We start from the raw sequence: 57,671 nt of genomic DNA on the forward strand, positions 1-57,671 counted from the left end.
GGATTCCTGTTCTGTAAAGTAATACGGAAAGCTGAAAGTTAAGTCTGGTTTTACCTGACAAATAGAAAGAGGGGAGCTACGAAGGTAGGTCCCCTTTTTAGTTTCACCAGAGCCAATGGTTTGGAGGGGCTACCAGAGATACTAGGTAGTATAAATCAGGCACATCAGCATATGAGCCTGATAGTATGTCCAAAACCGACTATTAACGATATTGTGAGAATTAACGCAAGATACAGTATCAGAATTAATAACAGGGAAGTTTATGGTTAAAGGAATAGGGAAAAGAACAACACTGGCTTTTGGTGTGTCAGCGTTTGCAATTTTGGTTATCGCCTTTCAGTGGACAATTGTTGACTGGATAACGCCTTTTTTGATGTTACCGCTGATGTGGTTGGTAATGGTTCTGTTTATTACGGGAGCATGCTTCAGTCTTTCATGTCTATTTAAGTTCAGAGAAATCCGATGGCGGGCAACCATACCTGCAGTAATTCAGTTCTCTGCCTTTGCCATAGTATTGTTTGTTCCTTTTACAAATCTATGGATAGATGCAGATTTTCATTTGTATGAGTCTCAACGCCAGGAGGTCGTCGAAAGAGTTTACTCAGGCGAACTTGTCCCGAATGTCAGTCATAACTCAGCACTGATTGCCCTTAACTCCGCGTATTCAAAAATATCAATGGGTGGAAATGAGATTGTGGTCCGGGATATTGACGGATTGGTTTACGTTTTCTTTTTCACATACAGAGGCATACTGGACAATTACTCTGGTTTTTTGTTTGTACCTGACGGTGGCGATCCAAGGAACTACTCAGATTTGAATGAGGATGATGTGACGCAAATAATAAAATATACCGATAACTGGTATTGGGCGTCACATCACTAACGCTGTGGTGATTAACATGCAGGGAGTGCGTGTATCAAGTAGCCTGACGCTTCTGTCCGCTTAGCGCCTGTACCGGATTATTACTGATGAGTGTCCCTGTCAGAATCATCACTATGGCAATAGAAAGTCCCGTGGTCCACACCTCATCAAATAATGGTACTGCAATCACACTGGCGAAAATCGGCACCAGCGCCATGAGTCCGCCCATACGGGTTGCGCCAAGTATGTGCACCGCTCTTGCGTATAAGACCATTTGAACGGTAGTGGCCATTACGCCCTGATAAAAGGCCTGCAGGGCAATCATTTCCCAGCTGCTGTCAGCAATATGGTGGGGCAGAAACAGCGCGTAAACCGGTGCAAAAAGTAGCGTAGTAAAGGTGATGATGCCCAGGGTTGCATGCCATGGGGCGAATCCCCAGCGGCGCAGCAATACGGTAAAAATCCCCCAGAAAACACAAGCCATAATAAAGCTTATATCACCAGCCAGATAGGACGTATCCATTAGCAGGGTTTCGATTAGCAGGGCAATGATGCCTGCGCTGCTGAACAGAATGCCTGTCCACGCCTGACGGGTGTGTCGCTCTCCGGCAAGGAAGTATGCAAGCACTGCAATCATGATGGGCATCAGCCCCGGAAGTAATAAAGCAGCATGGGTAGCCGGGGCTAGAGAAAAGCCATTGAATACCGTTAATCCGTAGGCCAGACCACCAATTGCACCCAGTGCCAGCATTCTTCGCTGAAATATAACCCGTCGATGTTTCCAGATGAAGGGAGAGAACAGAATGAACGCGGTACCAAAACGCACCATCATCATATCAGGGATGGCCAGTGCAGCGAGGGCGCCGGCTTTGGTGATCAGAATAAAGCCCGTCCATATCATTACGGCGGCCAGGGCATAAATTAACCCTTTAGTCACCAGTGACTGGTTTTCGCTGTGGGCTGAGGTCATATATTTCTCCTTTCATTCACTATAGCGGAAAGTATAAGGAAAATTAACTTTCAATAATAATGAATAAATGAGAAGGTTTCTTTCATTAAAAATGAAATTGTGGGGAAGTGTTGGATATTTCAGATCTGCTGGTTTTTAAAACTGTTGTTGAACAAAACGGTGTCAGTCGGGCGGCGGAGGTATTGCACCGGGTGCCGTCGAACGTTACTGCAAGGCTTAAGAAACTGGAAGCTGAACTCAATACTGATCTGTTTTTGCGCGAGAGCAACCGGTTGACGGTGACGTCAGCAGGGCTTCGTTTACTCGAATACACCGATAAAATCCTTAATCTGCAAAAACAGGCGATTGCTGAACTCACCGATGCTGAGCCAGCAGGCTTGCTACGACTGGGATCAATGGAAAGCAGTGCGGCCGCCAGATTACCCGGTATTCTGGCCCGCTTTCACCAACATTATGCCGCTGTCCAACTTGAGTTGACTGCCAACGCCTCTATGCCGCTGATTGAGCGGGTACTGGCTGGAGAGCTCGATTTAGTGATGGCATCGGACCCGCCCGACGACCGTAGACTGGAACGGGTGAAGTGCTTCGAAGAGGAGTTAGTGCTCATCTTGCCCCGAGAGTGGGAAAGCAACTCTGCATTGCCGGAGACGTTGACCATGGTTGGCTATAGCCGCGGCTGCTCGTATCGACATCGACTGGAAAAGTGGCTCGCCAGACACAACCATGTTTGCGAAAGAGTCACGGAGATCCCCAGTCATTTCACCATGATTGGCTGTGTTATCGCCGGAATGGGGCTTGCCATGGTCCCGCGCTCAGTACTGGCACTGCATCAAACTGAAGGGCTAACATTGAAAACGGTAGATGAAGATATCGCCTTTGCACCAACCTATCTGGTGTACAGAAAAGACAATCCATCCAGTGCCATTTCTGCGTTTATTGACTGTGCATTAGCCGCGCCCGATGCGGTTACAACGGGCGCGTAAAAAGGTTTTATTCGGGTAAGGTACCATTGCTCTGATAGCCTTCATCAGAACGGCTGTCGGCAAGGCCAATAGCAAGAACCTGAGACAACAACAGCGATGCAGACAGCGAGCGGAAAGCGTCGACTCTCGCTTCCTGTACTATGAAAGATTGCTGACTGGTGTTTGCAAGCGGTGATATCGGACTGTCTGTAATCGACAATACTGTAACTCCCCGGTTAGCAGCCTGAGCAGCAAGTTCACAAGTGTTAGAAGAGTAGGGGCTGAAACTGATCGCCAGCAGCAAGTCACCACGTTCTACGTTAGACATCTGTTCCTGGAACATACCGCCGGTACCACTGATCATGAAGATTTTCTTGTCGATATGATTCAGTGCGTAATGCAGATATGTGGCTACGGTGTGTGCCCGGCCGTTACCCAGCAAGAAGATATGACGCGCTTTGCGCATCAGTTCTACTGCTTGCTTGATTTCATCACGGGTCACCGTATCTTCGAGATGGCGTAACGCATCACGGTTTGCTTTGGCGAAGCGGGGGAGCAGTTCATCGCTCTCCCAACTTTGCTGGCTGCGAACGAGCTGAATACGATTGCTGTAGTTACTGGTGTTCTCCAGCTTTACTTCTTTAATAACCTGCTTGATTTCGTTAAAACCACTGAAATCCAGGGCGGAAGCAAAACGGATAAGCGTTGATGGCGGTACGTTGATTCGCTCAGAAATTACCGCGATGGTCTCAAATGCCACAGCATCGGGATTTTCCAGTACGAATTTTGCGACTTGCTTTAAACGCTTGCTCATCTGAGGATAACGGGATTTTATTAACTCCTGTAATTCACCCCAGTTCAGACTTTTTTCAGTATCCACATCTTTATCTTTCTGGTTATTCATGCTCGCTACTCTAACCCATTATTCTCTTGTTTTCACTGACTAATCGTTTGCTTTAACGCGGCAATGGACGTGTCCAGACCGGCTTCCATAGACATGGTCAGATCTTCCATTTCCAGTGAAACAAAACCGTTGTAGCCGGTCATTCTGATCACCGAAAAAAATGCCTTCCACCATTGCAAGTCGCGGCCACAACCCACGGCAACGTAGTTCCAGGTGCGGTTTGCCACATCTTCAACAACTTTGGTTTCAAGCAGGCCATTCTTCTCTACCATGCCTTTTTCCAGACGAATGTCCTTTCCATGTACGTGATGAATGGCGTCACCCAGTTCGCGCACAACGGCTATCGGGTCCATCCCCATCCAGATCATATGGCTTGGGTCTACGTTAAGGCCAACCATGGGGCCAACGGCATTGCGTAAGCGGAACAGTGTTTCCGGGTTCCACACTAACTGTGCACTGAAGTTTTCCAGCGCGATTTTCTCAACGCCATGATGCTCAGCATGGGCAACCAGTGCTTTCCAGAATGGGATTGCAACGTCATTCCATTGGTAATCCAGTTTCTCTTTCAGATCAGCACGCCAACTTACGGTGTAAGTTATCCAGTTTGGCACGGTGTCTTCCGGCGAGGCAGGCGGCAGGCCACTCATCATCACAATTTTCTTCACACCCAATAGCCCGGCCAGCTCCATGGTGTTAAAAGCGGCTTCTTTATGCGCTTGTCCCATAGGGCCTGGATCTAGTGGGTTGCCTGAGCAGTTTAGCGCGGCAATCGTCATACCGCGTTTACTTAATGCGCTTTGAAATGCTTCGCGAGCACCTTTATCAGTGAGCAGCTTCGTCATATTCAGGTGTGGGGCAGAAGACCAGCCGCCGGTTGTAATTTCGATGGCACTTACCCCTTTGAGTTTGAGGGTATCGAGCATGTCTTCGAATGAGAGTTTACTAAGTACATCTGTGCAACAGGACAGTTTCATGTTCAGGTTCCATTAAAAATAAATGCAATAATCGTGAAATAGATATTTCACGCCTAAACAAAGACGGGCGGAGCTGAGCTCCGCCCGGATTTGACCCGGAGGATTTATTAGAATTGACCTCTGAAACCAAGGGCATAACGCGGACCGGTATTACGATACAGAATGAACTGTTCGTCGTACCGTCCGTGTTTACGGATGGCTTCATCAGTGATGTTTGTGCCTTCTACAAAGACAGAGAAATCATCATTGATACGGTAGGTCAGCTGGAAGTCAACTTGTGAGAATTCTTCTGTGAATACGGGTTCAACACCGGCTTTCGGGTTGATCAGATATTCAAGAAATTCATCACGGTTGCTCCAGGAAATACGAGCTTCAATGGGACCTTTTTCATAAAACATGGTCGCATTCATTGAGTTACCCAGTCCGGGAATCGCGAACAGGGTGCTGACATCAGAATTTGATGCAATTTCAGCATTTGAATCGAGGAATGTGGCATTGGCTGAGAAACCCAGACCTTCCAACACACCGCTATCGAACGCATACTGTGCCGCGAGTTCCATACCTTTAACGTCTGCCGTTTCACTGTTGAGAGGGCGCTGAACATTAAAGTCGATGGTACCGGCATTGGCGTCAATGGCGGCATCTGCTGAAATAAGTGGCTGCTGGATGTCGACATCAGAAATGGTAACCACTTCATTATCTGTCACGATGAAGTTCTGCACCTCTTTCTGGAACAACGCCAGACTCACGTAATTGATTTCACCCCAGTAGTACTCGAACGACGCATCCAGGTTAATAGAGGTATAAGGCTTCAGGTTCACATTGCCGGCAACGGCATTCAAAGAACCCGGGCGTAAATCCAGATAAGATAAACGTGGTGCCAGATCTTTCAGTTCCGGACGGGTCATGGTTTCAGATACCGCGAGGCGTACCACAAAGTCTTCAGTAGGATTAATCGTGAAACTGATATTTGGCAACAGCTTCAGATAGTCATTCGACTCTGATTGAAATTCATTGCCAGAGGTATCAAAACCGGGATTATATTGTGTCGCTGTGGTTTGAGACAGACTGACTAAGTTTTGTTGTGAACCTGTTGCTTCGTCTTTAGTGTAAACCAGACGCGCACCGGTATTGAGTTTCCACTCCATGTCTTTCAGAGAGCCTTCAAACAGCATGTCGGCATAGGCTGCAAAAATGGTTTCGCTCACTTCGTAGCTGTCTGGTTGGCGTGTACCCAGAAATCCACCCGGCTGCGCTTCGTAAAACGCCTGTGATGTGCCCGACTCAAGACCATAATATTCATCACGGGCCGCAAAGCCTTCCGCAGAGGTTTGCCAGCCGATGTAGTCGTTCAGGTTAAAGCTGTAGATATCACGGAACGTATCCGGAGAAACGCCGTCCAGTAAACCGCTGGTGTCGAAATCGAGAACCAATTCATTAGGAACATCAATACCAAAGAAGCAATATTGACAGAACACATCGAAGCTTGGGCGAACAATATCAACCGTTTTATCTTCTTTTGAGTAGTTAGCACCAAACTTGATGTTTCTGAGCATACCGCCGTCATACGGTTCGTATACGTTATCAATAGCAAACTGGTAAATGCTGGCTTCCACTGAGTTACCGCCAGTACCGTCACCGGCCTGATCGCCATACTGAGCAACGTGTGAGCGATAGCTATCTTTATCAAGCAGGCGATTTACGATGGCTTCAGGATAAATGACCTGCGCTTCGTTGCCGTAATTATCGAAATGGAAATCATCGGTTGGATCATTCGGATCATCAGTGAAGCCCATCACCGCCTGACCATTACCTGTGCCTTGTTTCGCTTCTGAATCAGAATAGCCAAAATCAAATACTGTGGTCAGTTCGTCGGTAGCCAGCCATTTCAGGTTAAAACCAATGGCACGGGTTTCTGTAGGACGGCCTTCCAGGCGATTCAGAATACCCACCTCTGAAGAGATATCCTGTTCCAGAACGGTACCGTTCTCATTCAAAATAACATTGCTGGTGGCAGCCGGCGTGCCATACCAAGAACCCAGCATAGTCGCGTTGGAGTTCACGTCGAATTTATTGTAGAAACCATCAACAGTCAGCAGTAATTCATCTTTCAGGTAATGTTGGAACACTGCCTGCACATTCATGCGCTCACGTTCCTGCAGACGACGTCCAGTTTGCGTTTCACGGGGAATAAAGGCCGTTGTCACATTGCCCGGGTTTGCATCCACACCTTCTGCAAAATTAATGTTTTCAACATCGGTAGGTAACCAGCCGTTGGTATTAGTGAAATCTTCTTGAGATTTTCGGTTTTGGTACGAGCCTGAAATCAAGAAGCCGGTTGCACCGTCATTAAAGCTGGTGGAATAAAGACCGAATAATTGTGGCGTGGTTTCTTCACTGTTGTCGTCATACAGTGCTTTGCCGGAAAACAGCATGGTTCCGTCTGCCAGTGAGAATGGGCGGGCTGTTTTCAGATTTACTGTTGCACCAATACCGCCTTCTTGCAGAGATGCAACGCCGGTTTTGTATATTTCAGCACCGGAAATGAGTTCGGCAGGATAAAGGTCGAAACTGAATTCCCGTCCGCCTGTTTCAGAAACAATACGACGCCCGTTAACCAACACAGTATTAAAGCTGGGACCAAAGCCCCGAACGGTTACAAACTGGCCTTCGCCACCATTACGGTCGATAGCAATGCCCGGGATGCGCTGCAGCGATTCTGCAATGTTGGTATCAGGAAATTTACCCAGATCTTCGGCTGAAATAGCATCAACCACGCCTGGTGCTGAACGTTTAATGTCCTGTGCTTCACTTAAACTGCGGCGAATACCTCGTACTTCTATGACTTCTGCGTCCTGTGCTGCCTGATCTTGCGGTTGTGCTTCCTGAGCAAGTGCAAGAGGGGATAATGCACTGGTTATACAACAGGCCAATAAGGTTTTTCTGTAACCGGCTTTCATATGCGTGTCTCCAGAATGACGTCTTTTTGTAAAGTTTTGGTTAACTATTTAGTGTGTCCTGACGACTTTTTTAAGTAGGGTTGCCATCAGCTGACAATATTTTTACAAAATAAAATTTCTATAGTCAAACAAAAAGAAATAAAAATTTCACATTGGGTTAACAGTGCAGTTCGTCAAAAAGTGGCTGTATCCCGCTATGTTCGCTCGATTTGGCGTGTTTTTAGGGTGTTTTTCAAAATCACCACAATGATGAGCGGTGATTGAAATAATGATAAATGAAATAAAAATTTCGTTTGAAATGAATTTTGAACTGGGTTATTTTGGCTTTAGTTAATCAAATGTCATTTTAACTTTAAAAAATATCGAAATAAACGTTTTGTAAGAAAACTGCAGGAATGGCCGCTATTCAGCCCGTGTATTTAGTACCGGGGCCGCGGCTTCCGCAACGTCTTCTACACTTTAGTTATCCTACACTGGAGGTCGCCACCGTGAGCGAAGTACAAGAATTTGAGAATCAGCCTGTAGCGGCGAATAAGCTCGAACCCGCCAGGCATTTCGCTGCAGCTTATGCAGGTGAACATGTTGCCGGCACAGAGTTTGTTATCGGTGCATTATTTGTTTCGTTAGGCGTGTCTACCTACGATATTTTTGTTGGTTTGCTAATTGGTAACCTGTTTGCCGTGCTCACCTGGGCGTGGATCTGTGCCCCTATTGCAGTCCGCACGCGACTGACACTATATAGCTATCTTGAAAAGGTCGCCGGGCCGGGCATTGTTAAAATTTACAGCGTCATCAATGGTGTGTTGTTCGTGATTATTGCTGGCGCCATGATCACCGTTTCGGCGTCAGCGGTGCGTATTCCCTTTGATATTCCTCCGCAAGTCTCCTGGTATCCCAATAGCGCCAGTTTTGTATTGGTTGCAGTGTGCGTGGGGGCGGTCATTGGTTATGTTGCCATTAACGGGTTTAAAAAAGTGGCGCAGTTTGCTGCGGTTTGTGCACCCTGGATGATTCTGATGTTCTTCATCGGCGGCGTTGCCGCGCTTCCTATTTTAATATCTTCAACAACGGCAGTATCAGGAATACATAGCTTCGGTGATTTCATCACTGTGGGTGATACCTTTATATGGCAGGAAAAAGACAACGGTCTTGGTGTATGGCACGTAGCCGCTTTTGCCTGGGTATGTAATTTGCCAATGCATGGCGCAATGTCTGACATGACAATCCTGCGTTTCGCCCGTCGTTCTTCTTACGGTTATTTATCTTCACTTGGTATGTTCATTGGTCATTATATGGCGTGGATTTGTGCCGGTATTATGGGTGCCGCTGCTGCCTTGTTACTTAAAACCAGCATCACGCAGCTTGATGCTGGCGAAGTGGCCTATCAGGCACTGGGCTGGGCAGGCATCATTGCTGTTGTTATCGCTGGCTGGACAACCTCGAATCCGACAATTTATCGCGCCGGCTTGGCATTTCAATCGCTGAACCCTAAATGGTGTCGCGTTAAAGTAACGGCTGTCGTAGGCGTATTTACCACCATTATTGCTTGTTTCCCTTTTGTTTTTTCACAAATGCTCGATTTTCTCGGCATCATGGGTCTGGCTATTTCACCCATCGGCGCCATTCTGGTGGCCGAGCACTGGCTGTTACCTAAGTTTGGTATGACACAATACTGGAATCAATATCGTGGCGGTCACATCAATGGCCCGGCATTAGGCGCCTGGATTGGTTCATTGGCTTTCGCGCTCTTCCTGAATCAGATTGCTGGCGTACATCTGTTCTTCTTACTACTTCCTACCTGGATTGCAGCGACGGTTACCTACATGGTTGCAGCCGCATTCGCCGGGGCAAAAGTCGCTTATCCGGAGCAACAAGCGGCAGAGAAAGCGGCTTACGACAAACGCATTCGTGAAGAAGAAGCTTTCTTTAGCCAGGATGCAGCTATTGTCAAGGCTGCTAGAGCCGGCACTCGTCGTAGCAGTCTGGTATCGCTGGCCAAGTTTGTTGCTATTTCATCATTGATTGCCTGTTGCGGCCTGGCGGTGTGGGTATATGTTGCCGGAACGGCAGCACTGCCAGAATTCAAAGAATGGTTGATGGTACCCACCGTGTTGTATTTCATCAGCGGTACTTACTGGTTTACCCGAAAAGAAAGCCTGGAATCTGAAGAAGCAGAGGCGTTGACGACGCATGCAGGGCAAGTCAGACATCGGGTTCAGGAGAGTCGCGGATGATTTCCCGGGTTCCTCTACTTAGCGCATCGCAATGCGATGAATTGGTAAGCCAGCTTAGCCCGTTGCCCTGGGCATCGGGGCTGGCTCCGGGCAAGCTCTACCGGCAAAAAGTAAAAGGTAATGAAGAGATTGCGTTTCAGATGGGCCAGCAAACGGCACCGGCCGATGCTCTGATGCGACAAATCACCCAGGCGATTATGGAAAGTAGTTTTATACGTACACGCATGTTTCCAAAAAGCCTGGTGAATCCACGATTTAATCGCTACAGAGAAGGCGGGTTTTATGGGAAGCATGCAGACTCTGCTTTTTTAGGTAATGGGCAGCAGCAGGTCAGGTCAGACTACTCCCTGACGCTCTTTCTCAACGATCCCGATGATTATGAAGGCGGTGAGCTTGAATTGGCTTTCGCCAGTGGGGAAGTGATGAAGTTGAAAGAGCCGAAGGGAACGCTGCTTTTCTACCCCTCGGGGGTGATGCATCAGGTGCTACCTGTGGAACGGGGAGAACGCATTGCTTTTGTGGGCTGGGTGGAGTCGCATATCCAGAACCCCCAACATCGTGATGTGTTGTCTGAAATTACTAAATTATGTGACTACATGATGGACGATCCGGAGCTGGCGCTAACAGAGCATCATACTCGTGCATTAAATGTTAAACATAATTTGTTCCGGCTTTGGTGGAAGAACTGATTTCTTCTCAAATGAAATCGGTTTGAAACAAAAATTTCACTCACTATTTTTCTATTTAACCTACTGTAATTAATGAAAAATTGTATAAAGGTTATAGTAATCTTGGAATGAAATTAAAATTTCGAAAATTAGTTGTTGAAATATTTATTTCGTTTAATTAAGCTTATCGAAAATTTAACAACTAACGTGAAAACCCCTGACAGACGCGGCCAGCATTTCGCAAAACGCGCGTTGTACGAGGACAATAAAATGAGTATCACGAATAAGAAACTTGATCTGATTTGCATGGGACGCGTGGCCGTTGATTTATATGGTCAGCAAATTGGTGCACGCCTGGAAGACGAAACAACGTTTGCCAAATATCTGGGTGGTTCATCTGGCAATGTCGCTTACGGTACAGCAAGAATGGGATTGAAATCCTCTATGCTGGCCCGGGTAGGAAACGAACATATGGGACGTTTCCTGCGTGAAGAGCTCACCCGGGTAGGCGTAGATACCAGTAATCTGATTACTGATCCAGAGCGTCTGACTGCGCTTGTGTTGCTGGGTCTGAAAGATGAAGACACATTCCCACTGATTTTCTACCGTGACAATTGCGCCGATATGGCGATTACGCCGGAAGATGTAAAAGAGGATTACATTGCATCATCCCGGGCACTTGCCATTACCGGCACACATTTGTCTAACCCAAAAACCCGCGAAGCCGTGCTAACGGCACTTGAATATGCAGGACGTAACAACGTTAAGCGTGCGCTGGATATAGACTATCGCCCGGTGCTTTGGGGGTTAACGAACCCGGGTGATGGAGAGACCCGTTTTATCGCATCTGAGGAAGTTACCCAAAATCTGCAGGACGTACTCGGCCACTTCGACCTGATTGTCGGCACTGAAGAAGAATTTCATATTGCCGGCGGTTCAGAAGATACCTTAACAGCGCTGAAAACCGTGCGTAAACACACCGATGCTGTATTGGTGTGTAAAAGAGGCGCTTTAGGTTGCTCAGTATTCGAAGGTGATTTGCCTGACCATATAGATGGCGCGCTCAATGTTCTTGGCGTACGGGTTGAGGTGATGAACGTGTTGGGAGCCGGTGATGCCTTTATGTCGGGTTTGTTACGCGGTTACCTGAACGGTGATAGTTGGGAAAAAGCCTGCCAGTACGGCAATGCGTGTGGTGCGCTGGTGGTATCACGCCATGGCTGTGCACCAGCTATGCCCAGCGCGGAAGAACTCGACGACTACCTGAGCCGGGCAGAATCTGTTCCCCGTCCTGATCTGGATAAGCGCCTGCAGCATCTGCATCGCGTAACCACCCGCGACAGAAGTTGGGAAGAGCTGAACATTCTGGCTTTTGATCATCGCAGTCAGCTGGAAAAAATGGCCATTGATGCAGGGGCAGATATCAGCCGCATCCCTGAACTGAAGAAGCTTATTTTGCGGGCAGCAGAAGAATCCCGTGAAGAACTGGGCCTACAGGGCAAAATCGGTGTGTTTGTGGATGGCACATATGGTCAGGCCGTATTGAACGAAGTTACCGGAAAAGGCTGGTGGGTGGCACGCCCCATCGAGTTACCGGGCTCGCGTCCGCTGCGCCTTGAACACGGCAATATTGGTAGTCAGCTAATCAGCTGGCCAGCCGAACAAATTGTTAAATGCCTGGTGTTCTATCATCCCGATGATTCTCTCGAAATGCGATTGGAACACGAAAGTCTGGTACGTGAAGTTTATAAATCCTGCTGCCAGTCCGGCCATGAGTTATTGCTGGAAGTGATCTTACCGGCCAGCAAGCCTCGCACTGACGAAAACTATCTACGTACGCTCAAGCGTTTCTACAATTTAGGTATCAAGCCTGATTGGTGGAAGCTGCCTCCGTTGAGTGCGCGGTCGTGGGAAGAGGTAGAGCACCTGGTCAACACCAATGATCCCCATTGTCATGGTGTTGTGATCCTGGGCTTAGACGCGCCCATGGACGAACTTGAAGCAGGGTTTAATCAAGCTTCACAAAGCAAAATGGTGAAAGGGTTTGCCGTTGGCCGTTCTATTTTCTCTGGCCCATCAAAAGCCTGGCTGGCAAACGAAATCAACGATGACGAAATGGTTGCAGGAATCAAACAAAACTACAGCCATCTGGTCAACGTGTGGAATAAGCGTGGCCTCTAATAGCCACGCGAATTATTGAGGATTGTACGATGTCTGACACTCTCCGTTTAACGATGGCGCAAGCCGTTGTGAAATATATGATGGCGCAGAAAGTCGAAATTGGCGGCGAAATCAAGCCAATGTTCGCCGGCGTATGGGCCATTTTCGGGCACGGTAATGTGGCCGGTTTAGGTGAAGCCTTGTATCAGGTGAAAGATGATATGCCTACCTACCGCGCACACAACGAACAGGGCATGGCACATTCTGCCATCGCATATGCAAAAACCCTGAATCGTCAACAGATGATGGCATGTACCGCCTCTGCGGGTCCGGGTTCTACCAATATGGTGACAGCGGCAGCGGTTGCACATGTGAACCGGATTCCGGTGCTGTTCCTGCCCGGTGACACTTTTGCCACGCGTATGCCTGATCCGGTGCTGCAGCAGTTGGAAACATTCCATGATCACACCGTGACCACGAATGACTGTTTCAAGCCAGTGAGTCGTTTCTTCGATCGCATCACCCGTCCTGAGCAGTTGTTGACATCGCTTCCTCAGGCCATGCGTGTACTGACCGATCCTGTGGATTGTGGTCCGGTGACATTGGCTTTACCTCAGGACATTCAAACCTTTGCCTGGGATTTTCCGGCGCATTTCTTTGCTGAGAAAGTGCACCGGTTACGTCGCCAACAGCCCGACGTGGCTGAGCTGAAAGCCGCAGTCGAGCTTATCAAAAATAGCAAAAAGCCATTGCTTATTGCTGGTGGCGGTGTGCATTACTCCGGTGCGGAAAGTGCGCTGTCAGCATTGGTCTCTGACTATGGGATACCGGTAGGAGAAACGCAGGCCGGTAAAGGCGCGCTACCCTGGGATCATCCGCAAAATATGGGCAGTATCGGGGTGACGGGTGCCGGTTCTACCAATGCGTTGGCTGCCGACTGTGATCTCATTATCGCTGTGGGTACGCGTCTTGGGGATTTTGCTTCAGGGTCCCGCACCATGATCAATCCAGATGCAAAAATCGTGTCTGTGAATGTGGCGCCGTTTGATTCTATTAAGCATTACGCGAAGCCCGTAGTTGGCGATGCGCAGTTAACGCTGCCGCAGCTGTCTCAGGCTTTACATGGCTGGGCGCCTGATGATGCATGGAAGAAAAACGCGACGGCGGCCAAAGCAGCCTGGGACAACTATGTTGATGAAGCCACTGCGAATAAAAACACCTTGCCTCTGACTGACCCTGAAGCGGTGGGTGCAGTAAACCGTGCTGCGGGCGAAGAAGACATTGTTGTTTGTGCTGCAGGCGGGCTGCCAGGCGAGCTGCAAAAGTTGTGGCGAACCCGTTTCTCGCGGGGTTACCACATGGAATACGGTTTCTCGTGCATGGGCTATGAAATCGCTGGTGGCCTGGGCGCCAAAATGGCAAAGCCCGACTCAAACGTATTTGTGATGGTGGGGGACGGTTCGTATTTAATGCTGAACTCAGAAATCGCCACTTCCGTGATGCTTGGCTACAAAATGATTCTGGTGGTGCTGGATAACCGCGGGTATGGCTGTATTCACCGTTTACAGGAATTTTGTGGCGGTCCGGGTTTTAACAATTTGCTGGACGACTGTCTGACCGTGCCTGAAGGAGCACCGAAAACAGACTTTGCCGGTCACGCAAGAGCACTTGGCGCCGAGGCAGAGAAAGTAGACAGCATCAGTGAACTTGAAGCGGCCTTAGAAAGGGCAAAAGCAGCGGATAAAACTTACGTCATCACATTAGATACAGATGCACTGAAAGTCACCAAAGAAGGCGGCTTCTGGTGGGATGTTGCGGTGCCTGAAGTGTCTCCCCGTGAAAAAGTGAGACAGGCCCGCGCGTTCTACGAAGCGCAAAAAGCAAAACAATTTAAGAACCTGTAAACAGGCTTTGTTGAGGAGAAGAACGATGGCAGTACAACTGGGTATTAACCCTCTCACCTGGACCAACGACGACTTGCCGTCTTTAGGTGGCGACACGCCACTGGAAGTGTGCCTGCAAGAAGGTAAGCAAGCTGGTTTTGCAGGTTTTGAACTCGGTCACAAGTTTCCCCGTGAAGCAGACAAGCTCAATACTGTGCTGGCTGCTCATGGTTTGAAAGCCGTATCCGGCTGGTATTCCCTGATGCTGCTGGAACGCAGCGTGGAAGAAGAAATTGCGGCTATGCAGCCACACCTGGAATTACTTCGCGACAGTGGTTGCAAAGTGATGGTGTGCTGTGAAGTCACCGGTTGCGTGCATGGCGACCAGTCCAAACCTCTGTCCCTACGTCGACCTTTTCCCGCCGCGCGCTGGCAGGAATATACAGATAAGTTGGGCAAGGTCGCTAAGCACGCCCTTGATCATGGTGTTCAGCTTGCTTATCACCATCACATGGGCACAGTCATTCAGACTGAAGACGAGATTGATGAATTGATGCAGCGCACCGGCCCTGAGCTGGGCCTGTTGCTGGACAGTGGTCACTGTCTCTTTGCCGGCGGTGATCCTGTTGCCGTCGCGAAGCGTTGGGCATCGCGCATCAATCACGTGCACTGCAAAGACATTCGCAAGAACGTCATGATTGACGCCAAAAATAGCAATATCAGTTTTCTTGATGCTGTACTGAACGGCGTGTTCACCGTACCGGGCGATGGCTGTGTGGACTACCCGTCATTATTTGCAGTGTTGAAAGAGAATAACTACGAAGGTTGGCTGGTGGTAGAAGCCGAGCAGGACCCGGCAGTGGCCAATCCTTTGGTTTTTGCCACCCTTGGTCATAAAAACTTACAGGCCATGGCGACTGAAGCCGGTCTGATGTAATCCGCGGTTGCCGCGAAACCGATAAAACGGAGTGTAAAGTGAACAAAATTCATAATTTTATCAACGGTAAAATCGTTGAAAGCGAAAGTAAAGAATTCAGCCCGGTATTTAATCCGGCAACCGGCGAGGTGATTGCTGAGGTGGTGCAGTCCACCGAAGCTGACATTGAAGCGGCTGTAGCGGCGGCAAAGGCGGCGTTTCCCGCCTGGGCCAACACGTCACCGTTAAAGCGCTCGCGCATCATGAACAAATTCCGTCAGTTGCTTGAAGACAACCTGGATGAACTTGCGGCCATCATTTCCCGCGAGCACGGTAAAGTTGAATCCGACGCTAAAGGCGAAGTTATCCGTGGTCTTGAAGTGGTCGAATTCGCCTGCGGTGGTCCAAACCTGCTTAAAACAGACATGACTGAGAATGTTGGTACATCTATCGACAGCCATGCGCTGCGTCAGCCCCTGGGTGTAGTGGCGGGGATTACACCGTTTAACTTCCCGGCCATGGTACCCATGTGGATGTTCCCAGTGGCGCTGGCTTGCGGTAATACATTTATTCTGAAGCCATCAGAGCGTGACCCGTCTGCAACCTTGTTCTATGCAGATCTGATAAATCAGGCCGGGTTCCCGCCAGGTGTTTTCAATATTGTACACGGTGGCAAGCACGTGGTTGATGCGCTCATCGAGCACCAGGATATTCCCGCATTAAGCTTCGTAGGTTCAACGCCGATTGCGAAGTATATCTACGAGCGCGGCGCATCCTTTGGCAAGCGAGTTCAGGCTCTGGGTGGTGCGAAAAACCACATGGTGGTGATGCCAGACGCTGACGTGGAAAAAACGGTTTCTGCGCTAATGGGCGCGGCGTACGGTTCTGCGGGTGAGCGCTGTATGGCGATTTCCGTGGTAGTCCCTGTAGGCGATGAAATTGCAGAGAAACTTAAAACCCGTCTGGTTGAGGAGCTGGCGAAGCTTAAAGTTGCTCCCGGAACTGACGCCGATGCAGACATGGGTCCACTGGTAACCAAGGCGCATTTGGATAAGGTCTCTGGCTACATCGCCAAAGGTGCTGAAGAAGGTGCAGATTTGGTGGTTGATGGCCGTGAATTCGCCATGACTCGCGAAGGCTACGAAAACGGTTTCTTCATCGGCGGCACATTATTCGATAACGTCACTACCGACATGACCATTTACAAAGAAGAAATCTTTGGCCCGGTGCTGGCCATGGTGCGTGCAAAGAGCTTTGACGAAGCCGTACAAATGATCAACGACCACGAATTTGGTAATGGTACCGCTATCTTCACCCGTGACGGTGATGCAGCCCGCACCTTCACCAACGTGATTCAGGTAGGCATGGTAGGGGTGAATGTACCTATTCCTGTACCAATGGCATTCCACAGCTTTGGTGGATGGAAAGCATCGCTGTTTGGCGATCATCATATGCACGGCGCAGAAGGCGTACGTTTCTACACCAAACTGAAAACCGTGACAACTCGCTGGCCAACCGGTATCCGCGAAGGCGGCTCCGAGTTTGTTATGCCAACCATGGACTAAAACCGAACACCCCGATGGTGGTCATCGGGGTATTTTTTCAGGATACATTTTATGTCAAATCAATCCGTTTCATTTGCTCTGAATCACATGGCGTGCCCGACACTGAGCCCGCTGGAACTGATCAGTGCAGCGAAAGAACTGGGCATGGCTGCCGTTGAGTTACGTAACGACGTAAAAGAAAACAGCGTTACTGATGTAGAAACGGCAAAAGCCGTTAAAGAAGCGGCGGATGCTGCAGGTATCACGGTGCTAAGCATTAATGCGTTATACCCATTTAATGTGTGGAATGAAGAACGTAAGGCTCAGGCAGAGCAAATGGCAGCCACAGCGGCGGCGGCGGGAGCCAAAGGTCTTGTTTGCTGTCCGTTAGTAGACGGCGACGATAATCGCTCTGATGAACAGCGGGCCGCGGATTTGCGCACGGCACTTACCGATCTGAAAGGGATCTTAGGTAAACATGGTTTACAAGGTTACGTAGAAGCACTGGGTTTCCCTATCTCTACATTACGCTTCAAAAAAGAAGCGGTAGACGCCATTGCCGATGTTAACGGTGAAGCCACGTTTGGTCTGGTGCATGACACCTTCCACCATGTGGGGTCCAGCGATCCTGATCTGTATCCGAAAAAGACCGGTCTGGTTCATGTTTCATCTGTGATAGATAGCGAGATTACCTTTACCGACATGCTGGATGGCCATCGTGAGTTCGTGATGGAAGGTGATCGCCTCGACAGTGTGGCGCAGGTTAAAGCCTTATTTGACGGTGGTTACGAAGGATATATCTCATTCGAACCTTTCTTTGCCGGGCTTTGGGAGCTGGAGAATCAGGTACCTGAAATCCGTAAAAGCATGGATTACATGAAGGCTGCGTTGGCCCAATAAGGGCTGGCTTGCCGGCAGAATCAAAGAGGAGAAAAAATATGAAAATCGCCCTCGACCCGTATATGAGTCGTCACGTTCCCCTGGAGGAACTGCCCTCATTCGTGAAGCAACTGGGTTATGACTACATTGAATTGTCCCCCCGTGACGATTTTGTAAAGTGGTGGACACGCCCCCGGGTATTCCCTTCACGGATCAAAGCGTTTAAACAAGCAATGCAAAAGGCAGATTGTCAGCTAGCGACCATTCAGCCTATGTATCGCTGGTCCAGCCCGTACAAAGACGAATGGGAAATGGCCATGGACAACTGGAAGCGTTGTATCGAGCTTGCAGTAGAAATGGACTCTCCGTTGCTTATTTCCGAGTTTGGACGCGGTGGTTCACCGGAACGCTCGAATGCCTGTCAGCAAGGAATTCACTCTCCTGAAGCTTGCGAGAACGCGTTTTGGCGCTCTATGGATGTGCTGGTGCCTATTCTTGAAAGAGAAGGGCTTACGCTAAGCATCGAGCCGCATCCTGAAGATTGGGTGGAAGAAATCCATCCGGCAATGGAAATCATTAAAACGATCAATTCGAAAGCCATTAAAGCATCGTACATCGCTCCTCACTCTTATTATTACGGAGATGATCTAGTTGAGTCTATCCGTGCGACAAAGGGCGAACTAGTGCATGCGCGGGTGGCTGACACATTTAACCACAAAGCCTCGTCGCAACTGCGCTACATCGTAAACCCGCCGGGCTCGAATGCGCGGGTTCACCAGCACCTGAATATGGGCGAAGGTGAGATCGACTGGGATGTGTTCTTTAAAACGTTGCACGAAGTCGGCTTCGATGGCGTGCTCTCAAGTTGTGTATTTGCATGGGAAGAAAGCGCAGAAGCGTCTTCAAAATTCATGCGTGAAGAAATTCAGCGTTACGTCGACAAATACTGGCGCTAATTGTGTTGGAGAATAAGATGAAAGTCAGAGTTGGTGTTATCGGAACGGGTGCAATTGGTGCTGATCACGCACGCCGTTTATCAAAAGTGCTGGTAGGTGCAGAAGTGGTTGCACTTACCGATGTGAATCGTGAAAACGCTGAGAAAGTAAAAGCAAATCTTGGCTTGAATGCAGAAATCTATGGTGACGGTCATGAACTGATTGCCGCTGGTGACGTGGATGCGGTGCTGGTAACCAGCTGGGGCCCGACTCACGAAGAGTATGTCCTTGCGGCCATTGAAGCGGGCAAGTATGTCTTCTGTGAAAAGCCGCTGGCAACAACGGCGGAAGGCTGCCGTAAAATTGTCGATGCTGAAATCGCCCACGGAAAACGTTTGGTACAGGTTGGCTTTATGCGTCCTTACGATGCAGGCTACCGCTTGTTGAAGCAAGCTATCGACGATGGCGAGCTCGGTGAGCCGCTAATGGTACACTGCGCGCACCGTAACCCCGAGGTGCCTGAAGCCTATATCACTCCCATGGCCATTCAGGACACACTGGTACACGAACTGGATGTCTTGCGCTGGTTACTGGATGACGACTATGTTTCTGCCCAGGTGATCTTCCCGCGCACGACCAAGTACAGCCACAGTAAACTGGCTGATCCACAAATTGTCTTGCTGGAAACAGCAAAAGGTGTGCGTATCGACGTTGAAGTGTTCGTAAACTGTAAGTATGGCTACGATATTCAGTGTTCGGTGGTGGGTGAAGAAGGCGTGGCTAATTTGCCAGAGCCGGTTTCTATTACTACCCGCAAAGAAGCGAAATTGTCGCAAACATTGCTGACCGATTGGAAAAAACGCTTTATAGATGCTTACGATGTTGAGTTACAAGACTTTATCGACGGTATCAAGGTTCGCGAACTTACCGGACCCACTTCCTGGGACGGCTTTGCCGCAGCCGTTGCCAGTGATGCCTGTGTTAAAGCGCAGGAAACCGGTCAGGTTGAGGCCATCAACATGCCGCCAAGACCACCGTTTTACGGTTGATTACCGAGCAACGTTATCAGGCCCCCGCATTACGCGGGGGTTTTTATTTAAGGAGAGTTTCATTTGCAAAACAACGCACAAAGCTCAGGGCTTTATGCTCATTTATTACTCGTAGTCGTAACATTATTGGCTGCATCGGGCTGGTTGTTTTCTAAATTTGTGATCACTGCCATGACGCCCATGTTTTTTCTGGCAATCCGCTTTGTCAGTTCGGGGATCATGGTTGGCGGTATGAAGCCCAGGCAGGTACTGAGTACCTCTCCATCAAAGCGAACCCGTGCACTTTTAACGGGTTGTCTGCTTGGCGCACAAACCGCGTTGTGGGGCTTTGCGTTGATGTTGTCAGAAGGGCTTGGCGTCGGTGCATTTCTTATCAGTCTGAGCTTTTTGCTTATTCCTGTCACTGGCCTGATGTTTGGCTATCGCGCTCAGCCTCATACCTGGCTGGCAGTGGCCATTGCCATGCCGGGCCTGGGGCTGCTGGCGCTACGACACGGATTCGCTTTGGCGCCATCCGATATTTTGTTTCTACTGTCTGCCGTATTGTATGCGCTGTACTTTAACGTAAATGGAAAATACTGCGCTGATATTCCACCCGTAACGCAAACCTGCTTTCAGTTGATTGCTGCCGGAACCGTTTGTTTTATCGCATTTTTGTTTTGGGAGCGGGATGCCACGCAATCCGTCGATGGCGTATGGCACTGGTTGGCGCTCAGTATTGTACTGGCCACCTGCTTACGGTTTCTGTTCTTACTCAAAGCGCAGAGTATGTCGCCAGAAGGGCAGGGAGCAATTGTGATGACTCTGGAGCCGGTGTGGGTCGCTATTCTGAGTGCCTGGTGGTTGCATGAATCACTCAGTGTTATGGCATTAAGTGGTATGGGGCTGATTTTCTTTGCGCTTATTGTGAATGCCATTGGTAGCTTACGGGCCGGTCGAAAGCAAAAGCTTGCCTCTGCAGGTCAATCGGTGGCTGTTTCGGGGAACTAGCTTGGGGCATGTTTCCCCGGTATTGGGTATAAAAAAGGCCTGCTCAAATGAGCAGGCCATAAAATCATCCGTCTGTACCCAACCGCAACGGATGACAAGGTGCTTACCGAGTCTATTCTCCGTAAGCGGGCGAATTGACCCAGTTATGCGCGTCTTCCCAGACAAAACACCAGCGTCTGTCGGGGCCCGCCATCACGTTCAGGTAATAGCTGTTGTAACCGGCTAATGTAGCAACAGGGTGGTAGCCTTTAGGCACCATGACGACATCTTTATTGTAAGCCGCCATCGATTCATCAATCTCACCATCTTCAGTGTAAACACGCTGGAATACAAAGCCCTGGGGCGGGTCAATGCGGTGATAATAGGTTTCTTCCAGGTAGGTTTCGTGTGGGGCATTATCTTGGTCGTGTTTATGCGACGGATAAGAGCTGGTATTGCCTTCGTCGGTGTATACCTCTACCACTAGCAGGCTGTCAGCGGGCTCTGTTTCTGGCAAGATGTTATGTACGTGTCGCTTATTGAAACCTTTCCCGCGGGATTCTGAACCAATGTCACCCGGCGTAATAAGGCGTGCTTTTACACCACCTTTACCGGGCGCTTTGCATACTGCCACTTCAACATCTGTGTTGGCGGTTAAGGTAAACTCATCGTCATTCGGCAGATAAACGGCATAGGGTTTTTTGCGCTCAAATGGGCTCATGCGGTCGCCAATGTTGTTCAGATCAAGCGTTTTTGATTTTACGTTGGCTTTACCACCCACCAGTACCAGGCATACTTCTTTATCTTCAGTTTGCTGGGAAAGTACTTCACCGGCTTTCAGTTCGAAAACTTCAAAGCCAACGTACTTCCAACCCGCAGATTCAGGAGAAATCTCCTGGGTACAGGTCTCGGTTTCAGGTGCACGATATTTTGAGAGTAGTTCAGGCATTGCTCATCCTTATCTGCTGATTATTTCAGTCTTAATGAAAAACACAATATCGCAAATGAAATAAAAATTCCATTAAAAAGTTATTTTGGTTTATATTTTTCGTTAAATTGGTGGTGTAGGGGGGAATTCTTTTCACTTAGCAGGAGTAACTACTCCGACAAGACGGAGAATAAGCGTATTTCACTAGAAGGCTTATGTTATGATTTGCAATACAAAAGAATATTTGCGCAGTCTTCCGTCACATGGTTTCATTCTGCGATAATAAATGAATAAAAACGCACAGAAATTCGGAACGCCCTCAATGAGCCGACTACACAAAAGCCTGGCCACGATCCCCAATCGATATGCTTTTATCGACACCATAGAACAGTGTGCGGGTCGTCATAAGCAATTTTCACTCATGCTGGTGGATGTGGTGCGATTCTCCGATGTCACCACCAGTCTGGGCATCAAAGTTGCCGATCAGTTCCTTCTCGAAATTGCCAACCGTATTGTGCTGCTGTTTGATGACAACGTACAGTTTGGGCGTATCAGTGGCGATGTGTTCGGCATTGTGTTGCCGAATAAAACCCGCAAGAAAGATCTTCACGCCGCCTACGAGCATCTTGTCGAACATTTTAAAACGCCCATGCAACACGAGAATAACGCGTTTATTGCTGACTTCAATGTGGGCGTGGTAAGTGGCACCCAGGAAAATTTTGAAATTACGGCGTTTGTGTCCCGGGGCGAAGCGGCGCTTAAACAAGCGAAAGAAAATAAATACGAAAATTTCCATGCGATGTCGATGTCAGAGAAGGCGCAAACCGGACGTAGTTTGGCGCTAAAGGCCGATCTTAAACGTGCGTTGCAACAGAATGAACTTGAGTTGTATTTTCAGCCTCAAGTCAATCTCAATACATTACAAATCGTTGGAGCAGAGTGTCTGCTACGCTGGAATCATCCACTGGATGGCGTGTTATTTCCCGGACCGCTTATTGAAGCGGCCGAGTCGTATAATATGATGAACGAACTGGCTTATTGGACCTTCGAGCAGGCATTTCAAAACATGTCGCGGCTGGATGCCTACGGTGTGGATATCTCGTTGTCGGTAAACATTTCGCCAACTCAGCTCTATGATAGCAAGCTCATTCCTACGTTGGTGCGTTTGCGCGACAAGTACAATCTAAGCTTGTCTCGTTTTGAACTGGAGCTAACCGAAGATGTTGCGCTGTCGAATTCGTTAATGGTGAAAAAGCAGCTTAATGAGCTCAGCGCATTGGGTGTAGCAATTGCGGTAGACGATTTTGGTAAAGGCTATTCAAACCTGGCATTCATCCGCGAATTGTCGATTAATGCACTAAAAATTGATAAATCCTTTGTAATGGAACTGAGTCAGAACCCGGTTAACCGGGCCATTATCGAAGCAGCCAAAATTATCGGTAAAGCCAAGCATTGCCAGGTGATTGCCGAGGGTGTGGAAACCACGGAACAACTTCACGAGTTGCGTGAAATTGGTATTTTGACCGGGCAGGGTTATTTGTTTTCGAAGGCCGTTCCACTTAACGATTTTGTAGAGCTGGCGCGCAAAGAAATCATGATTGGTGGCTCACCTTTACGCCGCCTTTTGGTGTAATTGTCGACAAAGTTGGTTTTTAACCGCGAACCCGATAAGATCCTGTTTCCTCGTAAACCATTTTCAGGATCTTCATGCTTAGCCGTTTGCTCGCCCATGGCGATTTTCTCAATTTATCCCGCTTTTCCCCTGACGCCGTGAAGCCGCAGACGTTGCAGCTCGAAAACGGTGTGCATGTTCACATTATTGCACCCGGCATCGTCGCTTTTTGTCCGCAAACCCTTAATCTTAAAAGTAAATATATTGTGCTTTCTTCCGGCGTTCACGGCAATGAAACGGCCCCCATTGAAATCTGTGACGACCTGGTAAAACGCCTGTTCACGGGTTCGCTTGTTCCTGCTCATGCTGTATTGTTCCAGTTTGGTAACCTGGACGCTATGGCGATTGCAAAACGCTTCACCGAAGAAAATATGAACCGGCTGTTTTGTGGCGCACATTCTGCCGGGGAAGGACGGGTGAACGATGAGCGTATTCGGGCGAAGCAACTTGAAGATACCATGGCAGCGTTTTTCGCCGATGCCGGAGATAACGCAGAGAAACTACACTACGATCTTCACACCGCCATACGTGAATCAAAAAACGAGAAATTCGCGGTGTATCCTTTCCTGCATGGCAAGCCCTATAGCCGCGAGCAACTGTCGTTCATGAAAGCCTGTGGCGTGAAAACGATTTTACTTTCGGAGTCGGCCACCACCACATACAGTTATCACTCATCTTTGAACCATGGCGCCCATTCTTTTACCGTTGAACTGGGGAAAGTGCAGCCTTTTGGTCAGAACGACATGGCGCGATTTGAAGAGGCGAGAAATACACTCACCTCGTTGGTTTGCGAACCTCACTTATCGCTGGATGATGACTTATCAGACATGGTGATTTATCGGGTTAATCAGGTGATTAACAAGCAGGCTGACGATTTCGAGCTGTATTTTGCTGACGATACCCCAAATTTTATGGATTTCAAACAAGGCGATAAACTGGCGTCAGAAACCGGCGCTAAGTATTTTGCTGAACAAGATGGCGAAGCGGTGGTATTTCCTAATGCCAATGTGGTTATCGGACAGCGTGCTATTCTCACGGTCGTACCGGCTTCACTGGAGTACATAAATGTTTAAACTCGACGCGCGCTTACAGTCCGATACGGTGTTTGTAACCGATCTACCGCTTTGCCGTGTATTGCTGATGAATGACAGTCAGTTTCCCTGGCTCATTCTGGTGCCCCGAATTAACGATTTAGCAGAGTTGCACGAACTGGACGATGCGCAAACCGTGCAATATGTGGCGGAATCCCGCCTTACCAGTAAAGTGCTGCAAAAGGTATTTACACCTTATAAGCTCAATGTGGCAGCGTTGGGCAATGTCGTGCGTCAGTTGCACATTCATCACGTGGCCCGTTTTGAAACCGATGTAGCATGGCCTGCACCTATTTGGGGGCGTCAGGCGGCAGTACCGTATAGCGCTGAAGCGTTGGCGGCAAATCTGGAACAATTACAATCTGCATTTTCAATGGAGGAAAAATTATGATTTTAACGACAACACCAGGTATCGAAGGCAAAACCATTACCCAGTACCACGGTATCGTCATCGGCGAAGCGGTGATGGGCGCAAACATCTTCAAAGATCTCTTTGCTTCTATCCGTGATATTGTGGGCGGTCGTTCAGGCTCGTATGAAGACGAGTTAACACGTGCCCGGAAATTAGCGTTTGCTGAGCTTGAGCAAGAAGCCAGACAAATGGGTGCAAATGCGGTTGTCGGCATCGATATTGATTATCAGGTGATTGGTGACAAGGGCAGCATGCTGATGGTGAGCATCAGCGGTACTGCCGTGCGTATCACTGACTAGTGCGAATATGAGAAATGAAGACGATTTTACTTGTCGTCTTCATCATCCCATTTACGGGGTGTAAAATCTTTCGGTACGTTAAACTTCTTCGACGAGCGCAGCAGCAGGATATTGCCGGCGATGAAGCCGATCACCAGCACGATAATGACAATCAGCCAGGTTGTACTCATTTTATTCCCTCATTCAGCACGTAACGTTCGAACAATTCATCAATACGATTCAGTACCGCATCCTTGCCTTCCATGTCTGCTTTTTCAAGGGCTGAACGCAATGATTCCACACTGCGCTGCTGTTCAAACTGCATCGCTGTTTCGGTATGGCTCAGATGCCAAAGCTCAACAGCCACGCCGCCTTTATTTTCCAGAAACGGGCGATGAAAACCAAAATCACTAAGGTGTTTTTCCAGCCAGCAGGCTAATGTGAAGCAAGGCCCATTTTCGCGGTATTCTGCATCGACCAGTTCAAAATTTTGCCCCCAGTGCTGCACCGATTTACGGTCGAACACATCAATATCGGTACCCCAATGATGGCGACTGCCACCAGGCAGGGCAGACCAGGTGAGAATGGCATCAATTTTTTGGTTGTCATCAAGGGCTGCAAAATCAAGAGCAACGCCACTGGCATCATACAGCGTGGCCTCACCACGCCACTTGCGATTCCATATCGCTAACTGACGATAAAAATCCCGGTGGCTGCTCACTAACTGACAATCAATACCGTCATCTTTTGCCGCTTGTTGCATCGCCAGCCAGGGCCCAGCAACATCCTGGTGAATAACAAATTTGTCATCCACCGGTGTGAGATACGGGTTGTCGATACCGAGCCACACAGAATTTATATTCATGCTAGTAAACGCACCATCATCGCGTAATAGATCTCTGTTAGCGTTTCTAAATCTTTCATAGATACGCATTCATCGATTTTATGGATTGTTGCGTTTACCGGTCCGAGTTCAACAACTTGCGCACCGGTAGGAGCGATAAAACGACCATCCGAAGTGCCACCTGCCGTGGAAAGCTCTGTTTCGCGACCGGTTACCGACGAAATGGCCGCCTGAGTGGCTTCTACCAACGCACCGGAATCGGTAAGAAATGGCTGACCGTTGAAAGTCCAGTCGATGTCATAATCAAGATTGTGCTTGTCCAGAATGGTGGTCACGCGCTCGATGAGTTGCTGATCAGTCACTTCGGTAGAAAAACGGAAGTTAAAGCATACCTTGCAAGAGCCAGGGATCACATTACCGGCACCGGTGCCAGCATTAATGTTGGAGATCTGAAAGCTGGTGGGCGGAAAGAAATCATTGCCGTTGTCCCAATGCGACTGGCTCAGTTCTGCTAACGCCGGGGCGGCGTCATGCACCGGGTTTCTGGCAAGGTGCGGATAAGCCACGTGGCCCTGAATACCTTTTACCGTTAAATCACCGGTTAATGAACCACGACGACCGTTTTTCACCACGTCGCCCACTTCGGTAGTCGACGACGGTTCGCCCACAATACACCAGGTGATTTTTTCGTTACGGGCTTCCAAGGTGTCGATAACTCGAGTAGTCCCGTTAATAAATGGGCCTTCTTCATCACTGGTGATGAGATAAGCAATACTGCCTTTATGATTGGGGTAGTCGGCAACGAAGCGTCGTGTTGCTACCATCATGGCTGCCAGGCTGCCTTTCATATCGGCAGCGCCGCGGCCGTGCAGATAACCGTCTTTCTCGGTGGCAACAAAGGGGGGAGTCTGCCAGGCATCTTCCGGACCACTGGGTACCACGTCAGTATGGCCGGCAAAGCAAAATAACGGACCGTCTGTACCACGGCGAGACCACAGGTTAGTGGTATCTTCAAACACCATGTCTTCATGGCTAAAGCCAGACTCGTCTAGCCAGGCTTTCATGTATTCCTGACACCCGGCATCTTCAGGGGTAACGGAACGACGGTTTATCAGGTTTTTTGCGACATCAATGACCAGGCTCATCAGGCAAATATCTCCTCATATTGTGCAGGCTTGAAGCCTAAATAATAATTGCCGTTATGAATAAGCACCGGACGCTTGATCATCGCTGGGTATTCCAGCATCAACCCGAGGGCATTGTCTTTATTCAGGTTGTTTTTCTGTTCGTCTGTTAGCTGCCTGAAGGTGGTGCCTCGCTTGTTTAGCAGGCTTTCCCAACCAAGGGCGGCTTCAGTTTCTGCCAGCCAGCCTGCTTCCAGGCCATCTTTACGGTAATCGTGGTAGGTAAAGGAGATATCATTCTGTTCCAGCCACTTTTTGGCTTTTTTAATCGTATCGCAATTGCTGATACCGAATAGCTTGGTCATAGTAGTTCAACATCGAAGGGAGAATGGCGGTCAGTCTAATTAACTGCAAGCGACGGTGCAACTACACAACGTAGAATGGTTGGCCAGATGAGCAGAGGGGTGAAAATTTTTACGGCTCCCGAATTGCTCGGTGAGCCGCAAGTTACATAGTTTTCTAAAAGTACGCCTTATTTACTGCCAGATGAATGTCCATCAAACCCGCTTGTATTTCATCAATGACATGATGCAGAGACTCTTGGGTCAACGTATGAATATCGAGCTTTTCTACGATAGTTGAGAGCTGCTCAAACTGGTCACAGACGGCATCGGACTGCGGTAATTCTTCCAGACATTTTTTAATCTGATGGACAGAATGACAAATACTACGCGGAAAGGAATGGCGCTTGAGTAAAAATTCCAGCACGTCGGTGCGGTTTACCCGCAAGCGCATTTCCTGGCGGTACATTTGATAGGCCGACAGTGATTTAAGCACGCCAATCCACTGAATATTCTCAAAAGCCGGGTGTTCGTCAGCCATTTGAGGTAGCAAGGATGCTGAGCGCACATCAATGATACGGGAGGTCATGTCGCAGCGTTCCAGGTGTCTGCCTAAGCGCAGAAACGCATAAGCGTCATCCCGGTTCATGGTGCCACCCACCAAACCGGTAATAGTCTGGTTGGCTTTAATTATCTTATTCAGGCAATTAAAGCGGTGACGGCGGGTAAGCACGCTTTGGCCATCGGCTTTGGCTTGCAAGTGAATATTGTTTATTTCTTCCCAGGCTTCAGAAGGGATAATCTCGCGGACAATGCGGGCATTTTCACGAGCGGCTGCCAGTGAATTGATGATAGAGCCCGGATTGTTCGGGTCGGTCACCATAAAACGAATAACGCTTTTTTCATCAGCAGATTCATAGTTGGCGTAGAAGTTTTCGCGGATTGATAAAATATCCACGATGGGTTCCCAGCCAAGCGGCACGCTGCGAGGTAAATCTAACAGTAGGTGTGTATTTACCTGTATGAGGCGAGCAGTATTTTCGGCGCGCTCAAGATAGCGGGCCATCCAATAAATGTGATTTGCTACGCGGGACAACATCTTATTCGCCCTCCATGTCGACAATCCAAGTGTCTTTACTGCCGCCACCCTGAGACGAGTTCACAACGGTAGAGCCTTTTCGCATGGCAACCCGGGTCAGTCCACCGGTGGTCACAGAAATATCTTCTCCAGATAGAATAAAGGGGCGTAGGTCAAGGTGGCGCGCTTCGGCTTTATTGCCAATCAATGTGGGCGCTGTGGATAGCAGCAACATGGGTTGGGCCACATAGTTACGGGGATCGCGGCGAATGAGGCGAACAAATTTTTCTCGTTCAGCCTTAGTGGCGTGAGGACCAATCAGCATGCCGTAGCCACCCGATTCATTAGCGGGCTTTACTACCATTTCATCAATGTGTTCAATGACATAATCCCGCTCATCTTTATTGATGCACTTGTAGGTAGGTACGTTTTGCAACAGCGGTTCTTCATTAAGATAGAAGCGAATAATATCTGGCACAAAGGCATACACCACTTTGTCGTCGGCTACGCCGGCACCAGGGGCATTCGCCAAGCCAACATTACCGGCTTTCCAGGCACGCATTAGGCCGGGTACACCTAGCATGGAGTCTTCGTGAAACACTTCCGGGTCGAGAAAGGCGTCATCGATGCGACGATAAATAACGTCCACCCGAGATAACCCTTCGACAGTGCGCATATACACAATGTCATCGTCATCTACCTCGAGATCGCTGCCGACAACCAATTCTGCACCCATTTGTTGCGCCAGATAAGCGTGTTCGAAATAGGCAGAGTTATAAATACCCGGTGTGAGCACCACAATCTCAGGCTGCGCCACTTCACGGGGGGATAACTGACAAAGCATGTCATAAAGTTCTGAAGGGTAGTCATCGACCGGCAGAATGTTGTATTTCTCAAACATGTCCGGAAAAACACGCTTCATTACATGACGATTTTCCAGCATGTAAGACACACCGGAAGGCACCCTCAGGTTGTCTTCCAGCACGTAAACCGTACCGTGCTGATCGCGTACTAAATCAGAACCACAAATGTGCGCCCATACGCCGTGTTTGGGTTTTACCCCTAAACACTCCGGCAGAAAGTTTTTGGAATTAATGAGAATGTCTTCAGGCACAATACCAGCACCCAAAATACGCTGCTCGTTATACAAATCGTCGATGAACATGTTGAGCGCTTTCACCCGTTGTTTCAGGCCAAGCTCAATTTGTTGCCATTCTTTTTTGTCGATAATGCGAGGGATAATATCGAAAGGCCAGGCTCTGTCGATGGAGCCTTCTTCTTCGGTGTACACGGTGAATGTAATACCCATCACGTGAATGGCTGTGCTGGCCGCCACCCGGTACTCTTCGATATCTTTGTCGGATAATCCCCTGAGGTATGAGCACAAATCTACCGCTGCTTCTCTTGGCTTATTTCTGCCTTTGATTAGCTCGTCATAAAATGGGCCCGTAGCATAGTTTCCCCATCTGATTGCCATGGGCTATTCCTTCAGTTTTATTACAATGATCCAGTTATACTTATCTAACTCGCTTTTTGACCAAAAATCAATCGCTAATAATAAGGTTTAGTATAGTTTTTGATTGCGTTCAGACGCGTGTGGATGCATGCTTGGCAGCGGAGTTAAATCCTTGTGTTTCTACTGTTACGAAAGGTGAGTTGTGACTTATTGTGTTGCTATAAAAGTGAATAAAGGGCTGGTATTTGCTTCGGATTCACGGACTAACGCGGGTGTGGACTACATTGCTACTTACAGCAAAATGTGGCGGTTCAACTGGGAAGGCGATCGCAGTATTGTGCTGCTCACGTCGGGCAGTCTAGCCACATCCCAGGCGGTGGTCAATGCGGTGAAGCGGGATCTTGAAAACCCGGCGGCCAAATTTAACCTGCGATCGGGAAAGCACCTGCATGAGTTGGCAGAATACGTGGGCAAGCTTAGTCAGGCTGAACAAAAACAACATGCCGAAGCGATGGAACGTTCGGGCAGTAGCAACGAGTCTAATTTTATTATCGGCGGCCAGATCGCCGGCCAGTCACCAGAGATTTTCCTTATTTATCCCCAGGGTAATTATATCTCAGCGTCAGATGACACGCCGTATCTGCAAATTGGTGAGAACAAATACGGTAAGCCCATTCTTGATCGCATTATATCCGGCGCGACTTCGCTGGAAGATGCGGCACGCTGTGCCATGGTGTCACTGGATTCCACGATTCGCAGTAATATTTCTGTGGGGCCGCCTATTGAACTGGCAATTCATACGGTGAATCAGATAGAAGAGCCATATCATCAGACATTTACCATGAACAGCACGATGTACAAGTCGCTGCAGAAACACTGGACCGAAGGGCTTAAGCGAGCATTTAATCGGTTGCCGCGGTTTGAGTGGGAAAAAAAGAAAGAATCGTAATTGGAAAATGGCACCCACAGGGTGCCGTTTTAATATGACCTGAAAAAGCTAAAGTTGTTCATGAAGCAGGTTGTGAATAAATGCCAGCTTATACTTAGCTGGTTCAGTTATTACAAATGGGTAGGCATCGTCCTGGCCCATGCTGCGGTTCAAAGCGTTTAACACGGTTGTAAGGCGACACCAGTCTTCATAAATTTTGTCAAAATCTGTTTCTGCACTGCGACGATAACGTTCTGCCAGGGGGTTGCACAACTGGTTCTGCAAAATATTCACGCCGTAGTCGTTGGCCGTTTCAAGGGTGTCTACAATGTGCAGGTAATGTGCCCAGCTTTCCGCCCAGTCCTCCCAGGGATGCATACTGGCATATGCACTGATAAAGTTAACATACCAGTTATGGACGGGTCCGTTCGCGTAATAGGTATCCATAGCATCGGTATAACTGAGTCGTTCGTCGCCGAACAGTTTACGATACTCGTCAATGTGCCGGGTGCCGCGGACTAATGTATCCCAGTAATAATGCCCGGATTCATGTCTGAAGTGCCCGATGAGCGTACGATAGCTTTCGTTAAGCTCATCGCGCATCTTAATTCGGGATTCATCCTCTGCCTCTTTCAGGTTCAGCGTAATAATGCCGTTACAATGGCCGGTGATTACGGTGGATTTTACTGTGAGCTCCTCACCAAATTCGTCTTCGGTAACATCTTCGAGAAAACGGAATTTCATCCCCTTTGAATCCGGGGTGGTTTGCTGGCTGGTATCCAGTCTCAGTTTTCGCAATGTGTAGAGCAGCCGGCGTTTTGCCTGTTCCATATTGAACCACAAAGACATGTTATCAGGCTTGGATAAATCGGGAATGGTTTCGGTCAGGCGGCAGGATTCGCAAAGCGACTCTTGGTCCTCAACTGGAAGTAGCCAGTTGCATACATTATTGTGGCTGTAATTGCTGCATGGACGGTATTGGTTGCCATTCAGACAACTTACCCAATGACCGTCGTTGCTTACGTCACAGGCCGTGAGCGTCATTTCCTCACTGATAAATCCGAGGGGACGATGACAAACCAGGCATTCTGAGTTAGCAAAATACAGCGTGTTACCGCATTCGCACAGGAAATTTCTCACGTTAAAGCCTTTGTGAACGATATGAATTTAGGAATTTATAGCATGTTTACGTGAATAACGTATGAAGTGCTATTAAAAATTATCAGATTGATACGGACTAAATGTAAATATGGATTAACGGGTCTTCTGCGGCAACGAACTGCTGAAGATGGCTAGCAACCACCGCCTTACACTTATCGCCATTTCGAACGCATATTACTCCGGTGGGTTCAAAGCCTTGTTGTTTCAGCCATTGTGGCTGAAGGTGCATCAGTGGTGTACCTGCTTTTACTTTCTGGCCCCTTTTCACTAAACGCTCGCATTTTTCTCCCATCAAGTGGTGCGGGTGTGGTAGCAGGTTAATCCACAATTTCAGCCCGTAGCCGGTTTTAACCTTAAGTTCATAACCGCTTTCTGGTATGGATTCGATCAAGCAGTCTGCAGGCGCAAATACGGTATGTCCGCTATATCTGAAAGCCATTGTTGCGCCCCACATGCCAGCTTTATGCAAAGGAAGGTTGAGCGCGCCCAGGTCAATGCGGCTGCCATTTACCGGAGAGTTTACAACAAACTCTCGTTGATATTGTTGGGGGGCGGTAGTCGAAAATCCGTGAGTCATAGTGCGTTACTGCTCGATAATGGTGTAACCGTCTTCGCTAAGTGCGCTAATGGCATCGTTTAGTTTATCTGCTTTTACCAGAAAAAAATCCGTGTCGAAAGTAGACACAATAAACATACTCACTTTTGCGTTGGCCAATACGGTGCCGAGATTTGCCATAATACCCACCATAGATAACTCCAGCGGGCCAAGCAGTTCAAGCGCGCGCCAGCCTTCATCCGATTCAAGAGACATCAGCTTAACCGAAGAGGGCACCACAACAGAGAGCGTGTCTTCCGTTTTGCCAATAAAATAATAATCGCTGCTCAGGACAGATGCAGGAATAGCTGAGTGAGGGTCAAAGGCATGAATGGTAAATTCACTTTTAATCACGGCAAGCGTTTGTTTGGTCATGCTTAAAATTCAGTTTTTGAGAGAAACTCATTAAATCACTATCGTTGAATAACTTCCACGTGTTATCCACTTTATCTGTGGATAAGTTTGTTGAGTAGTGTGTGTGGAATTTGTAACTCTATGATTTTATGCGCTAAAAAAAGGTGGTCAAAACATGTTCAGTGGATAACTGTTGCGAATTTCCAAGCATTTTCCACAATCGGTGTCTACCTCTGCGCGAAAAAAAATGTGAAAAAAAGCGAAATTCTTTAAGCTGTTCGTCTTGACTCTTCATTTTATCTCTGGAGCAGAAAATGAGTGATTCCACTTCCGATTGGCGTGATTTAACCGTAGACGATGCTGTTGCTGTGAGCGATTTTTATGTTGCCGTGCTGGGGTGGCAAAAAGAAGCCCTTGCTATGGGGGAATACAATGATTTCATCGTTAAAGACAGTGACGGTAAAGTCATGGGTGGCATTTGTCACCGAAAGGGCCCAAACGCTGAGGTTCCCACGGGATGGTTGCCGTATTTTACGACCCGAGATTTCGATGCTTCAGTGAGTCAGGTGGTGGAGCAGGGCGGTAAACTACTCTCTAAAGTGCGTGAACACGGTACAGCGCGATTCGTGTACGTGAGCGATCCATCTGGTGCCTATTTTGCCCTTTATTCAGAGGGTTAATAACACCAGGGCAATGACAATCCTGATGATGGCTGATAAAGTCAGCAAAAGAATAATAAAACGCAAATAAGGAAATCACGTTGACCGCGCCATTGAATATTTATGCTGGCCCAGGCGCGCTGGCAACGCTCAAGGAAAACGGCTTTTATCCACTGCTGTTTAATTACTTTCTCGGCGCCTCGGGTGGCCCCAAGTGGTTTGTGCTTGCGGGCCTCGACAGGGTGTTGTTTCCAGAATGGTTCGATACCCGTGGCGGGCAAGTACAAGTCATTGGTTCTTCCGCGGGGGCGTTTCGTGCTGCTTGTGCGGTGCAAAACGATCCGCTGGCGGCCATTAATCGACTGGCAGAACACTATTCCACGACGGTTTATTCGAAAAAGCCCACTGCCAATGAAATCACCACCAAAGCCCGCGAATTGCTGCACCATGTGATTGGTAAAACCGGGGCTTACGAAATCATCAGCAATGAACGATTCAAAGCACACATCTTTGCCGTACGTTGTCATAAAGCCATGGCCAGTCGGGGCCGTTATACCCAGCTTAACGGATTATTGATGAGTGCTGCTGCTAACGCGGTACGGCGAAAAAATCTGAATATGTTTTACACCCGGCATGTCTTTTCAGCGCCGGGTAGTGAACTCACCATTCATGATCCGTATCAGTTGAATACTGAACGTAGCGAATTGCAGTTTGTTAACGTGAAAGATGCCTTACTCGCGTCTGGATCAATTCCACTAGTGTTAGAAGGCGTGGAAAAAATTGTCGGCGTACCTGAAGGTGTGTATCGAGACGGCGGCATTGTGGACTACCATTTTGACTTATCCTTCGGCCCCCGCAAGGGTCTGGTGCTTTATCCTCATTTCTTCGATACACCCGTACCAGGATGGTTCGATAAAAATTTGAAACGACGATTACCTCACCGTAGTAGTTACGACAATGTGGTGATGCTAGTGCCGTCTGCCGATTTTGTTCAGTCTTTACCTTACGGGAAAATACCGGATCGCAAAGACTTCAATACCATGGATGCCAAAACCCGCATTAGATACTGGCAAACCGTGCTTAGTGAAACAGATCGGTTAGGGGAATACTTTATGAAGGTAACAGAGGATGGCAGCGTGATGGATGTGATAAAACCGCTGCCGTTTGCTTGTTTGGATGGCTAAGTACCCACTTTAAGGTTAACTGTGGGGAATCAGCCGGTCAGAGTTATTGTGACCGGTGATTTAGGCCAATTGATGTCGCCATGTCATCAAGAATATCATGCAAGCCGGTTATTTTTTCATTGGTAATGAAGATACTCACCGTCGACTCTACTTTAATACTGCCGGCTGTATCACCTTCTTCCAACGCCTGGGCTATGGCAGTTCGCATGCGTTCAAAGTAGGGACGCGCGCTACTTTCCTCAACATTGTGCAGGCACATAATAAACTGCTCTGTGCCAAATCGGCCCAGAATGTCGCTTCCACGAATGTTGTTTTGTAGCGTTCGAGCAATGGCTTTAAGTACGCTGTTAGTTTTACTCGGGCCGAGGTATCGGGTTATTTCTCTGAAATTACTGATATCAAAGACGGCAATGCCGATTGCGCGACCTTTGTCTGGTGCACTGAGCTTACCAATACGACTAATCGCGACTTCCGAATTCAACAGCTGCGTGACAGGATCGATGGCTTTAGCGGCAAGGAACTTGCGACGCAAGAAATAAGTGGCGAGACTGCCGGTAATGATAAATACAGCAAGAAGCGCCCACAGAATTCTCTGTCGCGCTTGCTGCTCAGCTTCAACTTCTGCTTCCAACCCATAAATACGGTTATACAGGTTTGCGGCACTCAGCACCCGGGCTGAATCTTGTTGTTTAATGCGCTTGCGCTCAGCTTCCATGGCGAATACATCGTTGGCAACGCGTGCTTTCTCAACATCACCCAGCGCAAGGTAAATTGCCAGATTAAAGCTGAGGTAGTCAAGATTGGTAGCGAGCCTTGGTGGTATTGTATTTTTCTCGTCTTTAAATTGTTGAACATAGTCGACAAGACAGACAAGGTTACCGTTGTGAAGGCAAATTTCGGCTTCATGCCATTTATAAATTAGTGTGCCGAATGAGCTGGATACGGCGGAGACCGCCGCTTTGAAATCAGGCAGGGTTTTTTCAAGATTCTCAAAATCTCGGTTTTTACGGTAATAATACACCAGCGAGTTATAGTAAAAATAGTTGGTGAGCGGTGTGTTTATGGTTGCATTCAACGCCGCATATTCTTGAATACGTCGATAAGCCTCTTCGTTCTGACCACTGCTTTGCAGAGAAACAATGGCACTGATCAGCATGCTTAACTTATTACTTCCCTCGTAAAATTGAACGCCCATGTCATGGGCTTTGAGGAATTGTTCTGCGGCCAACCCGTGTTGTCCGAGTCCGCCGTAAAGTAAGCCGATGGAGTTGTGTATATGGGCAAGTTCAGCGGGGGAACCGTCTTCATAAAAACGCTCAAGGATACTGAACATTTTCCCTAATCGCTCTGAAACATCGTCGTACTCGGAACAATAGCTGATCATGCCCAATGATGAGCTCATATAAATATCGCTGTGTTTTTCTGGAGATGATAAGGAGCGAGCCTGGCGATAATATTGACAGCGCGTTGGGTTTTCCTGAGCATCGTAAATAAACCCGATCTGGTTTATCGCAGACACATAAGTATAGGAAGCCTTATCGATGTCTGGCTGGTCCACAAGATCTCCAAGCAGAGTGAGTGCGGATTCGAAGTCACCTCGACAAATCAGAAATTGGCCTTTAGCACTGATTAACGCATTTCGCTGAGTCGTCGTCAGTGACTCCTGGTTCAGCGTGGCTTCAAGCTCAGGAAAGAGGCTGTCGTTGGGGCAATCGTAAGAGGGTGCTCGCACCTTTTCTATGACAGCGTCGATATCATCATTGTCGAATGCAGATACTGGCAACAGTAATCCTAATACTACAAGCCAGTACATTGGTGTTCTTCTCATACGTCTTTCTAATTTTTCTTTTAGTGTAACCACTCAAGCAGAGAATGACTATTATTCTCACTTTGGTAGTCGGAAAAAGTGATACCGCAACTCGGCCGATGCCGAGCAAATTGGTATTACCCTGCTATTAAACCTTATTTCGAAGCCGCTGATAAATTCAATAATTTGTATATATTATTAAGCGCTTGTTACAGCCATATTTATTTCTCTGATCAAGCCGTTTTTAGTCTGATGAAACACCTTAATCGTGTGATAAATAGCGTTGTTCAAACCCGGCACCAGTGCGTTATAATTCAGTTATACCAAAGGATTGGTCAAACTCTAATAACATCGACGGCCAAATCTGAGCAATCTAAGATTGCGCATTTCAGATTCCCGCAGCAAAAAAAACCTTACACCCTGTTTTCTAAAATGATGATTGTTGGTTTATCCACCGGACAACGTTTGGTGATCACTGACAGTTGTTACATTGCTTTTATTTTTCCTGACAGAAGGTATTTATGACAACTCACCACGGGACAACTTCGGCGTCTCCGTTCTGGCCAATTGTGATCATGGCGCTTGGTACGTTTACGCTTGGGCTTACTGAATTTGCTTCAATGTCGATGCTGCCACTCATCGCAGCATCTTTCGATGTTTCACCTGCCATGGCGGGCAATGTGATCAGCGGTTACGCGATTGGCGTTGTAATTGGTGCACCGCTATTTATGTTGCTCACCAATAAAACGAACCGACGAACAGCGCTGGTCTTGTTTGCGTCGATGATGTTCATAGCCAATGGGTTGAGCGCTATTGCAACGTCGTTACCGGAAATGGTGTTTTATCGTGTGCTTAGTGGTTTACCGCACGGTGCCTATTTTGGTACGGCGTTATTGATTGCGTCAGATATGGCACCAAAAGGCAAGCGTGCGAGCTACATGTCGATGGTGTTTATGGGCCTGACTATCGCCACCATCGTAGGCGTACCTATGGCTACGTTGGTTGGCCAAGCGATGAGTTGGCGTGTGTGCATGGCTATCGTCGCTGTACTGGCTTTGGCCGCTGCAATCCTGATTCGCTTTGTTGTACCCAGTTGCCCCATTACTCAGCCAACACGTTTGGGTGAAGAATTCGGCGTACTTAAAAATAAACTGGTGTGGACAATTTCAGGGATCATATTCGTTGGTTTTGGTGGTGTGTTCTGTATTTACACTTACCTTGCTGACACCATTATTAATGTAACAGAAGCGCCAGAAGTCACCATTTCCATTGCTATGATGATGTTTGGTTTGGGTACCACCATTGGGAACTGGGTATGTGGACGTATGGCTGACAAATCTCCTCTTGCTACCACCGGTATTGCGTTGGTTTGTAGTGTGGGCATTTCTATTATGTACGTTTTTGCCGCCCACGATATCTATTGGTTGTACCTCAGTGTGTTTTGTCTGGGTGCTTCCGTGGGGCTGGCTGCGGTTATTCAGTCGATGCTACTCGATGTGTCGCCTACCGGCCACGCTATGATTGGTGCACTCGTGCAGTGCGCATTTAATACGGCTAATGCTATTGGTCCATGGGTGGGAGGCAGCCTGTTGGCTTCCGGTGCAACGTTTAACGAAACCGGCTATGCCTCAGCATTGCTTTTTGCTGGTGGCTTTGTCATGTGGGGATTAAGCTACATGATGATGCGTCAGAAAAGCCGTACGCCTCAAGTTTGTAGCTCTGCAAGCTGCTAGAGCGGCTTTAAGTGTGTGGCGCAGTTAATTTTTCTGCGCCCGCACCACGGCTTTGGCTTTACTGGAAGCCAATATGTTTGCCGCATCCTCCTGATCCACATTAATTGCCGTGATCGGGAATGGAATCACAATGCCTTCTTCATCAAAGCGTTTCTTCAACATCTTCATAAACGCACTTTTTATAAAAAAGCGGTTAAAATACTCACGCGTTCTCAGCATGACGGTAAGGTTAATACTGGAATTATCGAAGGTGTGAAACAGCACGAAAGGTTCGTAAGTAGGTACACCGTATTCATGATTGTGCAAGGTGTATTCCGCCACTTCCAGGCACACTTTTTCAACCAACTCTAAATCAGACGAGTAATGTACACCTACCTCGACCGGCACAGACAGTTCCCGTTCGGGATAATAGTAATTTATCAATTTAGAGTTAGATAACTTACTGTTGGGCATGATCACAATATTGTTCGGTAGCATTCTGACCCACGTTGACCGCCAGCCAATTTTCTCAACAAACCCCTGTTCGCCGGAATCCAGTTCGATAAAGTCACCTACGCGAATTGGCTTATCGATAATAAGTTGTATACCTGAAAAGAAATTCTCAAGGGTGGGCTGAAGTGCAAGGGCAACGGCCAGAGAGGTGATACCTAACGACGCAATTATGGGTGTTATGGAAACGCCCATCGTACTAAGTATTACCAGGATTGCCAGGCTAGCGAGAATTGCACGCATGGCTCCGCCGGCAATGCTGCTGGTATTCTTAACTAATGTGGATTCATTCTGATAACGGCGCAGGGAGTAGGTAAAAAAGCGTTCAAAAAACAGGAAAAAAGTGAGAATGACGCCTGCTTTCACCACATGTTCGATAATCAACTCAGTGCGGTCGTTGATAATCGACAACCATTCCAGCAGAAACTTGCCAAGTACCACCATCACCAGAAAGATAAACAGGGTGAGAGGGGCGTCAAGTGACAACACCAAAATTCGGTATATGCCAGCCATAGAGCTAGACTCAGAACGGGCTTTTTGCTTCAGACGCACCAATATGATGCGCTTTGCAATGAACAGCGACACGATCACGGCGAGAATAATGCCGAGGGTAATCGCTTCCTGGGTCTTTAAGAATGCGGGAATGGTCATTTTGAGGATTCTCTGACAAAGCTAGATGATATTGTCTACTGATCAACCAAGCAAAAGGTGCACCAAGGTCAAGCTGATCTTCACTTGATACTACCCGTAGATAAAATCATCAATCTGCTCTTCATGCGCTATTGTTTGCAAAAAGCGGCTAGAAGTAACCGGTCTCTGAAATATGTTGTTTATCGCATTTAATGATTCACAGTTTGTTATGTTTAACAGTCTCAATGGTTGTGTGATAGTTTGACTTTCGAAATGAAAAGACTCGATTTTCGCGAAAAATCCGAGCGAATAAAAGGTAAAAATTTTAATGAGTTACGACCCAAAATCCTTCCCTTATCAGAAGTGTGAACATGAGCCTATTCACATTCCTGAAAATATTCAGAGTTACGGATTTTTGCTCGCTTTCGACAAATCAGACCTCACCATCCAAATAATCAGTGAAAACGTAAGAGAGTTATTCACTGAAGAGGTGATAGGCAGGGAGTTTCTCACCTTGTTGTCTTCTGAAACCGATGAAAAGCAGTTTCTACAAGAAACCTTCGACCGTGTTTCTAAAAGCAAAATACGTCTGCCCATTAAATTGCGCCTTAATCGTGACATACTTGCTTCGCATCAGGACGAAGATTACCTTGCTGTGGTGTATGACAGCAGTGGCTATTACGTGGTCGAATTCGAGCCGGCCACAGAATTTCGTGATACCTACAGTGCTGAGCAATTTATAAAGTTATATGCCATGTCTGTAGCTCCGCGTTTCAAAGAAATGGCTACGTTGAACGAGATGGCCGCCGAAATGGTATCGACCATCCGTTATCTGACGAGTATGGACCGCGTTGTTTTATACAAATTCAACGAAGACTATTCCGGAAAAGTTATCGCAGAAGCAAAAGCCGATGATATTTCATCTTATGAAGGGCTTTATTTTCCGGCTTCAGACATCCCAAGTCAGGCGCGAGAGCTCTATAAAACTAACTGGGTTCGCCTAACGCCTGATACTGAACTGCCGCCGTCGAAGCTTATTCCCACTAAGGAAGAGATGGGAAGAGAACCATTGGATTTATCGCGTTCACTATTGCGCCGTTTTTCTCCTATCCATTTGCAATATATCCGTAACCAGGGTTTGCGAGCGTCATTCTCTATTTCCCTCGTAACCGAAGGTGAGTTGTACGGCTTGATTTCTTGTCATCACCGAGAGCCTTGCTACATCCCTCAGGATGTGCGTTTGCAATGTGAAAACTTGAGTCAGCTGTTCAGCTGGCACTTACGGGCAAAAGAAGAAGAAATTGCCCGTGTGAAAAAAGAAGAGACCGATAAAGCCGTCGATTTAATGCTGGATAAAATTGGTCCTTCCAATCCCATTGGGCGTGTTGTGAAAAGTGGTGAGCAAGCGTTTCTAGATGCGTTGAATTCAGACGGGTTCATCTATTTTTCTCAATACGAGACCATTTCTCTGGGCGATGTTTTACCTGTCGATCTGGTTAAAGCCATCTTTTTGAAGGCGAGTCATAGCAATGGTTTTCCTTTCACCTGTGACAATTTGTTTGAAGCGTGGCCTGAGGCCAAAGAGCACGGTATTGCCGGCATTATGATCATTCCACTTTTTGAGAAAAAGCGCTATTTCACGGCCTGGTTCCGAAAGGAGAATACGCGTTATCAGCGTTGGGTCGGTGTGGAAAACGAAAAATCTGAAGATGCTCCCAAGGACAAGCGCTTAAAACCGCGTACGTCTTTTGCTGTGAACGAGCGGGCTATTATGGGGTACTCCAACCCCTTTGATCGTGCCGATATCGAAACGGCAAACCGACTAAACCGCATGTTTCTGGTTTACGCTCTCGATGTACAGGAAAAAATGCATATCAGCATTCAAGAATTGGAGCGTCAAGATCGTTACCGCAACGAGTTTTTAGCCACCCTGGCTCACGAATTACGCAATCCATTGGGGCCGATTACATCGGGGGCTGCAATCCTCGAAAGCGTGGATGACGAAGCGACACGCAAGCGGGTCACCTCAATCATTGGTCGCCAGGCTGCGTATATGTCAAAACTGGTCAACGACCTCATGGACGTATCCCGCATTACTCAGGGCAAAGTGAAGCTGGAATTCGAAAAACTGCTTATACACGATGTAATATCGCAATCGCTTGAAATGGTGAATGAACACATCCAGCAGAAAGGCCACCACATTGATGTGGAATACCCTGCTGAGCACGTGACCGTTTACGGCGATAAGGCGCGGCTTAGTCAAATATTCTCCAACGTTATCCATAACGCAGCCAAGTACACTGAAGAAGGTGGTAAGATTGCAATTAGTGTTCGCGGTGAAGGTTCGTTAGTAGTAGTAGAAATTGCCGACAACGGTATGGGAATTCCCCAGGAACGCCTGGCTGATGTGTTTAATATGTTTACCCAAATTGAGGCCCATTCCACCCACACGAAAGGGGGCTTAGGCATTGGATTAACATTGGTAAGTAAACTCGTGGCACTGCATCACGGTGATATTCGTGTTGAGAGTGACGGGGCAGGAAAGGGGAGTTCATTCTTTATTCGTTTGCCTATTTCACGTGTCGCCTTCGATCAAACCACGATGGGATCGGATGATCATGCTACAACGGCTGAAACTCGGGTGATGTTTGTCGACGACAACGCCGATCTGGTCGACACCTATTGTATGCTTGCAGAGTCTATGGGTTACAAGGCGCAGGGCGTTTCCGACCCTAAAAATGCACTGGCGTTGTTTAAATCGTTCAAACCTAACTGCGTGTTTCTCGATATCGGCATGCCCGATATTGATGGCTACGAATTATGCAAAGTATTAAAGAGCCAGCCAGAAGCGGCGCAGGTGAAATTCTATTCTCAAAGTGGGTGGGGGACCGACCGTTACCTGGAAGATTCGAAAAAAGCCGGTTTCGAAAAACATTTAGTGAAGCCCCTTACTAAAGACATCATTAAAGCGTCAGTGGAATCGTAATTTAAGTGATTATGGCCGAGTGTTTTTCGGCCACTGCTGACCAATTCGCCACCTGTTGATTGTTAATCAAACGAATGGGCTGCAACACGTGGATAAAAGCAAAAAATCACTTGCACCCCTTGAGCGGCATCGTTATTATACGCGCCGTTCATAGCAATCGCGGTGAGCATCTTAAGAAAATGCGTCTATAGCTCAGTTGGTTAGAGCGCTACCTTGACATGGTAGAGGTCCCCTGTTCGAATCAGGGTAGACGCACCATTTTCTCTTCTTCTTATGAATTTCTTTCTTTCCAATATTTGCGCAAGCGAAGTAGCATCTTCTGTTGTTTGATGATAAAAATTTGAATTAAATTCAAATAAAGACAGAAAAATGCAATTTTTCACTGCACTTCTTTTATGTTGTTTCGTTTACGTTGCTCAAGCTCAAGCCCAGTCACAAACTGATGCTAGCCCGAAGAACTGGCTGGAAGCCAACGCCAGTGAGCAGGCGAAAGCCATTGCCCAAGGAAAGCTTACCTCTCAACAACTGGTCTTTGCTTACCTGAATCGTATTGATTCACTCGATCCTCGAATTAACAGTATCCTCCGCCTAAACAGTGAAGCCATGAAGGTTGCCGCGCAACGTGATCTTGATGTCAAAAACGGGAAGCCGCTTGGACCACTTCATGGTGTTCCCGTTCTGTTAAAAGACAATATCGAAACCAAAGACATGCCGACAACCGCAGGCGCGATGGCGTTAGTTAATAATGATACAGGCCGAGATTCTCCGCTGGTGGCCGGTTTGCGCGAAGCGGGTGCGATTATTCTGGGAAAAACCAATTTGTCTGAATGGGCCAATTTTCGCTCTGAAGATTCTATCAGCGGCTGGAGTGCAGTAGGTGGTTTAACCCGCAATCCGCATAACCTTGCTCGTACAGCATGTGGCTCTTCTTCCGGTTCCGGTGCGGCCATGGCTGCAAATCTTGCTTCATTAACAGTCGGTACTGAGACGAATGGCTCTATTATTTGCCCAGCATCTTTTAATGGCGTTGTGGGCTACAAGCCCACGGTAGGACTTATTCCGCAAACTTACATTGTTCCTATATCTTCCAGCCAGGATACGGCAGGTCCTATTACTGCCACGGTTTCCGATGCTGGCTTGATGGCGTCGGTCATGGCGGACAAAAAGGTTGCTGCAGAGCATAACGTAAACTTAAGCCAATTGTCTTCGCTGAACGGCGAGCCAGAAGGCAAGTTAAAAGGTAAGCGAATTGGCGTGGTGCGATTTTCACCAAGTCGAGTCGACGGTGTGAATGAGGCCTACGAACAGGCATTAGATACCCTTAAAGCACAGGGCGCCGTGCTGATAGATATTAATGAATTCTCCATGCCAGATGAATTTTGGGATAAATCGTATTATGTGCTGCTTTCAGAATTTAAAACCACGTTAAACACGTATCTAACAGACTCGCCAGCGCAGTTACCCGTTCGCTCTCTTAAGGCTTTGATCGCGTTTAATCAAAATGATGACCGGGAGATGCAGCTGTTTGACCAGAGCATTTTCATTAAGTCAGAGGAAACGAATGGCGCGAGTGGTGAGGCTTATCAATCAGCTGTCGCGTTCGTTCAGAACGCTACCCGCAAAGACGGCATTGATAAACTGCTGGCAGACAATGAGGTTGATATTCTGGTAGCCCCGTCAAATAATCCCGCATTTCTGATTGATGCTGTTTATGGCGACCACGCGCCGAAAGGTTTTACTGGCATCGGCTATATGGCCGCTATTGCAGGCTATCCTCATGTAAGTGTGCCGATGGGGGCGGAAAAAGGCTTACCGCTGGGGTTAAGCTTTATCAGTAGCGCCTGGCAGGATGAAGTCGTGCTCAGCGCGGCGAATGCGTTTGAAAAAGCGCACCAGTTTGCTCTCAAACCTCAATTTTATCCTAGCAGGGCTCAGAGCCCGGATATGGAAGCCGTATTTGAATCGTTAAATCCGTAGCGTAAAAAATATCTTTTGAGGGGAAGTGTCAGTGTTCTCGCTGCACTTCTCGTTACCTGTACCCCTCACATGGAACGTAAACCGACGGCGCAATGGCAGCTCTCGACAGACCAGAATTCGAATACATTAGATTGAGATAAATGGTTACAAATTACTGCAATCAATGATGAATGGGCTGGTATAGAGTAAAAAATACGAAAAACTCTAAGCAAATGGAACTGCAATGCTAACGATAAACCAACTTACAAAAACGTATTCTAATGGCGTTCGCGCCCTCGACGGCATTAATTTGACCATTCCAAAAGGTATGTTTGGCCTGTTAGGCCCAAACGGTGCGGGTAAATCCTCTCTAATGCGCACGATTTCTACTTTACAGACCCCCGATCAAGGCACTATCGAATTTGATGGGGTAGATGTATTGGCGCAGCCAAATGAATTGCGTCAGCGATTGGGTTACTTGCCACAGGACTTTGGTGTGTATCCTCGAATAAGCGCAGAGCGTTTGCTTGATCATTTAGCCATACTGAAAGGACTCAACAATAAAGCAGAACGTAAGGAAGCCGTTGAAGGTTTATTGGTTCACACTAATTTATGGCAACACCGTGATAAAGCGGTGAGCGGCTACTCTGGCGGCATGCGTCAGCGATTTGGCATCGCGCAGGCATTGCTTGGCGACCCTGATCTGATCATTGTCGATGAACCTACCGCTGGTCTTGATCCAGAAGAGCGCAACCGGTTTCATAATCTGCTAGTGAGTCTTGGGGAAGAGAAAGTCATCATTCTTTCCACCCATATCGTTGACGATGTTTCCGAGTTATGCCCTAACATGGCTGTACTGGGTCAGGGAAAAATACTCTTGGAAGGGAACCCAATTGAACTAACTCATCAACTGGACAGCCGCATTTGGAGTAAACAGGTTTCTCAGGAAGAGTTCAAAGAAGTAGAGCAAAATTTCGCGCTCATTTCATCTCGTCTCATCGCTGGAAAACACGTAGTACATATTATGGCTGATGAGGCGCCATCCGGCTTCTCTCCGGCACCGGCAAACCTTGAGGATGTGTATTTCTCAACGCTTTACCAGTCACGTAAACACACCGCTAACGCTGCATAAGGGGCGGGATCATGTTCTGGAAAAGTCTTGCTTTTGAATGGCGTTATTATTTACGCCAGCCTTCATTTACTGTTACTGCTTTAGTGTTTTTCCTTTTGCCGTTTTTGGCGACGGTATCCGATAACGTAAGGATTGGAGGCGCTAACTCGTTGTACAACGGCAGTTACGCCATCGCGCAGATCACCATCATCATGGGCATTTTCGCGCTATTTTTGTTAGTGAATTTTATTGCTGGTACCGCTACCCGCAACCACACATCGAAAATGAGCGAACTTATCTATACCCGGCCGGTCAATCCTCTGCAGTATCAATTAGGTCGTTTTACGGGGGCGGTTTTGGTCAGCCTAACCGTTTTCGCCACGGTGCCCATTGGTGTGCTTATTGGTTCTTTCATGCCGTGGGTTGACCCTGAGCGCCTCGGGCCAACGGTACTGAGTTACTACCTTACGCCTTACCTTTATATTATTGTTCCTGGATTTTTTTCCATGGGCATGATTTTCTATGCGGTTGCCCATCGAACCCGCTCAGTCATGGCGAGTTACCTTACAGCAATGGGCGTATTTATTGCCTACGTGGTTGGTGGCTTACTCACCAGTGAGCCTGAATACCGTGAAATAGGTGCCATGCTCGACCCCTTTGCCGTAAGAACGTTTGGTGAAATAAGCCGATACTGGACGGCCTTCGACAAAAACACCTCGCTTATTTCATTTAGTGGCTTACTGTTGCAGAACCGACTCATATGGCTCGCAGCGGGGAGTGCGGTTTTACTCGCATTTGGCGGGCTATTTTCACTGCGCTGGCAGCAAAGTAACCGCAAACTGAAACCAACGAAAGCGTCGCGTGTTCCTGCGCCTGTCGATAATAAAATCAGTTATAAAGCCTCCGGGGGCTTTCAATGGCACAAGTTCATCACGTGTTTAAAGTTCGAGATGCGTCAAGTTCTGCTGAGCCCCGCCATGATCGTACTGCTGGTTTTTACCCTGTTTAATTTAAGTGGCATGTATGCCGTTGATTTTCAGGGAATGTACGGTACCGGAAACTGGCCTTTGACACGTTACATGGTTGATGCCATATACGACAATTTCTTCCTGACCTTCCTCATCGTGATTATCTATTACAGTGCAGAAATCGTGTGGCGGGAACGGGGAAGTGGTATGGGTGACATCATCGAATCAACGCCAGTTTTCAACGCCGTATTCTGGGTTAGTAAATTGTTTTCCATGTGGGCCGTGTTAGTCGTGCTTTGCTTAACTGGTATGGCTTTCACGCTTTTCTTCCAGGTGTCAAAAGGCTATACCCATTTTGAGTTTGATGTGTACGCCGTTGGTTTGTTTTACGTAAAACTCATGCCATTTATTTGGCTTAGCGTACTCACCTTTTTTATTCAGGTACTCAGTCCGAATAAGTTCATTGGTATGCTGCTTTCGTCGGCTTATTTGCTTGGTTCCATGGTGCTGAGTCAGTTAGGTGCTGAACACACTATGTGGCATTACGGGCAGGGGCCTTCCGTGCCGTATTCTGATCTAAACGGTTTCGGCTGGTTCTTAGCTGGGTTTAATTGGTACATGCTCTACTGGGGAGCGCTGAGTCTCGCGTTATCTGTTATTGGCTTTGGTCTGTGGCAACGGGGCCCAGAGAATAAACTGAAAGATCGGTTACGTTTGTTGGGTTATCAGATGGGACGAACCGGCAAGGGGCTGCTAGCGGCCAGTTTGATTGTATTTTTCCTCACAGGCGGTTTTATTCATTACAACACTAAGGTGGTAAATGAATTTATTGGTCAGGATGAAAGGTTAGACTTACAAGCTGCGTATGAGCGCGAGTTTGCTCAGTATGAAGATGACAACATTCCTGTCATTACCAAGGTCGATGCGCATGTCGATATATTCCCTGAACAGCGCCGTATTGAGGCCGTAGCCGATGTTGTTTTTGTGAATAGTGCAGATACACCGATCAAGCGGGTGTTATTGACTGTACCTTCGAATACCGTGGAGTGGGCGGTCGATTTGCCTGGCGCCTCAGTGGTCGAACAGATTGACGAGTTTGACTCGGCTTGGCTTGAATTTACAGCGCCTATGTTGCCTGGGGCAACGATAGCTGGCACCATTTCTGTGGTTCGAGATCACAATGGTTTCCGCGACCGGAATACCGATGTGACAGTGGCTGAAAATGGCACTTTCATTAATAATTATGAACTGTTTCCAACCATGGGCTTTCGTGGCGACCGAGTGATTACCGACCGCCATGAACGTCGCAAGCGAGATTTACCCGAGCGGCCTGTGGCAGCCAAACTGGAAGATACCAGTAAATACACCGAAAGCTTCTTTGGCAAGGGCGTCAACTTCATCGATTTTGAAACCACGATTTCAACGTCGGAAGGGCAGATTGCCATTGCACCGGGGTACCTTCAAAATGATTGGAGTGAAAACGGCCGTCACTATTTCCATTACAAAATGGACGCGCCAATGGTGAATTTTTACTCCTTCTTGTCTGCAAGTCATGAAGTAAAACGTGAAGCATATAAAGGCATTAACATCGAAATTTATTACGATGAAAAACATGCCTGGAACCTCGGCACGATGGTGCAAAGTGTCAAAGATTCACTGGATTATTTTGGCTCAGCCTTTGGCCCCTATCAGCATCGACAGGTGCGAATTATTGAATTTCCTGGCTACCGTTCCTTTGCCCAAAGTTTCGCTAATACTGTGCCTTACTCTGAAGATATCGGGTTTACCGCTGACCTGCGTGACCCTGATGACATTGATTATGTGTACTATGTTACCGCCCATGAAATGGCGCACCAGTGGTGGGGGCACCAGCTCGGCGCTGCGAACGTTCAGGGCAGTGCTATTTTGTCGGAGAGCTTATCGCAGTACAGTGCATTGATGGTGCTGCAAAAGCGTTATGGCGCTAACAAAATGCGCAAGTTTGTGAAGTACGAGCTAGACCGTTACTTAATGGGCAGAAGTAACGAGATCTTGGAAGAAATGCCATTTATGCGTAGTCAGAACCAGAATTACATTCACTATCGCAAAGGTTCTGTGGTGATGATGGCGCTGTTAGACAGACTTGGTGAGTCGCGTTTAAATAGTGCCCTTCAGTCGCTACTGGAAAAATTCCGTTATCAATCGAACCCGTTCCCTACAACGCTTGATTTGTTGGCAGAATTAAATGCTGTTGCCACCCCAGAAGAGCAAGGGTTTATCGCAGACATGTTCACGCGTATTACTTTGTACGATCTCAAAATTACCAATGTGGAATCAACCCAGGTGAGTGAAGAGTTTGAAGTAACGTTGACCATTACCGCAGCGAAGTATGAAGCGGATGGCGAAGGGCGAGAAACGGAACAGCCGCTGAATGAGTTGGTCGATATTGTATTGTTTACGGTGAACCCTGATAAGTTGCAGGAAGACAACCAGATCCTTTACAAAGCAAAACACAAACTAACAAGTGGTGAGAATAAGATAACTATAACGGTGCCTGAGATGCCAGCTTACGCCGGGGTTGATCCCTTCGTGAAGCTCATCGACAGAGATGGCAATGATAATATTAAAGCGTTATAGCGAGATGTTGTCATAGTGACAAAGTGAAAACTAAAAAGCCGGCGTTTACAGGTTCAATGGCTCAGATATCTAAACCAGATATTTGAGCATGAACACTGAAAAACGTCGGCTTTTTTACGTCTTGTATGCTTTACGTCGATGATTAGCTCTTAAGGCCTTTTTCAAATACCTCAAGCATGCGGTTCCAGGCAATGTCGGCTTGTTTCTCGTTGTACACTTTGGAATCCGGTGGTGTCCAGCCATGCAAAGTGCCAGGGTAAATGGCAATATCTGCGTCAATGCCCGCTTCCTCATAAGCTTCGCTTAACAGTGGTGTCATGTCCGGACTCTTTTGTGCATCGTTTTCAGCAACGGCGTGTATTGCAACTGCTTTGCTGTCTTTCACTAGCAGATGTGGACTATTTTCGTCGTCAGTCGCCAAACCGCCACCATGGAACGACGCAATGGCGCCAACTTCATCAGGGAATGCGGCGGCAGCAAAAATAGTAAAACTGCCACTCATGCAGTAGCCCATAACCGCTTTGGGTTTCGAGGCGTCAACGGCATCCTGCTGGTTAAGAAAATCAAAAAATGCACGGTTGTCATTGTTTGTATTTTCTTGGGTAAGTTTGGCTCGCATAGGGCTAAGTACGCCCCAGGCCGCTTCAGAGGGAAACTCGATGCCCTGAGGCAAGGCTGCGCCTTTCACATCACGATAAAATGGGTTCACTACCAGCACCGCATAACCTTTCGCTGCCAGACGTTGCCCCATTAAATCAAAGGCTGTGCGACGGCCTTTGATGTCTGGCCACATCACCACGCCAGCAAAGGCACCGCCTTCTGGATAGGTAAGTAAACAATCCGCTTCGCCGTCAGGCGTTTTTACCGAAACCTCTTCAGTTTTAACGCTTCCTCGTGCCTGAGCAAACTGCGGAAACGCGGTAGCTAATGAACCTACTGCAACGAGTTTATGGAAGTTTCTGCGGCTCAATGTCGTTGCGTTTTTTACGGCGTTATCTGCATCCGCTTCAGTTTGATGGTCGCACATAGTCAGGTTTCCTTTTACGAGTTAGCTAAAAAGCCATCGGTGTCTGTTTACTTTATCCTGTTAAAAAGGTTAGTCACTGATTCACTGAGTTTGTTCCTGCGGATCAGTCACCATTTTTAAATACGGCGCCAATGTGCTTCGGATTTGTTTTATTTCTTCATCACTGTTGTATTGCCCACCGTCGGCGATTTCCTGGGCGCGACCGAAGAACGGCATGAACATCGATACACCGTTCGCTTTTTTACTGATGACTATGGCGTTATTTTGTTCTGCTAGTTCGTGCCATACCGTTCTGACATCTCGCCAGTAATTTGCCGTTTTTTTCCAGTAGGTCTCACCAGGTGAAAAATCGTGGTCTTTAATGCGTTCATAGCGGGCAATACCAAATTCTTTAGCAATATAGGGTGAAGTGGCCGAGGGCTCTCCACTGTTGGATAAAACTAACTTGTAGTTTTCCTCTTCCTGAACCCAGCCATCAGGCAGAGTAATGTGTTTGTTTACGCCCTCCAGTACTTGGTAATCACTTCTGACACTGCTTTCACGACGAGGTAACGGCCGCCAGGTAACATCACTCACCCATTGCGAATGATTGCCTTTGTGCTCCCATACTCCCTGCGATTCATAGCGGGGAGAATCATCTACTTGAAATACTGACTGAGACCAGTGGCCAGCATTTTGTTGTTCATCAAGCGGATGGTTCTCCCAGGTTTGATTTCCGGCATACACAAATTCGCTGGGCTTTTCATATTGCCAATCCTGTCGCCAATGCTTCATTACCATTGGCTCACTGGCCTGGCCGTTTTCATCTACGAAAACCATGACCATGATATGCTGCAGACTGATAAAATCAGGTTTATCTTCGACGACGGCTACCCATTCCGTGCCCCAGGAGCGATAAGGTTTTGAAGGCTGATAATCAGGAGAAAATCCCATGGTTTCAATAAAATCAAAGCTCACTCTGAAGTAACCCGACATAGCCAGAATGGCTTCACGGTCGCGCTCATAAGTAGAAAGTCCAGCTTTTTGCAGGTTACGCCAATGCACCGATGGTGTGGAATCTTTGGTGGTTTGCGCGCCAGTTGACGTGCCGCCCCGCGGCGAAAAGTCGCAGTTCTCTTCTATAAATTGCCATCCAAATACATAACTGGGTGACTGACAAGGGGCAGGGGCTGAGGTGCTCTCAGTTTTCGCCTTATCCGCAGCACAACCCGAGACTGAAATCACTGCAGTGGCGAAGCCTAAGCAAAACAGGCTTAGTCTGGAAAATCGGTTGCCAAAAATCACGATACACTCCTTTTTTAACTTTTGATAATGATAATCATTATCATTTGCTGATGGTAGCAGATAGGCGCCAGGGCAAAAAGTGGTAGATGAGAAAATAGTGGTCTTGGCAGGCAACGAAAGCCATTACCTTTATATTGCCCGAAGGATCAAGACGGCGACAACTGGCATTCAGGCAAAAGCTCGGAAAGGGTGCGAAGCGCCGCTTCCCTCGATGCATGATTTCTATCAATGAAGTTAAAGCGAAGACAATGACGATATTTGCCCGTTGCGGAAAACATCTGGCCTGGGGCCAAAATAATGCCTGCTTGCTTGGCACGTTCCGCCAATTTTACCGCGTCGTATTTTTTGGGTAATTCCATCCATAAAACAAAGCCACCTTCCGGGTAACTTACCCGTGTCTGCTCGGGGAAAAACCGTCTGATATCTTCTAGCATGAGATCTCTGGCCTTGCGATAGTGCTGTCGCATAGCGCTTAAGTGCCGCTCGTAACCACCTTCGCGGATGAACCTCCCAATAGCAAGCTGGGGCAAAGTAGGGCACATAGAACTGCTGACATATTTTATATGGGTGACTTTGTCACGGTAGCGGCCTGGTGCAATCCAGCCCACACGAAAACCGGGAGCCAGTGTTTTAGAGAATGAGGAACAAAGTAGAACGCGGCCATCATCATCGAAAGATTTCAGGGTTTTAGGCCGCGGATAATCAAAGGCAATGTCGCCATAAATATCGTCTTCAATGATGGCGATATCGAATTCTTGGGCCAGTTGATATAAGGCCTGCTTTTTTTCCAGCGGCATGACATATCCCTGGGGATTATTTACCGTAGGTGTAACCAGAATCGCTTTTACCGGCCACTGGTCCATTGCCAGACGCAGCGCATCAATGCTCATTCCATCCCGGGAATCGGTGGGAATTTCAAGTGCTTTCAGGTTGGCGGCTTTTATCGCCTGCATGGCGCCATAAAAGCCGGGCGATTCTACCGCGACAATTTCGCCAGGTTCAGCCACAGCCCGTAAACAAACCGATAACGCCTCCTGACAGCCCGACGTCACCACAAAATCTTCGGCCATTAAATGGCAACCGGCCGATGCTGTAAGCCGGGAAAGTTGTTCGCGAAGTCCCGCATCACCCTGAATGTGACCGTATTTCATGCCATCTTGTGGGCGATGACGATTCAGCTCATAAAGGCTTTTTAACAGCGGCTTGAGCGTGGATGAAGCCATGTCAGGCATGGCGTGTTGAAACTCACAAACAGCATCTACCCCGTGACCCAACAACATGGCTAAAACATCTTCCCACAATGAGACGTCCATGGGGCGTTGAGGTGGTTTGGACTGTTCGGGCCGACTAATGGCTTTTCGTTCTTCAGCAACAAAGTAGCCAGACTTCGGACGCGCTACAATAAGCTGGTCTCGTTCCAGTACACGATACGCTTCTTGAACGGTAGACAAACTCACACCATGCTCGCTGGCAAGTTGGCGAACAGACGGTAAACGGGATGCTGGGGCGAAATAGCCCAGTTGGATCTGCTCTTTCAGACGTGCAGCGAGTTGCTGGTATCGGCTCATAGTCAATCCTCTAAAAACATACACAGTAATATACCGTACAGTTTTAGTAAGAATAACCATACAGATTTGGTAATTTTTGACCATACAGTGCTTGAAAATAAAATCTGTATGGTCATTTGCCTGTTTATTTATCTATAAAACAATACAGTCGAGTTCAATAAAGTAAGTCATAACGCATTCACTTTATTTGAAAACTTTATATAGCGGCGAAAACAACATGGAACTTTCTTTATTAATTGGCATTGCAGCTTTTGCCTTTGTTACTTCCGTCACTCCGGGCCCGAATAACATGATGTTGCTGGCATCAGGTGCACAGTTTGGCTTCACGCGCACGTTGCCGCACATGATTGGCATCGTAATAGGCGTAGCTATGCTGTTGTTTTGCGTTCTGCTAGGACTTGGCGCCCTGTTTACGTTGTATCCGTCGCTGTATTCGGTGCTAAATGTTGCCGGTTCGGCCTATCTACTCTGGCTGTCATGGAAAATTGCCAGCGGACCCGTCGCGGCAATCAGTGAGGATGATGACACCGACAGTCAGCCTTTGCGCTGGTGGCAGGCGGCTTTATTCCAATTCGTAAATCCAAAAGCGTGGATGATGGCGTTAGGGAGTGTGAGTACCTTTTCACTGCCTGGCGACGAATACGTGCTTTCAGGGGCGATGATCATGTTGGCATTTGCGGCTATCGGTTTTCCTGCTATTTCTGTTTGGGCAGGGGCGGGAGCGAAACTGCGAGATTGGTTGAATAGCCCAAAACGCCGTCGCGGATTCAATTTGACCATGGGCGCGGCAACAGCGGCGACATTGCTGTTAATTGTCGACTTTTGACGTGTAACTCAGATACAAAAAGTATTGAAAGCGCCTAGAGCAGGCGCTTCGCGTTCGATTTAACCTTACTGTGGAACGGTTTAACCATACTTTCTGTCATTTTCATGCTGGCAGCAGGTGCATAGCGAAACATAATTTGAGACAGCGCCTGGGGCAGCATAGCGGGTGATGAAGCCGTGCCTACCATCTCCGATACGGCTTTGGCCTGAAACTTCGCAGAATCCATAGTAACAGCCTGCATGGCCGTACCTGCGGCAATGACTTTTTCAATCCACATTTCATTCATTTCCCAGATATCAGACTTGGCTGGTAACCGGGTTGACGTTGACATTCGGTACAGACGATTTGCGATGACCTGGGGAGCCAGTGTCCACAACTCGAATAACTGCAAGGGTAAAGGTTGTTTCACTGAATTCTCCTGAGCGACTACTTTGCTGATACAGCGGAGAGGGAAGTTTAGTTCATATGTGAAAATTGTGTAGTACACCTTTGGCTAACATTGTCAGCGTTTGTAAAATAGAGTATTTTTCTGCAAATAGGAATCATTATTATTAGTGAGTGGGGAGTCAATAGTTCTCTCTATTATTTAATACACATCTTTTTGATAGCGGTGTTTGCTGCCTCGACTGCTTTGTAGGCATTGATACCGGCTTCATCAAAACCGCCATGTTGGCCTACGACTATTCAGAATGACACTGTCCACACCGGCAGCCAGTCAGGATACCGGTTTATGGGGCTCTTCAATGACTTCAGAGCTTTCAAACGATCTTTCCCTACCGTTGAGCTATCAATGGCGCACTTATCATACGAGTTCGAGACTGGATAAAGTTCGAAGTTTGACTAAATTATAGTATAGCAGTAATCAATTCAAAGCTGTGGTTCTGGCACAAGAATTCTGAAATTAGTACACCTTAAACTAAAGGCAGTATATATATGAGTAGTGGCATAACGATTACCTCAACTAAACTTACCGACGCAGAAGCAGCGATAAAAGAAATTAGTGAACAATTAGATTTGAATTCAAATGTGTTTGTTATGCTGTTTTTTTCAATTTCATATAATAGAAATTCACTGGGTCAGGCTATAAAAAACACGTTATCCTGTATTGAAGTAATTGGGTGCTCAACATCAGGAGAAATAGGATTAAATGGTTATGATGAAAAAAGCATAACGGCTATCGCTTTTTCAAAGGAATATTTCAAGATAAGTTCATTGATTTACCCGTCAATCAGTAAGATGGAATTGAATGTTTGGCATGAGAAAACCCAGAGGCTATATAGAAATCACAACGATTTATATAATGTAAGAAATAGCGGTGAGCTTTTTTCTTTGTTGCTTATTGATGGCGTTTCTTGTTGTGAAGAACCCTTCGTCAGGACAGTATCTAATGCTATTTCAAATGTACCACTTGTAGGTGGTTCTGCTGGCGATAACCTACATTTTGTTGCTACCTATTTATATTATAAAGGTCAAATGCATGTGGATTGTGCGGCGCTTATGTTAGTTTCAACTACATTGCCTTTTAACATATTGAAGTCGCAGCATATTTATTCAACGAGCAAGAGAATGATCGTTACTGACGCGATACCTAAAGATCGTATTGTTACTGAATTGAATGGTTTTCCTGCTGCTGAAGAATATGCTCGAATGCTTGGGCTTTCTTCGCCTGAAGAGTTAACCGAAGCATTAATTGCCAGTCATCCCACAGTTGTCGTTATTGGGAAAGATGAATTTGTACGTTCGATAAAATGCGTTAATGATGACGGCAGTTTAACTTTTTATTGTGCTATTGATGTCGGGATCGTGTTACGTATTGCGCAGGGAAATGACCTGCATGACAGTATGAAAGCCTCAATTGAAAGTATTGAAAACGACATGGGAGCGATTCAAGGATTACTTACTTTTGACTGTATATTGCGTCGCTTAGAGCTTAAAGAAACTGAAAATTTATCAAAAGTCTCCAATTTATTAGTAAAACATAATGCTGCTGGGTTTAGTACTTATGGCGAGCAAATAAATGGCTTGCATGTAAACCAAACTTGTACAGGAATAGCAATAGGCTTCTCAAATGAATGATTTATCAAAACAAGAGTATATAAGTGAAATAAATCGTTTGAATAAAATAATAGATGTTCTGGCAACGCGCGCTGAGCAAGGTATTAATAGTGAATCCAGTGATTTTTCTTTATTTCAAACCACGATAGCACTAGAAGAGAAGGTAAGGAAAAGAACCGAAGAATTACGTGATACTCAAAAAAAACTAGTAGAATCGGAAAAAATGGCTTCTCTGGGTAGATTGGTATCAGGCGTTGCGCACGAGCTTAATACACCGATTGGAATATGTATTACGAGTGCCTCTTTGATAACAGAGATAACTGAAGAAGTACACACTGCGCTTAGCGATAATGAAATAACAGAGTCTCAGTTAATAGAGTACTTTTCATCTGTTAATGAAACAGTAGATTTAATCGCGAATAACTTGTCAAGATCATCAACACTTATAAGCTACTTCAAGCAGGTAAGTGTGGGTAATTCAAGTGAGGAAATTGCAAAATTTAATTTAAAAGAAATTTTAGATGATGTTAATTCTATCTATATTAATAAGTTTTTAAGCAGAAATATTATATTCAGTATCGAGTGTGATGAAAATATAGAATTAACAAGCTACCCTGATGCTTTAGCGAAAATACTAAGTAACCTTATAGCCAAGTCTCTGGATTATGCGTTTGACGAAGAGAGTTCAGGAAAGATTATTATTGAAGTCACACAAGATGATGAATCAATAAAGTTACTGTATAGAGATAGTGGAAAAGGCATGAGTGCTGATGTTTCAAGTAACATATTTGAGCCTTTTTTCACAACAAATCGAAGCAATGGTAACACTGGTCTGGGAATGTTCATTTTATATAATTTGATAACTCAGCAACTTAACGGAGATATACAGTGCACGAGTGAATTGGGCAAAGGAACTACTTTTGTTTTGTCTTTACCCAACCTAAATAAGTAAGGAAACAGCGAAAAAACTTCCCAGTCAGGTTTCAAGTCATGCTCTGCGTGACAGTTCATACATTATCCATTTCCGGTGTGCTGAACCCAATTTGTTTTTCATCATAGGTCTTTGTTCGAAGGACAAGCAACGAAGCCATCACTTTACATGCTAATTGATAATAAGTATCATTTGCAAAATCATATACGTAAGGATTAATCATGACGTTTTCAGGATCAGCCCGTTGTAAAATCGCCTTAGTACTGGCACTTTCTTTTGGTAGTTTTTCTTCTCAGGTTTCAGCTAATGGTGCGATTGGAGACCATGTAAACAACCTTCACGCACATCTGGGCGAGTACGCAGAAGAAGTACAGTGGCTGGAAGATAAATTCGGTGCCGTTGTCGATGTTTATGAAAAGCAGGGTAAAGGAAAAGTTGATACTGATGTTATGATTGAGTACTGGGAAGAAGTGGATTTCCATTCAGCCATTGAAACTCAATATGTGCCTGTTTACGCCACCATTTGGCAAGGTATTTACGGTGTGAAAACGGCGATCGACAAGGGCGCAGATGCATCAGCCGTTCGTGCTGAAGAAGCAAAACTGGTGCATGCATTATGGCAGGGCCTTGGCGCGGTAAAACTGGCTTCCCAATATCAGAAAAAAGGGCTTATTGATCAGGTTCAAACCACAGAAACTGAGCCGACAACG

The 57,671-nt window shown here is 47.3% G+C and carries 49 protein-coding genes and 1 tRNA gene (2 of these 50 cut by a window edge); 30 read left to right on the forward strand and 20 right to left on the reverse strand.

All coding sequences use genetic code 11. The features are described from left to right. Together BFC18_RS02150 and BFC18_RS02155 are read left to right on the forward strand one after the other, a co-directional pair. Positions 1–22, forward strand: the final stretch of a protein-coding gene (locus BFC18_RS02150) for a glycogen/starch/alpha-glucan phosphorylase (RefSeq protein WP_070123552.1). It extends 2,468 nt beyond the left edge of the window; 22 of the gene's 2,490 nt are visible here — the last part of the coding sequence; the start codon falls outside the window, past its left edge; its stop codon occupies positions 20–22. A 240-nt stretch (positions 23–262) separates the two neighbouring features. Beyond that, positions 263–883, forward strand: coding sequence for a hypothetical protein (locus BFC18_RS02155; RefSeq protein ID WP_070123553.1), 621 nt, complete (start codon positions 263–265; stop codon positions 881–883). A gap of 34 nt (positions 884–917) precedes the next feature. On the opposite strand, the gene BFC18_RS02160 is transcribed toward BFC18_RS02155, so the two are convergent. Next, positions 918–1,832 (reverse strand): DMT family transporter, encoded by a 915-nt coding sequence (locus BFC18_RS02160; protein WP_070123554.1) that lies wholly within the window; start codon positions 1,830–1,832, stop codon positions 918–920. A 110-nt stretch (positions 1,833–1,942) separates the two neighbouring features. On the opposite strand from BFC18_RS02160, the gene BFC18_RS02165 reads away from it, so the two are divergent. Then, a complete protein-coding gene (locus BFC18_RS02165; RefSeq protein WP_070123628.1) occupies positions 1,943–2,815 on the forward strand; it encodes a LysR substrate-binding domain-containing protein in 873 nt (290 codons plus the stop codon). A gap of 7 nt (positions 2,816–2,822) precedes the next feature. Here BFC18_RS02165 and BFC18_RS02170 read toward each other — a convergent pair whose 3' ends face one another. The 3 genes from BFC18_RS02170 to BFC18_RS02180 form a co-directional block, all read right to left on the reverse strand. Further along, positions 2,823–3,698 (reverse strand): MurR/RpiR family transcriptional regulator, encoded by an 876-nt coding sequence (locus BFC18_RS02170; protein WP_070123555.1) that lies wholly within the window; start codon positions 3,696–3,698, stop codon positions 2,823–2,825. Positions 3,699–3,730: 32 nt separating this feature from the next. Then, positions 3,731–4,672 carry a sugar phosphate isomerase/epimerase family protein gene (locus tag BFC18_RS02175; protein WP_070123556.1) on the reverse strand — a complete coding sequence of 314 codons (942 nt, stop codon included), beginning with the start codon at positions 4,670–4,672 and terminating at the stop codon, positions 3,731–3,733. 107 nt (positions 4,673–4,779) lie between these two features. Beyond that, positions 4,780–7,632, reverse strand: a complete 2,853-nt coding sequence (locus tag BFC18_RS02180; protein WP_070123557.1) for a TonB-dependent receptor — start codon at positions 7,630–7,632, stop codon at positions 4,780–4,782. Positions 7,633–8,120: 488 nt separating this feature from the next. Between BFC18_RS02180 and BFC18_RS02185 the strand changes: the two genes are divergently transcribed. From BFC18_RS02185 to BFC18_RS02230, 10 genes are all read left to right on the forward strand, one after another. Then, a complete protein-coding gene (locus tag BFC18_RS02185; protein ID WP_070123629.1) occupies positions 8,121–9,866 on the forward strand; it encodes a purine-cytosine permease family protein in 1,746 nt (581 codons plus the stop codon). Next, positions 9,863–10,555 carry a Fe2+-dependent dioxygenase gene (locus tag BFC18_RS02190; protein ID WP_070123558.1) on the forward strand — a complete coding sequence of 231 codons (693 nt, stop codon included), beginning with the start codon at positions 9,863–9,865 and terminating at the stop codon, positions 10,553–10,555. Before BFC18_RS02185 ends, BFC18_RS02190 begins: the two co-directional genes overlap by 4 nt. Before the next feature lie 249 nt (positions 10,556–10,804). Further along, positions 10,805–12,715: a bifunctional 5-dehydro-2-deoxygluconokinase/5-dehydro-2-deoxyphosphogluconate aldolase gene (locus BFC18_RS02195; protein ID WP_070123630.1), complete on the forward strand. Its 1,911-nt coding sequence runs from the start codon at positions 10,805–10,807 to the stop codon at positions 12,713–12,715. A 29-nt stretch (positions 12,716–12,744) separates the two neighbouring features. Continuing rightward, the gene (gene iolD / locus BFC18_RS02200; protein ID WP_070123559.1) at positions 12,745–14,598 is read left to right on the forward strand and encodes a 3D-(3,5/4)-trihydroxycyclohexane-1,2-dione acylhydrolase (decyclizing); all 1,854 of its coding nucleotides are present in this window, start codon (positions 12,745–12,747) and stop codon (positions 14,596–14,598) included. A 25-nt stretch (positions 14,599–14,623) separates the two neighbouring features. Then, positions 14,624–15,514: a myo-inosose-2 dehydratase gene (gene iolE / locus BFC18_RS02205; protein ID WP_070123560.1), complete on the forward strand. Its 891-nt coding sequence runs from the start codon at positions 14,624–14,626 to the stop codon at positions 15,512–15,514. A gap of 38 nt (positions 15,515–15,552) precedes the next feature. After that, positions 15,553–17,058, forward strand: a complete 1,506-nt coding sequence (locus BFC18_RS02210; RefSeq protein WP_070123561.1) for a CoA-acylating methylmalonate-semialdehyde dehydrogenase — start codon at positions 15,553–15,555, stop codon at positions 17,056–17,058. Positions 17,059–17,109: 51 nt separating this feature from the next. Next, complete coding sequence (locus BFC18_RS02215; protein ID WP_070123562.1) at positions 17,110–17,937, forward strand: TIM barrel protein; 828 nt, start codon at positions 17,110–17,112, stop codon at positions 17,935–17,937. 38 nt (positions 17,938–17,975) lie between these two features. Next, positions 17,976–18,872, forward strand: a complete 897-nt coding sequence (locus tag BFC18_RS02220; protein WP_070123563.1) for a sugar phosphate isomerase/epimerase family protein — start codon at positions 17,976–17,978, stop codon at positions 18,870–18,872. 17 nt (positions 18,873–18,889) lie between these two features. Beyond that, the gene (gene iolG, locus BFC18_RS02225) at positions 18,890–19,900 is read left to right on the forward strand and encodes a bifunctional inositol 2-dehydrogenase/D-chiro-inositol 1-dehydrogenase (RefSeq protein ID WP_070123631.1); all 1,011 of its coding nucleotides are present in this window, start codon (positions 18,890–18,892) and stop codon (positions 19,898–19,900) included. Between the two features lie 63 nt (positions 19,901–19,963). Then, the gene (locus BFC18_RS02230; RefSeq protein ID WP_070123564.1) at positions 19,964–20,890 is read left to right on the forward strand and encodes a DMT family transporter; all 927 of its coding nucleotides are present in this window, start codon (positions 19,964–19,966) and stop codon (positions 20,888–20,890) included. A 112-nt stretch (positions 20,891–21,002) separates the two neighbouring features. Here the strand turns inward: BFC18_RS02230 and iolB are convergent, their stop codons facing one another. After that, positions 21,003–21,818 carry a 5-deoxy-glucuronate isomerase gene (iolB, locus tag BFC18_RS02235; RefSeq protein WP_070123565.1) on the reverse strand — a complete coding sequence of 272 codons (816 nt, stop codon included), beginning with the start codon at positions 21,816–21,818 and terminating at the stop codon, positions 21,003–21,005. 301 nt (positions 21,819–22,119) lie between these two features. Here iolB and BFC18_RS02240 point away from each other — a divergent pair, with 301 nt between their 5' ends. The 4 genes from BFC18_RS02240 (at position 22,120) to BFC18_RS02255 (ending at position 25,271) form a co-directional block, all read left to right on the forward strand. Next, on the forward strand, positions 22,120–23,430 hold the full coding sequence (locus BFC18_RS02240; protein WP_070123632.1) for a putative bifunctional diguanylate cyclase/phosphodiesterase: 1,311 nt from the start codon (positions 22,120–22,122) through the stop codon (positions 23,428–23,430). A gap of 74 nt (positions 23,431–23,504) precedes the next feature. Next, on the forward strand, positions 23,505–24,542 hold the full coding sequence (gene astE / locus BFC18_RS02245; protein WP_070123566.1) for a succinylglutamate desuccinylase: 1,038 nt from the start codon (positions 23,505–23,507) through the stop codon (positions 24,540–24,542). Then, positions 24,535–24,951 carry an HIT domain-containing protein gene (locus BFC18_RS02250; RefSeq protein ID WP_070123567.1) on the forward strand — a complete coding sequence of 139 codons (417 nt, stop codon included), beginning with the start codon at positions 24,535–24,537 and terminating at the stop codon, positions 24,949–24,951. Before astE ends, BFC18_RS02250 begins: the two co-directional genes overlap by 8 nt. Beyond that, positions 24,948–25,271, forward strand: coding sequence for a heavy metal-binding domain-containing protein (locus tag BFC18_RS02255; protein WP_070123568.1), 324 nt, complete (start codon positions 24,948–24,950; stop codon positions 25,269–25,271). The genes BFC18_RS02250 and BFC18_RS02255 overlap by 4 nt, the downstream gene beginning before the upstream one ends. A gap of 26 nt (positions 25,272–25,297) precedes the next feature. Here BFC18_RS02255 and BFC18_RS21350 read toward each other — a convergent pair whose 3' ends face one another. The 6 genes from BFC18_RS21350 to BFC18_RS02280 form a co-directional block, all read right to left on the reverse strand. Further along, positions 25,298–25,441: a DUF2897 family protein gene (locus BFC18_RS21350; RefSeq protein WP_083272876.1), complete on the reverse strand. Its 144-nt coding sequence runs from the start codon at positions 25,439–25,441 to the stop codon at positions 25,298–25,300. After that, positions 25,438–26,115, reverse strand: a complete 678-nt coding sequence (locus tag BFC18_RS02260) for a M15 family metallopeptidase (RefSeq protein ID WP_070123569.1) — start codon at positions 26,113–26,115, stop codon at positions 25,438–25,440. Before BFC18_RS02260 ends, BFC18_RS21350 begins: the two co-directional genes overlap by 4 nt. Beyond that, positions 26,112–27,239, reverse strand: coding sequence for a succinyl-diaminopimelate desuccinylase (gene dapE, locus BFC18_RS02265; protein ID WP_070123570.1), 1,128 nt, complete (start codon positions 27,237–27,239; stop codon positions 26,112–26,114). The genes BFC18_RS02260 and dapE overlap by 4 nt, the downstream gene beginning before the upstream one ends. Then, complete coding sequence (locus tag BFC18_RS02270; protein ID WP_070123571.1) at positions 27,239–27,583, reverse strand: ArsC family reductase; 345 nt, start codon at positions 27,581–27,583, stop codon at positions 27,239–27,241. Before BFC18_RS02270 ends, dapE begins: the two co-directional genes overlap by 1 nt. Positions 27,584–27,737: 154 nt before the next feature. Further along, positions 27,738–28,658, reverse strand: a complete 921-nt coding sequence (locus BFC18_RS02275; protein ID WP_070123572.1) for an alpha-E domain-containing protein — start codon at positions 28,656–28,658, stop codon at positions 27,738–27,740. A 1-nt stretch (position 28,659) separates the two neighbouring features. Further along, positions 28,660–30,114 (reverse strand): circularly permuted type 2 ATP-grasp protein, encoded by a 1,455-nt coding sequence (locus tag BFC18_RS02280; protein ID WP_070123573.1) that lies wholly within the window; start codon positions 30,112–30,114, stop codon positions 28,660–28,662. 181 nt (positions 30,115–30,295) lie between these two features. Between BFC18_RS02280 and BFC18_RS02285 the strand changes: the two genes are divergently transcribed. Next, positions 30,296–31,042 (forward strand): proteasome-type protease, encoded by a 747-nt coding sequence (locus tag BFC18_RS02285; protein WP_070123574.1) that lies wholly within the window; start codon positions 30,296–30,298, stop codon positions 31,040–31,042. Between the two features lie 48 nt (positions 31,043–31,090). Here BFC18_RS02285 and BFC18_RS02290 read toward each other — a convergent pair whose 3' ends face one another. The 3 genes from BFC18_RS02290 to BFC18_RS02300 all read right to left on the reverse strand — a co-directional run bounded on the left by BFC18_RS02290 (position 31,091) and on the right by BFC18_RS02300 (position 33,152). Beyond that, the gene (locus BFC18_RS02290; RefSeq protein ID WP_070123575.1) at positions 31,091–32,161 is read right to left on the reverse strand and encodes a zinc-binding metallopeptidase family protein; all 1,071 of its coding nucleotides are present in this window, start codon (positions 32,159–32,161) and stop codon (positions 31,091–31,093) included. A gap of 97 nt (positions 32,162–32,258) precedes the next feature. Then, entirely contained in the window at positions 32,259–32,759 is a 501-nt protein-coding gene (locus BFC18_RS02295; protein ID WP_070123576.1) for a PTS glucose transporter subunit IIA, read from the reverse strand. 6 nt (positions 32,760–32,765) lie between these two features. Beyond that, positions 32,766–33,152, reverse strand: a complete 387-nt coding sequence (locus BFC18_RS02300; RefSeq protein ID WP_070123577.1) for an ACT domain-containing protein — start codon at positions 33,150–33,152, stop codon at positions 32,766–32,768. A gap of 293 nt (positions 33,153–33,445) precedes the next feature. Here BFC18_RS02300 and BFC18_RS02305 point away from each other — a divergent pair, with 293 nt between their 5' ends. Together BFC18_RS02305 and BFC18_RS02310 are read left to right on the forward strand one after the other, a co-directional pair. Then, a complete protein-coding gene (locus BFC18_RS02305; RefSeq protein WP_070123578.1) occupies positions 33,446–33,811 on the forward strand; it encodes a VOC family protein in 366 nt (121 codons plus the stop codon). Positions 33,812–33,891: 80 nt separating this feature from the next. Then, a complete protein-coding gene (locus BFC18_RS02310) occupies positions 33,892–34,974 on the forward strand; it encodes a patatin-like phospholipase family protein (protein ID WP_070123579.1) in 1,083 nt (360 codons plus the stop codon). Between the two features lie 43 nt (positions 34,975–35,017). Here the strand turns inward: BFC18_RS02310 and BFC18_RS02315 are convergent, their stop codons facing one another. Further along, on the reverse strand, positions 35,018–36,787 hold the full coding sequence (locus BFC18_RS02315; protein WP_070123580.1) for a GGDEF domain-containing protein: 1,770 nt from the start codon (positions 36,785–36,787) through the stop codon (positions 35,018–35,020). Positions 36,788–37,302: 515 nt separating this feature from the next. Between BFC18_RS02315 and BFC18_RS02320 the strand changes: the two genes are divergently transcribed. After that, positions 37,303–38,514: an MFS transporter gene (locus BFC18_RS02320; RefSeq protein WP_070123581.1), complete on the forward strand. Its 1,212-nt coding sequence runs from the start codon at positions 37,303–37,305 to the stop codon at positions 38,512–38,514. Between the two features lie 24 nt (positions 38,515–38,538). Here BFC18_RS02320 and BFC18_RS02325 read toward each other — a convergent pair whose 3' ends face one another. Further along, positions 38,539–39,654 (reverse strand): mechanosensitive ion channel family protein, encoded by a 1,116-nt coding sequence (locus tag BFC18_RS02325; RefSeq protein WP_070123582.1) that lies wholly within the window; start codon positions 39,652–39,654, stop codon positions 38,539–38,541. Positions 39,655–39,961: 307 nt separating this feature from the next. On the opposite strand from BFC18_RS02325, the gene BFC18_RS02330 reads away from it, so the two are divergent. The 5 genes from BFC18_RS02330 to BFC18_RS02350 all read left to right on the forward strand — a co-directional run bounded on the left by BFC18_RS02330 (position 39,962) and on the right by BFC18_RS02350 (position 49,270). Next, entirely contained in the window at positions 39,962–42,619 is a 2,658-nt protein-coding gene (locus tag BFC18_RS02330; protein ID WP_070123583.1) for an ATP-binding protein, read from the forward strand. A gap of 181 nt (positions 42,620–42,800) precedes the next feature. Further along, positions 42,801–42,877: transfer RNA gene (locus tag BFC18_RS02335), tRNA-Val, on the forward strand. 111 nt (positions 42,878–42,988) lie between these two features. After that, positions 42,989–44,596, forward strand: a complete 1,608-nt coding sequence (locus tag BFC18_RS02340) for an amidase (protein WP_070123584.1) — start codon at positions 42,989–42,991, stop codon at positions 44,594–44,596. Positions 44,597–44,819: 223 nt separating this feature from the next. Further along, positions 44,820–45,707 carry an ABC transporter ATP-binding protein gene (locus BFC18_RS02345; protein ID WP_070123585.1) on the forward strand — a complete coding sequence of 296 codons (888 nt, stop codon included), beginning with the start codon at positions 44,820–44,822 and terminating at the stop codon, positions 45,705–45,707. An 11-nt stretch (positions 45,708–45,718) separates the two neighbouring features. Then, entirely contained in the window at positions 45,719–49,270 is a 3,552-nt protein-coding gene (locus BFC18_RS02350) for an ABC transporter permease/M1 family aminopeptidase (protein WP_070123586.1), read from the forward strand. Between the two features lie 142 nt (positions 49,271–49,412). Here the strand turns inward: BFC18_RS02350 and BFC18_RS02355 are convergent, their stop codons facing one another. The 3 genes from BFC18_RS02355 to BFC18_RS02365 all read right to left on the reverse strand — a co-directional run bounded on the left by BFC18_RS02355 (position 49,413) and on the right by BFC18_RS02365 (position 53,149). Then, on the reverse strand, positions 49,413–50,297 hold the full coding sequence (locus BFC18_RS02355; protein ID WP_070123587.1) for a dienelactone hydrolase family protein: 885 nt from the start codon (positions 50,295–50,297) through the stop codon (positions 49,413–49,415). Positions 50,298–50,378: 81 nt separating this feature from the next. Next, positions 50,379–51,581, reverse strand: coding sequence for a DUF6607 family protein (locus BFC18_RS02360; protein WP_083272877.1), 1,203 nt, complete (start codon positions 51,579–51,581; stop codon positions 50,379–50,381). A 146-nt stretch (positions 51,582–51,727) separates the two neighbouring features. Continuing rightward, positions 51,728–53,149, reverse strand: coding sequence for an aminotransferase-like domain-containing protein (locus BFC18_RS02365; protein WP_070123588.1), 1,422 nt, complete (start codon positions 53,147–53,149; stop codon positions 51,728–51,730). Between the two features lie 217 nt (positions 53,150–53,366). Here BFC18_RS02365 and BFC18_RS02370 point away from each other — a divergent pair, with 217 nt between their 5' ends. Then, the gene (locus BFC18_RS02370; RefSeq protein ID WP_070123589.1) at positions 53,367–53,975 is read left to right on the forward strand and encodes a LysE family translocator; all 609 of its coding nucleotides are present in this window, start codon (positions 53,367–53,369) and stop codon (positions 53,973–53,975) included. Positions 53,976–54,009: 34 nt separating this feature from the next. Here BFC18_RS02370 and BFC18_RS02375 read toward each other — a convergent pair whose 3' ends face one another. Further along, a complete protein-coding gene (locus BFC18_RS02375; protein ID WP_070123590.1) occupies positions 54,010–54,384 on the reverse strand; it encodes a hypothetical protein in 375 nt (124 codons plus the stop codon). Positions 54,385–54,908: 524 nt separating this feature from the next. Here BFC18_RS02375 and BFC18_RS02380 point away from each other — a divergent pair. From BFC18_RS02380 to BFC18_RS02390, 3 genes are all read left to right on the forward strand, one after another. Then, positions 54,909–56,051 (forward strand): FIST N-terminal domain-containing protein, encoded by a 1,143-nt coding sequence (locus tag BFC18_RS02380; RefSeq protein ID WP_070123591.1) that lies wholly within the window; start codon positions 54,909–54,911, stop codon positions 56,049–56,051. Continuing rightward, positions 56,044–56,982 carry a sensor histidine kinase gene (locus tag BFC18_RS02385; protein ID WP_070123592.1) on the forward strand — a complete coding sequence of 313 codons (939 nt, stop codon included), beginning with the start codon at positions 56,044–56,046 and terminating at the stop codon, positions 56,980–56,982. The genes BFC18_RS02380 and BFC18_RS02385 overlap by 8 nt, the downstream gene beginning before the upstream one ends. 200 nt (positions 56,983–57,182) lie before the next feature. Beyond that, on the forward strand, positions 57,183–57,671 hold the 5' portion of the coding sequence (locus tag BFC18_RS02390) for a hypothetical protein (protein ID WP_070123593.1). Its footprint extends 324 nt past the window's final position; the window shows 489 of its 813 coding nt (coding positions 1–489); the start codon lies at positions 57,183–57,185; its stop codon lies off the right edge, out of view.

Origin of the sequence: Alteromonas confluentis, from assembly GCF_001757105.1 — a bacterium.
GTDB classification, from domain to species: Bacteria; Pseudomonadota; Gammaproteobacteria; order Enterobacterales; family Alteromonadaceae; genus Alteromonas; species Alteromonas confluentis.

What these genes read in the sequence shown, in the direction of transcription:
- BFC18_RS02155 (WP_070123553.1), top strand. Translation starts at nt 263, where the DNA reads ATGGTTAAAGGAATAGGGAAAAGAACAACACTGGCTTTTGGTGTGTCA.
- BFC18_RS02160 (WP_070123554.1), bottom strand. Translation starts at nt 1,832, where the DNA reads ATGACCTCAGCCCACAGCGAAAACCAGTCACTGGTGACTAAAGGGTTA.
- BFC18_RS02170 (WP_070123555.1), bottom strand. Translation starts at nt 3,698, where the DNA reads ATGAATAACCAGAAAGATAAAGATGTGGATACTGAAAAAAGTCTGAAC.
- BFC18_RS02175 (WP_070123556.1), bottom strand. Translation starts at nt 4,672, where the DNA reads ATGAAACTGTCCTGTTGCACAGATGTACTTAGTAAACTCTCATTCGAA.
- BFC18_RS02180 (WP_070123557.1), bottom strand. Translation starts at nt 7,632, where the DNA reads ATGAAAGCCGGTTACAGAAAAACCTTATTGGCCTGTTGTATAACCAGT.
- BFC18_RS02190 (WP_070123558.1), top strand. Translation starts at nt 9,863, where the DNA reads ATGATTTCCCGGGTTCCTCTACTTAGCGCATCGCAATGCGATGAATTG.
- BFC18_RS02195 (WP_070123630.1), top strand. Translation starts at nt 10,805, where the DNA reads ATGAGTATCACGAATAAGAAACTTGATCTGATTTGCATGGGACGCGTG.
- iolD (WP_070123559.1), top strand. Translation starts at nt 12,745, where the DNA reads ATGTCTGACACTCTCCGTTTAACGATGGCGCAAGCCGTTGTGAAATAT.
- iolE (WP_070123560.1), top strand. Translation starts at nt 14,624, where the DNA reads ATGGCAGTACAACTGGGTATTAACCCTCTCACCTGGACCAACGACGAC.
- BFC18_RS02215 (WP_070123562.1), top strand. Translation starts at nt 17,110, where the DNA reads ATGTCAAATCAATCCGTTTCATTTGCTCTGAATCACATGGCGTGCCCG.
- BFC18_RS02220 (WP_070123563.1), top strand. Translation starts at nt 17,976, where the DNA reads ATGAAAATCGCCCTCGACCCGTATATGAGTCGTCACGTTCCCCTGGAG.
- iolG (WP_070123631.1), top strand. Translation starts at nt 18,890, where the DNA reads ATGAAAGTCAGAGTTGGTGTTATCGGAACGGGTGCAATTGGTGCTGAT.
- iolB (WP_070123565.1), bottom strand. Translation starts at nt 21,818, where the DNA reads ATGCCTGAACTACTCTCAAAATATCGTGCACCTGAAACCGAGACCTGT.
- BFC18_RS02240 (WP_070123632.1), top strand. Translation starts at nt 22,120, where the DNA reads ATGAGCCGACTACACAAAAGCCTGGCCACGATCCCCAATCGATATGCT.
- astE (WP_070123566.1), top strand. Translation starts at nt 23,505, where the DNA reads ATGCTTAGCCGTTTGCTCGCCCATGGCGATTTTCTCAATTTATCCCGC.
- BFC18_RS02250 (WP_070123567.1), top strand. Translation starts at nt 24,535, where the DNA reads ATGTTTAAACTCGACGCGCGCTTACAGTCCGATACGGTGTTTGTAACC.
- BFC18_RS02255 (WP_070123568.1), top strand. Translation starts at nt 24,948, where the DNA reads ATGATTTTAACGACAACACCAGGTATCGAAGGCAAAACCATTACCCAG.
- BFC18_RS21350 (WP_083272876.1), bottom strand. Translation starts at nt 25,441, where the DNA reads ATGAGTACAACCTGGCTGATTGTCATTATCGTGCTGGTGATCGGCTTC.
- BFC18_RS02260 (WP_070123569.1), bottom strand. Translation starts at nt 26,115, where the DNA reads ATGAATATAAATTCTGTGTGGCTCGGTATCGACAACCCGTATCTCACA.
- dapE (WP_070123570.1), bottom strand. Translation starts at nt 27,239, where the DNA reads ATGAGCCTGGTCATTGATGTCGCAAAAAACCTGATAAACCGTCGTTCC.
- BFC18_RS02270 (WP_070123571.1), bottom strand. Translation starts at nt 27,583, where the DNA reads ATGACCAAGCTATTCGGTATCAGCAATTGCGATACGATTAAAAAAGCC.
- BFC18_RS02275 (WP_070123572.1), bottom strand. Translation starts at nt 28,658, where the DNA reads ATGTTGTCCCGCGTAGCAAATCACATTTATTGGATGGCCCGCTATCTT.
- BFC18_RS02280 (WP_070123573.1), bottom strand. Translation starts at nt 30,114, where the DNA reads ATGGCAATCAGATGGGGAAACTATGCTACGGGCCCATTTTATGACGAG.
- BFC18_RS02295 (WP_070123576.1), bottom strand. Translation starts at nt 32,759, where the DNA reads ATGACTCACGGATTTTCGACTACCGCCCCCCAACAATATCAACGAGAG.
- BFC18_RS02300 (WP_070123577.1), bottom strand. Translation starts at nt 33,152, where the DNA reads ATGACCAAACAAACGCTTGCCGTGATTAAAAGTGAATTTACCATTCAT.
- BFC18_RS02305 (WP_070123578.1), top strand. Translation starts at nt 33,446, where the DNA reads ATGAGTGATTCCACTTCCGATTGGCGTGATTTAACCGTAGACGATGCT.
- BFC18_RS02315 (WP_070123580.1), bottom strand. Translation starts at nt 36,787, where the DNA reads ATGTACTGGCTTGTAGTATTAGGATTACTGTTGCCAGTATCTGCATTC.
- BFC18_RS02320 (WP_070123581.1), top strand. Translation starts at nt 37,303, where the DNA reads ATGACAACTCACCACGGGACAACTTCGGCGTCTCCGTTCTGGCCAATT.
- BFC18_RS02325 (WP_070123582.1), bottom strand. Translation starts at nt 39,654, where the DNA reads ATGACCATTCCCGCATTCTTAAAGACCCAGGAAGCGATTACCCTCGGC.
- BFC18_RS02330 (WP_070123583.1), top strand. Translation starts at nt 39,962, where the DNA reads ATGAGTTACGACCCAAAATCCTTCCCTTATCAGAAGTGTGAACATGAG.
- BFC18_RS02340 (WP_070123584.1), top strand. Translation starts at nt 42,989, where the DNA reads ATGCAATTTTTCACTGCACTTCTTTTATGTTGTTTCGTTTACGTTGCT.
- BFC18_RS02345 (WP_070123585.1), top strand. Translation starts at nt 44,820, where the DNA reads ATGCTAACGATAAACCAACTTACAAAAACGTATTCTAATGGCGTTCGC.
- BFC18_RS02350 (WP_070123586.1), top strand. Translation starts at nt 45,719, where the DNA reads ATGTTCTGGAAAAGTCTTGCTTTTGAATGGCGTTATTATTTACGCCAG.
- BFC18_RS02355 (WP_070123587.1), bottom strand. Translation starts at nt 50,297, where the DNA reads ATGTGCGACCATCAAACTGAAGCGGATGCAGATAACGCCGTAAAAAAC.
- BFC18_RS02365 (WP_070123588.1), bottom strand. Translation starts at nt 53,149, where the DNA reads ATGAGCCGATACCAGCAACTCGCTGCACGTCTGAAAGAGCAGATCCAA.
- BFC18_RS02370 (WP_070123589.1), top strand. Translation starts at nt 53,367, where the DNA reads ATGGAACTTTCTTTATTAATTGGCATTGCAGCTTTTGCCTTTGTTACT.
- BFC18_RS02380 (WP_070123591.1), top strand. Translation starts at nt 54,909, where the DNA reads ATGAGTAGTGGCATAACGATTACCTCAACTAAACTTACCGACGCAGAA.
- BFC18_RS02385 (WP_070123592.1), top strand. Translation starts at nt 56,044, where the DNA reads ATGAATGATTTATCAAAACAAGAGTATATAAGTGAAATAAATCGTTTG.